Source organism: Confluentibacter citreus (assembly GCF_002807055.1).
Classification (GTDB): domain Bacteria; phylum Bacteroidota; class Bacteroidia; order Flavobacteriales; family Flavobacteriaceae; genus Confluentibacter; species Confluentibacter citreus.
Map to the genome: position 1 here is coordinate 57,672 of NZ_NIXN01000005.1, position 57,671 is coordinate 115,342.

50 protein-coding genes (1 of these 50 only partly in view) are annotated in these 57,671 nt (G+C 34.5%); 10 read left to right on the forward strand and 40 right to left on the reverse strand.

Annotated elements, in window-relative coordinates; translation table 11 throughout:
• The first annotated feature begins 25 nt into the window (after positions 1-25).
• Complete coding sequence (locus CDH49_RS10620; RefSeq protein ID WP_100615491.1) at positions 26-691, forward strand: M15 family metallopeptidase; 666 nt, start codon at positions 26-28, stop codon at positions 689-691.
• 41 nt (positions 692-732) lie between these two features.
• Here the strand turns inward: CDH49_RS10620 and CDH49_RS10625 are convergent, their stop codons facing one another.
• Entirely contained in the window at positions 733-1,659 is a 927-nt protein-coding gene (locus CDH49_RS10625) for a sterol desaturase family protein (protein ID WP_100615492.1), read from the reverse strand.
• A gap of 133 nt (positions 1,660-1,792) precedes the next feature.
• Entirely contained in the window at positions 1,793-3,031 is a 1,239-nt protein-coding gene (locus CDH49_RS10630) for a DEAD/DEAH box helicase (protein ID WP_100615493.1), read from the reverse strand.
• A gap of 125 nt (positions 3,032-3,156) precedes the next feature.
• On the opposite strand from CDH49_RS10630, the gene CDH49_RS10635 reads away from it, so the two are divergent.
• On the forward strand, positions 3,157-4,014 hold the full coding sequence (locus tag CDH49_RS10635; RefSeq protein ID WP_100615494.1) for a bestrophin family protein: 858 nt from the start codon (positions 3,157-3,159) through the stop codon (positions 4,012-4,014).
• Between the two features lie 201 nt (positions 4,015-4,215).
• Here the strand turns inward: CDH49_RS10635 and CDH49_RS15900 are convergent, their stop codons facing one another.
• The 15 genes from CDH49_RS15900 to pepT form a co-directional block, all read right to left on the reverse strand.
• A complete protein-coding gene (locus CDH49_RS15900; RefSeq protein ID WP_100615495.1) occupies positions 4,216-5,172 on the reverse strand; it encodes an RNase H family protein in 957 nt (318 codons plus the stop codon).
• A gap of 3 nt (positions 5,173-5,175) precedes the next feature.
• The gene (locus tag CDH49_RS10645; protein ID WP_100615496.1) at positions 5,176-7,353 is read right to left on the reverse strand and encodes a UvrD-helicase domain-containing protein; all 2,178 of its coding nucleotides are present in this window, start codon (positions 7,351-7,353) and stop codon (positions 5,176-5,178) included.
• Positions 7,354-7,588: 235 nt separating this feature from the next.
• Complete coding sequence (locus CDH49_RS10650; RefSeq protein WP_100615497.1) at positions 7,589-8,029, reverse strand: carboxymuconolactone decarboxylase family protein; 441 nt, start codon at positions 8,027-8,029, stop codon at positions 7,589-7,591.
• A 66-nt stretch (positions 8,030-8,095) separates the two neighbouring features.
• Positions 8,096-8,671: a Crp/Fnr family transcriptional regulator gene (locus CDH49_RS10655; RefSeq protein ID WP_100615498.1), complete on the reverse strand. Its 576-nt coding sequence runs from the start codon at positions 8,669-8,671 to the stop codon at positions 8,096-8,098.
• 16 nt (positions 8,672-8,687) lie between these two features.
• Positions 8,688-9,281, reverse strand: coding sequence for a dihydrofolate reductase family protein (locus CDH49_RS10660; RefSeq protein ID WP_100615499.1), 594 nt, complete (start codon positions 9,279-9,281; stop codon positions 8,688-8,690).
• A gap of 1 nt (position 9,282) precedes the next feature.
• Complete coding sequence (locus CDH49_RS10665; RefSeq protein WP_100615500.1) at positions 9,283-9,762, reverse strand: N-acetyltransferase; 480 nt, start codon at positions 9,760-9,762, stop codon at positions 9,283-9,285.
• A gap of 177 nt (positions 9,763-9,939) precedes the next feature.
• Complete coding sequence (locus tag CDH49_RS10670) at positions 9,940-10,338, reverse strand: GNAT family N-acetyltransferase (RefSeq protein ID WP_100615501.1); 399 nt, start codon at positions 10,336-10,338, stop codon at positions 9,940-9,942.
• A gap of 85 nt (positions 10,339-10,423) precedes the next feature.
• On the reverse strand, positions 10,424-11,011 hold the full coding sequence (locus tag CDH49_RS10675; protein WP_100615502.1) for a DUF6273 domain-containing protein: 588 nt from the start codon (positions 11,009-11,011) through the stop codon (positions 10,424-10,426).
• Between the two features lie 91 nt (positions 11,012-11,102).
• Positions 11,103-11,261, reverse strand: coding sequence for a hypothetical protein (locus tag CDH49_RS15640; RefSeq protein ID WP_157805298.1), 159 nt, complete (start codon positions 11,259-11,261; stop codon positions 11,103-11,105).
• 131 nt (positions 11,262-11,392) lie between these two features.
• Positions 11,393-11,836 carry a Gmad2 immunoglobulin-like domain-containing protein gene (locus CDH49_RS10680; RefSeq protein WP_100615503.1) on the reverse strand — a complete coding sequence of 148 codons (444 nt, stop codon included), beginning with the start codon at positions 11,834-11,836 and terminating at the stop codon, positions 11,393-11,395.
• 209 nt (positions 11,837-12,045) lie between these two features.
• Positions 12,046-12,642, reverse strand: a complete 597-nt coding sequence (locus CDH49_RS10685; RefSeq protein WP_100615504.1) for a mobile mystery protein B — start codon at positions 12,640-12,642, stop codon at positions 12,046-12,048.
• Entirely contained in the window at positions 12,633-13,094 is a 462-nt protein-coding gene (locus tag CDH49_RS10690; protein WP_100615505.1) for a mobile mystery protein A, read from the reverse strand. The genes CDH49_RS10685 and CDH49_RS10690 overlap by 10 nt, the downstream gene beginning before the upstream one ends.
• A 130-nt stretch (positions 13,095-13,224) precedes the next feature.
• Complete coding sequence (locus CDH49_RS10695; protein ID WP_100615506.1) at positions 13,225-15,408, reverse strand: B12-binding domain-containing radical SAM protein; 2,184 nt, start codon at positions 15,406-15,408, stop codon at positions 13,225-13,227.
• A gap of 105 nt (positions 15,409-15,513) precedes the next feature.
• Positions 15,514-16,149 carry an MOSC domain-containing protein gene (locus CDH49_RS10700; protein WP_100615507.1) on the reverse strand — a complete coding sequence of 212 codons (636 nt, stop codon included), beginning with the start codon at positions 16,147-16,149 and terminating at the stop codon, positions 15,514-15,516.
• Between the two features lie 160 nt (positions 16,150-16,309).
• A complete protein-coding gene (pepT, locus tag CDH49_RS10705; protein ID WP_100615508.1) occupies positions 16,310-17,548 on the reverse strand; it encodes a peptidase T in 1,239 nt (412 codons plus the stop codon).
• 138 nt (positions 17,549-17,686) lie between these two features.
• Here pepT and CDH49_RS10710 point away from each other — a divergent pair, with 138 nt between their 5' ends.
• Positions 17,687-18,703 (forward strand): quinone-dependent dihydroorotate dehydrogenase, encoded by a 1,017-nt coding sequence (locus tag CDH49_RS10710; RefSeq protein WP_100615692.1) that lies wholly within the window; start codon positions 17,687-17,689, stop codon positions 18,701-18,703.
• A gap of 1 nt (position 18,704) precedes the next feature.
• Here the strand turns inward: CDH49_RS10710 and CDH49_RS10715 are convergent, their stop codons facing one another.
• Positions 18,705-19,874: a zinc-dependent metalloprotease gene (locus CDH49_RS10715; protein ID WP_100615509.1), complete on the reverse strand. Its 1,170-nt coding sequence runs from the start codon at positions 19,872-19,874 to the stop codon at positions 18,705-18,707.
• A 221-nt stretch (positions 19,875-20,095) separates the two neighbouring features.
• On the opposite strand from CDH49_RS10715, the gene CDH49_RS10720 reads away from it, so the two are divergent.
• Positions 20,096-20,959: a hydroxymethylglutaryl-CoA lyase gene (locus CDH49_RS10720; RefSeq protein ID WP_100615510.1), complete on the forward strand. Its 864-nt coding sequence runs from the start codon at positions 20,096-20,098 to the stop codon at positions 20,957-20,959.
• 122 nt (positions 20,960-21,081) lie between these two features.
• Here CDH49_RS10720 and CDH49_RS10725 read toward each other — a convergent pair whose 3' ends face one another.
• Complete coding sequence (locus CDH49_RS10725) at positions 21,082-23,316, reverse strand: TonB-dependent receptor family protein (RefSeq protein WP_100615511.1); 2,235 nt, start codon at positions 23,314-23,316, stop codon at positions 21,082-21,084.
• 305 nt (positions 23,317-23,621) lie between these two features.
• On the opposite strand from CDH49_RS10725, the gene guaB reads away from it, so the two are divergent.
• Positions 23,622-25,094: an IMP dehydrogenase gene (gene guaB / locus CDH49_RS10730; RefSeq protein ID WP_100615693.1), complete on the forward strand. Its 1,473-nt coding sequence runs from the start codon at positions 23,622-23,624 to the stop codon at positions 25,092-25,094.
• Between the two features lie 136 nt (positions 25,095-25,230).
• On the opposite strand, the gene CDH49_RS10735 is transcribed toward guaB, so the two are convergent.
• From CDH49_RS10735 to CDH49_RS10830, 19 genes are all read right to left on the reverse strand, one after another.
• Entirely contained in the window at positions 25,231-27,963 is a 2,733-nt protein-coding gene (locus tag CDH49_RS10735; RefSeq protein ID WP_100615512.1) for a hypothetical protein, read from the reverse strand.
• A 7-nt stretch (positions 27,964-27,970) separates the two neighbouring features.
• A complete protein-coding gene (locus CDH49_RS10740; RefSeq protein WP_157805299.1) occupies positions 27,971-30,673 on the reverse strand; it encodes an MG2 domain-containing protein in 2,703 nt (900 codons plus the stop codon).
• A 6-nt stretch (positions 30,674-30,679) separates the two neighbouring features.
• A complete protein-coding gene (locus tag CDH49_RS10745; RefSeq protein ID WP_157805300.1) occupies positions 30,680-33,157 on the reverse strand; it encodes a hypothetical protein in 2,478 nt (825 codons plus the stop codon).
• Between the two features lie 6 nt (positions 33,158-33,163).
• Positions 33,164-35,653: a hypothetical protein gene (locus CDH49_RS10750; RefSeq protein ID WP_100615515.1), complete on the reverse strand. Its 2,490-nt coding sequence runs from the start codon at positions 35,651-35,653 to the stop codon at positions 33,164-33,166.
• Positions 35,654-35,840: 187 nt separating this feature from the next.
• A complete protein-coding gene (locus CDH49_RS10755; RefSeq protein ID WP_100615516.1) occupies positions 35,841-36,227 on the reverse strand; it encodes a VOC family protein in 387 nt (128 codons plus the stop codon).
• Positions 36,228-36,348: 121 nt separating this feature from the next.
• The gene (locus CDH49_RS10760; protein ID WP_100615517.1) at positions 36,349-36,741 is read right to left on the reverse strand and encodes a DoxX family protein; all 393 of its coding nucleotides are present in this window, start codon (positions 36,739-36,741) and stop codon (positions 36,349-36,351) included.
• 188 nt (positions 36,742-36,929) lie between these two features.
• Positions 36,930-37,898, reverse strand: a complete 969-nt coding sequence (locus CDH49_RS15905) for an SRPBCC domain-containing protein (protein WP_100615518.1) — start codon at positions 37,896-37,898, stop codon at positions 36,930-36,932.
• Positions 37,899-37,938: 40 nt separating this feature from the next.
• A complete protein-coding gene (locus tag CDH49_RS10770; protein ID WP_100615519.1) occupies positions 37,939-38,274 on the reverse strand; it encodes an ArsR/SmtB family transcription factor in 336 nt (111 codons plus the stop codon).
• Positions 38,275-38,416: 142 nt separating this feature from the next.
• Positions 38,417-38,875, reverse strand: coding sequence for a tungsten formylmethanofuran dehydrogenase (locus CDH49_RS10775; RefSeq protein ID WP_100615694.1), 459 nt, complete (start codon positions 38,873-38,875; stop codon positions 38,417-38,419).
• Positions 38,876-38,898: 23 nt separating this feature from the next.
• A complete protein-coding gene (locus CDH49_RS10780; protein WP_100615520.1) occupies positions 38,899-39,450 on the reverse strand; it encodes a DUF7010 family protein in 552 nt (183 codons plus the stop codon).
• Between the two features lie 102 nt (positions 39,451-39,552).
• Positions 39,553-39,939: a hypothetical protein gene (locus CDH49_RS10785; RefSeq protein WP_100615521.1), complete on the reverse strand. Its 387-nt coding sequence runs from the start codon at positions 39,937-39,939 to the stop codon at positions 39,553-39,555.
• A gap of 29 nt (positions 39,940-39,968) precedes the next feature.
• Positions 39,969-40,769, reverse strand: coding sequence for an SDR family NAD(P)-dependent oxidoreductase (locus CDH49_RS10790; protein WP_100615522.1), 801 nt, complete (start codon positions 40,767-40,769; stop codon positions 39,969-39,971).
• A gap of 422 nt (positions 40,770-41,191) precedes the next feature.
• Complete coding sequence (locus CDH49_RS10795) at positions 41,192-43,282, reverse strand: HAD hydrolase-like protein (protein WP_100615523.1); 2,091 nt, start codon at positions 43,280-43,282, stop codon at positions 41,192-41,194.
• A 197-nt stretch (positions 43,283-43,479) separates the two neighbouring features.
• On the reverse strand, positions 43,480-43,797 hold the full coding sequence (locus tag CDH49_RS10800) for a hypothetical protein (RefSeq protein ID WP_100615524.1): 318 nt from the start codon (positions 43,795-43,797) through the stop codon (positions 43,480-43,482).
• Between the two features lie 108 nt (positions 43,798-43,905).
• Positions 43,906-44,583, reverse strand: a complete 678-nt coding sequence (locus tag CDH49_RS10805; RefSeq protein ID WP_157805301.1) for a hypothetical protein — start codon at positions 44,581-44,583, stop codon at positions 43,906-43,908.
• A gap of 153 nt (positions 44,584-44,736) precedes the next feature.
• Positions 44,737-45,237, reverse strand: coding sequence for a hypothetical protein (locus tag CDH49_RS10815; protein ID WP_157805302.1), 501 nt, complete (start codon positions 45,235-45,237; stop codon positions 44,737-44,739).
• 275 nt (positions 45,238-45,512) lie between these two features.
• Entirely contained in the window at positions 45,513-46,154 is a 642-nt protein-coding gene (locus tag CDH49_RS10820) for a hypothetical protein (protein WP_100615528.1), read from the reverse strand.
• 191 nt (positions 46,155-46,345) lie between these two features.
• A complete protein-coding gene (locus CDH49_RS10825; RefSeq protein WP_100615529.1) occupies positions 46,346-47,467 on the reverse strand; it encodes a hypothetical protein in 1,122 nt (373 codons plus the stop codon).
• Between the two features lie 74 nt (positions 47,468-47,541).
• On the reverse strand, positions 47,542-48,792 hold the full coding sequence (locus tag CDH49_RS10830; RefSeq protein WP_100615530.1) for a carboxypeptidase-like regulatory domain-containing protein: 1,251 nt from the start codon (positions 48,790-48,792) through the stop codon (positions 47,542-47,544).
• 289 nt (positions 48,793-49,081) lie between these two features.
• Between CDH49_RS10830 and bshC the strand changes: the two genes are divergently transcribed.
• From bshC to CDH49_RS10855, 5 genes are all read left to right on the forward strand, one after another.
• On the forward strand, positions 49,082-50,692 hold the full coding sequence (gene bshC, locus CDH49_RS10835; RefSeq protein WP_100615531.1) for a bacillithiol biosynthesis cysteine-adding enzyme BshC: 1,611 nt from the start codon (positions 49,082-49,084) through the stop codon (positions 50,690-50,692).
• Between the two features lie 84 nt (positions 50,693-50,776).
• Positions 50,777-52,150, forward strand: a complete 1,374-nt coding sequence (locus CDH49_RS10840) for a pyridoxal phosphate-dependent decarboxylase family protein (protein WP_100615532.1) — start codon at positions 50,777-50,779, stop codon at positions 52,148-52,150.
• A gap of 62 nt (positions 52,151-52,212) precedes the next feature.
• On the forward strand, positions 52,213-53,748 hold the full coding sequence (guaA, locus tag CDH49_RS10845; RefSeq protein WP_100615533.1) for a glutamine-hydrolyzing GMP synthase: 1,536 nt from the start codon (positions 52,213-52,215) through the stop codon (positions 53,746-53,748).
• 192 nt (positions 53,749-53,940) lie between these two features.
• Positions 53,941-55,869 carry a LysM peptidoglycan-binding domain-containing protein gene (locus CDH49_RS10850; RefSeq protein ID WP_100615534.1) on the forward strand — a complete coding sequence of 643 codons (1,929 nt, stop codon included), beginning with the start codon at positions 53,941-53,943 and terminating at the stop codon, positions 55,867-55,869.
• Between the two features lie 5 nt (positions 55,870-55,874).
• The gene (locus CDH49_RS10855) at positions 55,875-56,102 is read left to right on the forward strand and encodes a DUF3820 family protein (protein WP_100615535.1); all 228 of its coding nucleotides are present in this window, start codon (positions 55,875-55,877) and stop codon (positions 56,100-56,102) included.
• 153 nt (positions 56,103-56,255) lie between these two features.
• Here the strand turns inward: CDH49_RS10855 and CDH49_RS10860 are convergent, their stop codons facing one another.
• Both CDH49_RS10860 and CDH49_RS10865 read right to left on the reverse strand, forming a co-directional pair.
• Positions 56,256-56,987 carry a hypothetical protein gene (locus CDH49_RS10860; RefSeq protein WP_100615536.1) on the reverse strand — a complete coding sequence of 244 codons (732 nt, stop codon included), beginning with the start codon at positions 56,985-56,987 and terminating at the stop codon, positions 56,256-56,258.
• 82 nt (positions 56,988-57,069) lie between these two features.
• On the reverse strand, positions 57,070-57,671 hold the 3' portion of the coding sequence (locus CDH49_RS10865; RefSeq protein ID WP_157805303.1) for an agmatine deiminase family protein. Its footprint extends 712 nt past the window's final position; 602 of the gene's 1,314 nt are visible here — the last part of the coding sequence; the start codon falls outside the window, past its right edge; the stop codon is at positions 57,070-57,072.

Below are 57,671 nucleotides of genomic sequence, written 5' to 3' on the forward strand. Positions count from 1 at the left end.
TAAATTAGCATAATTATAAGAGGATATGAAATATAATATGACGTTTTTATTTGTATTTGCTTTTTGTAGTTTATTTGCCCAATTACCAGAAGGATTTGTGTATGTGAGAGATGTGATTCCAGATTTAAAGGTGGACTTAAAATATCATACTTCTAATAATTTTGTTGGAAAAGTGGTTGATGGGTATCAATCCAATGCCCTTATCTTAACTGAAGGTGCTGCCAATGCTCTAAAATTGGTTCAGAAGGAGTTGGAGCAACAAGATATGTGTTTACTGGTGTTTGATGGTTACCGGCCGCAACGTGCCGTTAATCATTTTATAAGATGGGCGGGAGTTTTAAATGATACCACCAACAAGCAACAGTTTTACCCGGATGTAAATAAAAAAGATTTGTTTAAGCAAGATTATATAGCATCCCGTTCGGGACATAGCAAAGGCAGCACCGTGGATGTAGCAATAATCAACGGTAAAACAAATGAGCCTTTGGATATGGGAACTGTATATGATTTTTTTGGAAAAGAATCTTGGACAGATTATAAAGATATTACTGAGGAACAAAAGGCAAACAGAAAACGATTGCTGAAAGTCATGACCAAACATGGCTTTGTGAATTTCTACAAAGAGTGGTGGCATTTTACCCTAAAAGACGAGCCTTTCCCTAATACGTATTTTGATTTTCCGGTAAAATAAAAAGTTTTTAGGTCCTGGGTCTTAGGTCTGTAGTCTATTGTCTAGCTTCTATCCTCTAACTTCATTTCCTCGCGCATTTGTTTGATGGTTAAGGTGCTTCCATCGTGGCTCCATCCAGGAGGACCAAACGCATACATGAACTTGTGATATAAATTCGGACTTCTCTTCATGTCTTTCCAAATGTCTTTGTATTCATGCGTCAAAATCACTAGGGGATTATAGGAATTAGGTGGTTTGGTAACGCCGTATTCAATCTCTATGTTCTCGTCTAATTCTTTCCAGGTTCCAAATAGTTTATCGAACATATTTAAAAATCCACCATGGTTCTTATCCATATACTCTAAATTTTTGGCGTGATGTACTTGGTGCATCGTATGGGTATTGAATACTTTTTCAATAATTCCCATTTTCGGAACATACGCTGTGTGTAACTGAAATTGCCAAAGAGCTTCGATACCCAAGCATACAATCACCATTTCTGGAGGAAATCCAATGGCGGGTAGCCACATATAAAAGAATGGTTTATATAAAATAGTAAACCAGCCGTTTCTAACAGCCGTTCCCAGATTAAAATTATCTGATGAGTGGTGCACAATGTGGGCCGCCCATAAAAAACGTATCATATGGTTTTGCCTATGAAACCAATAATAGGTGAAATCGTCTAAAAATTGACACAGAATCCAAACATACCACGCATAGCCAAAAGATTCCCAACCCATAATATTGGTACGCACGCCACCTACGATAGGGTTAAATATTTCGTAGACATAATTAAAGATGATGATGGCTGAAATCGTTTTAATTAACGGTGCTAAAACCACAGATCCAACACCCATAGTAAGACTAGATGCTAAATCTTTCCATTTGTAAAGATTGTCATGGTCGTGTGTTTTACTATAAGTAAGTTCAACTAAAATAAGTCCTAAAAAGCATGGAACACCATACACTAGCGGGTTTGTAAAATCCATTACTGTTTAAATTTTAAATACGTTGGTTGGTAAGCGATTGTAAAGTCAGGAGAGGGTAGTATGGTAATTAGAAGTCTTTTGATTTTTGTTGTTTTGGTGAAGATAGTTAATAATTAGCGGAAATACGAGCAATTTAGTACCAACGTTTTTTATTCTTTTTTGAACCCTCACTTTTCCGTCCTTTTTTATGTTTACTTTTTCCAGGAGTTTTATGAATTTCCTTTTTTGCTTTTGGGTCTAACGGATACGGATGATCATCAACAACATCCAATTGCATGTTTATAAGTTGCTGAATGGTTGCGATATAGGTTTTTTCATCTGCCGAACATAATGAATAGGAGGTTCCAGAGTTTCCTGCTCGGGCAGTCCTTCCAATTCTGTGAACGTATGTTTCTGGCACACTAGGTAAATCGAAATTTACTACCGCATCTAAATTATCAATATCAATACCACGAGCCGCTACATCGGTTGCAATTAAAATAGTAGCTTCTTTATCTTTGAACTTTTGTAAAGCGTCTTGTCGCAGGTTCTGACTTTTATCGCCGTGGATGCTTTCTACCTTATAGCCATTTTTAATAAGCGTTTGTTCCAATTTTTCAACACCAAATTTGGTGCGTCTAAAAATAAGAATGCTGCCTTTTATGGTATTCCGTAATAAATGCAAACACAATTCTATTTTATTGCGTTTTGGTACGTAATACAATACTTGGTTAACGTTTTTTGAGGTGGACGAATTGGGTGCGACTTCCACACGCTCTGGTTCATTTAAAATGGTATTTGCTAATTGTTCCACTTTAAAAGGAATAGTTGCCGAAAACAATAAAATTTGTTTTTCCCGAGTACACAAACGCTCAATTTTTTTAACATCGTCAATAAAACCCATGTCTAACATCAAATCGGCTTCATCTAAAACCAAAATATCCACATAATCCAGGTTTACGGTATCTTGTTTGTGCAAATCCAATAACCGGCCGGGTGTGGCAATTAAAATATCTACACCTTTTTTAAGCACATCTTTTTGTGGCTCAATAGAGGTGCCGCCATATACCACCGTTGTTCTTAAATTGGTGTATTTGCAATACGTCTTAAAATTTTCTTCAATTTGAACAGCCAATTCGCGGGTCGGACTTATTATCAATGCTTTTATTTTCTTGCCACTTTTTGAAGCATCTTGTTTATCAAACAGCAATTGCAAAATAGGTAAGGCAAACGCAGCGGTTTTTCCGGTGCCGGTTTGTGCCGAAACAATCACGTCTTTTTTGGCTAATACCAACGGAATTGTTTTTTCCTGAACCAAGGTTGGGTTATCGTAACCTGCTTCTGCAACGGCTCTTAAAATAGGTTTGTTTAATTGTAAGTCTTTAAACGACATATCGTATTGAAATTTGCTGCAAAGATACATAAAAGTTATTGGGGTAATTTTAGTAAGCTTATAAAGGATATATGGACAAAACATTTTCTAATTTTACACCACAATTCTAATTTGTTCAACAACCCATGATACAATACAATCCCAAAGACTGGATTACTTTTATATTTAGATTTCACAAATCGGATACGTTTAGGAAACTGATTCCCATGATGATTTTTATTGGGCTTTATACCTATGGCGTCGGGTATTTGGAATTGGAATATTGGAACCTCTCCGAGAAAAACCATTTATCAAACATCACCGTGATGCACAGTATGTTGGGTTTTGTCATTTCCTTATTGTTGGTGTTTAGAACGAATACGGCTTACGACCGTTGGTGGGAAGGCAGAAAACTGTGGGGCTCATTGGTGAATAACAGCAGAAATTTAGCCATGAAGCTCAGTGTTATTTTAAAGGAAGAACACGATAGGGCGTATTTTAGGAAATTGATTCCAGGTTATGCTTCTATATTTTCCAAACATTTAACCGATATAGAAACCAGTTTACAATTGTATGAAGGCATCGATTTAGACAACCACAAGCACCGACCAAACCAAGTAGCGAAAATGATGTATCAAAAGATAACGGATTTGCATGAACAACATAAAATTTCGGGCGACCAACTCATAACCATCAATGCCGAATTACAGTCGTTTACAGATATTTGTGGTGCTTGCGAACGTATTAAAAACACCCCCATTCCCTATTCGTACAGTGCATTTATTAAAAAATTCATCTTTTTTTATGTGATGACCTTGCCCTTTGGTTACGTGTTTAGTTTAGGCTATTATGCCGTACCAGTGGTTATTTTTATTTTTTATGTGTTGGCAAGTTTAGAGTTGATTGCCGAAGAAATTGAAGATCCTTTTGGTTTTGATGCCAACGATTTACCCATTGAAAAGATTTCAGCAAATATTAAAAAGCATGTGGAGGAGATACTTTAGAAACGTTTAAACGCTCCGCAAAGTCTCCCGACTTTGAGGGAAATGTTATTTGAAATTATGGATAATCTAGTTGTAGAGGTATTAAAAATGGCATCGATAACCAAATACAACCATATTGAAAGTATAGGATTTGTTTGGGTATTTTAATTATGAAGATCTCAAAGTCGGGAGACTTTGCGGAGCAGTGCATTTTGTCACTCTTTATTTTCTTCCGTAATCTGCTGGAATTTCTCCCCAAGCACCTGTATTCCATTTTAAAATTTTAGTGTTGTAATTATTGTTTTGTAGCCAAGTTTCTGCTCGTGTGATGAGGTCAAAAACTTTTTCATTTTTATCTGTCTTTTCGTATTTCGTTTTGCACTTTTTCTGTTTAACCCAAGAAATAGCGTTCATACTGTCACTGTAAATAATTTTAAGTTCTTGCTGTTTTTTTTTGTAAAGTGCAAGTGCATGAACAATAGCCAAAAATTCTCCGATGTTGTTTGTTGCTTCGTCCAATTTTAATTCAAAAATTAATTTCTTAGTTTTGGTGTCAACTCCACGATATTCTGTAGGTCCCGGATTTCGGATTGTAGAAGCGTCAACGCAAATACTTTCAAGTATTGGTTTGTCATCTACAATTTCTAATTCTTTATTTGCAGTTGTATTGTCTGTTTTTACGGCAAAAAGGTCTGTTTCGTTATTATTTTTTAGGTCGTTAGGAAGATTTTTCTTCCCTGACATTGTTTTGCCTAACGTTTCTGCTTGTTGAAAGTCATTACTATGTTTAATGTCTCTTGAGTGTAGAAATGATATTGAATGAGAATTAGAAGTAAGAATTTTGTCTAACTCTATCCAAAGATCAACATGTTTTTTCTTTTTAAAGCCATCTTTTTTCCATTTTTCTAACCAACCTTTTGTTAGTGTGTCAATAACATATCCATTGCTTAAGTAAACTTTAATTTCGCTTTGTTCTTTTATTTTTTTAAGTCCTTCCGTAATTCCAACAATGTCCATTCGAGCATTTGTTGTGTTAGAAAAACCACCCGAAAATTCTTCTAAACGTTTTCCGTTTACAGAAATTACAACACCGTAGCCACCATTTCCAACAGCTTCATCACTGTCAAGTCTTTCGGAAAAGTGGCAAGAACCATAAACAAAAATTTTAACGTCTTTCATTGATTACTGTTCTTTCTCCACGTCTTCCTGTTCTGTTACTTTTTGTCCGCAATATGGGCAAAATTTATGAAGTGTTTCTAATTGACTGAAGCAACTTTCGCAAATAATTACTTTGTCAACTATGGATTTTATTTTGTTTGTCGTTCTAACTGTATATGCTGATGGAATTTCTTTTAAGAAACTTGATTCATTTCCCTTTTGTGTGATTAAAAACAATTTGTCTTTTGCTCTTGTAATGGCAACATAAAACAAACGTCTTTCTTCTTCCACTAACAAGTCGTGATTTGCTTTTTTTATCACTTGAAAAATTCTGTCTTCAAGCCAAATGTCTGGAAAACCGCCATTTCCTTCTGTCAAGCCGACAATAAAAACAATTTTTGCTTCAAGTCCTTTTGAAGCGTGGATTGTTTTGCCTTGAACACGAATGTTGTCGTTTTTGAATTTGTAGTAATATGGAGTAAACATTTTGCTACGTCTATATAAAAACAAAATTTCGTCATTGCTTACACCTTCGTCCAACAACTCTCTCACCTTGTCGAAGCAGAATTGCAAATTCTCGTCTTCGGTATTGCCTGAAAAAACAACAATTTTATGTTCTGATTTTTTTGATGCTTGAACGTCTTTGTCAACTTTGAATTTGTTGTGTTTGATAACTTCGTTACTTGCACCAACAATGTTTTGTGTACTGCGATAATTCAAATTTAGTTTGATTGTCTTTGAGTTTTCAAAGTGTTTTTCAAATTCTACGATGTAACTCACATTTGAACCTCTGAAACCGTAAATGCTTTGCCAATCGTCTCCAACGCAAAAAAGTTTTGTATTATCTGTAAGCAACAATTTTATGAGTTCTACTTGTAAATTGTTTACGTCTTGAAACTCGTCAACTAAAATGTATTGAAATTTGTTTTTGTATTTGTTCGCAATGTCTTCGTGATTTTGAAATAATGAAGTGCTTCGTGAAATCAAATCGTTAAAGTCAAGATAAGATTTGTCTGTGCAGTAGTGGATATATTTTTTTACGATTGGAATTGCTAATTCGTAAAAACTGCGAACTCTTTCATGTTGGTCTTTTCTTGCATTTGATAAAACAGTTTCAGCGTTTATGTTTTCAACTTTTATCATATCTGTAATTCGCAAAATTTGCTTAACAAAATCTTTTACGTTTTCGTGATAGCCGTGAAATTCTTCTTTGAAATTTATAGAAATTGTTTTATGATAATCAGCTGGCAAACGATTTTTGACAATTTTGTCGAGTGTATGATTGAACAACGCAGAGTCTTTTGTCATAGTTTCAAAAGTTTTCACTAACAAAAGATTTGCTTTTTTAAATTGTTCTTCTTTGTCTTTTGTTGAATAACTCTTGTCACTGATGTGTTCAATGTAAAGATTTGCGTCAGGAATGTAAAAATCTGGATTAAACGAAAAATCTTTAACGTTTAATAAAGGTTCGTATTCAAATTTGATACTATGACGATAAAACCAATCCGCAATAAATTGCTCTGATTTGGAACGAACTTTTGTTCCGTTAAGCGTTGTAAAATATTTTCCATCCTTCGGAATAAATCTTGGGTCTGCCTGCTTTAAATGAATTTTGTCAATTATGTAATCAAGAATGTAACGTTTGAGTTTTAATAGATATTCTGTGTCTTCACATTCTTCTATTAAAAGTTTGTGCATTACTTCAAATGCAGTTTCAGGAGCAATGGTTTTTGAGAGTTCATCATCTTCAACACGTTTTTCATCTCCGATGATTTTAAACTTATTGTCAAATTCGTTTACACCATAGTTACGCAAAACGTTGTAACAAAAACTGTGAAATGTTTTTACTGTAAGCCCTTCAATCCAAGTATATTTCTTTTGTTGTAAAAATCTTTCTTTGTCTTTGTCTGCAAGACTTTTTCGTTTGTCAAAAAGTTGTTTTTCATATTCTCCACTTTCGTCTGCTGAAATGATAAGTCTGTCAAGCATTTCATTTGTCGCATTTTTGGTAAAAGTAATTGCGAGAATGCTTGAAGGACTTACGCGTTTTTCATTAATTAGGTAAATGAGTTTTTGTAAAAGCGTTTTTGTCTTGCCAGAGCCAGCGCCCGCAAGAACTAAAAGCCTATTATCTTCGCTGATAACAGCATCTTGTTGCTTGTCGTTTAATGCACTTAAATTTGTCTTATTCGTTGTGGTCACATTTTACTTTTTTTCATTGTAGCTAGGCAGTTCGTTTGCCTGAACGCTAATATTTTAGATATGGATAGTTTCAACTATCTAATCGATGGCTAAACGAATTTAGAATTTTTTTCTGACAAATAAAACTTCAATTTAAAAAATTAAAAACAAAACTATTATTAAGAAAGACCAAAAAGTAACCACGAATACACCAATATTTTTTATTCGTGCATTTGTGGCAAAAAAAATCATTCAATTATTCAATCTCTTGGTGCGTGCTTACCGCAATACGGTTCCAAGCATTAATAGTGGCAATCACCATAATAATCTGTGCGATTTGGGTTTCGGTAAAAAGTTCAGCCGCTTTTTGGTAGGTGTCCTTGCTTAAACCATGTTGATAAATCAACGTGATTTCTTCGGTCATCGCCAATACCGTTTGTTCTTCTTCAGTAAAGAATTTGGTGGCTTCTTTCCATGCGCTTGCCAAAAAGATACGTTGGTTGGTTTCTCCGCCTTTTATGGCATCATTGGTATGCATATCAATACAATAGGCGCAATTATTGATTTGCGAGGCACGGATTTTAATAAGTTCCTTTAAGGTTTTTGGGATGTCTATTTTTGCTAAATAGCCTTCCAAGGCATACATGGCTTTATATGCTTGTGGCTCTACTTGATTGATGTTGATACGTTTTTCCATTGTTTTGTTCTTTTAATTTAACAATACAAAGTTGGAAAACAGCCAACGGGAAAAACTTAAACTGGTTTAAGAAATACCTTTTTTCCGGATTTCACTTAAATATTCGGGCGTGAAATTTAAATAGGAAGCTATGAGATATTGAGGCACGCGCTGTAGAAATTCTGGCTGTGCTTTTAGGAAATGATAATAGAGTTCTTCCCTAGAAAAACCATAAAGAAATTTAATGCGCATTTGAGCAGCCGCATAGGCTTTTTGATAAATACAACGGAAGTATTTTTCCATAATGGGATGCATTTCCAGAAGTTTTTCATAAGCCGTTTTATCAATATACAACAGTTCGGTGTTTTCAACCGCTTGAATATAAAATTCTGTAGTGGATTGGTTTATGAATGAGAATGTTTCGGTCATCCACCAATTTTCTATGGCAAATTCGGTGGTTTGTTCGGTGCCTTTGTCATTGATGAAAAATTTACGGAGAATGCCATTCAACACAAAGACTTTGGATTTACAAACCTGTCCTGCTTCCAGAATATTCTCTTTTTTAAATATGGTTTTAAATTGAAAATAGGAGAGAATAGCTTCAAATTCTTCGTCACTTACAGCTGTGAATTTATTAATATGTGCTTTAAAAATATAAGACATTTTTGGAGTTCTTGTATTATGCTTCTATAATGTTAGTAGAAGGCTTATCTATATTTATAGCTGCATAGGTCAGCAAAATAACTCCCGACTTTGATGGTTTTGTGTCAATCAATTTTAACCCGATTCTTTTTTTGATATCTTTAAAAAGAGGTATGCCCTCTCCTATAATGACAGGATGAACGGCAAGCCTATATATATCTACCAAACCTAAATTCATTATTGAGGTAATCAGTTTTCCTCCACCATAAAGCCATATATCTCCATCAACTTTCTGTTTTATATCCAATATATTCTTTTTTATATTTGAATTAATATATATAGCATTACTGTCGCCGTTTTTCTTTGATTTTGAGAAAACATACTTTTTTTTGCTATGCAACAACTTATAAGATTCTTTGAGTTTAGGACTTGCCTCTTCGTAAGGTTGATAATTTCCCCAAAGATCATAACTTACCCTTCCATAAAAAATAGCATCTATTCCTTCTAATATTTCATTAAGAATATCTCCAAAATCCTTTCCTTCCTCTTTGACAAGCCAATCGATTTCTCCATTGGGGCCTGAAATATAACCGTCTAAAGTTACTGCTACATCTAATATTATTTTTCCCATTTTACTTATTGTTTGATTTCCAGATGACTTTAATTCCGTTGATATTTTTTTTTTTCAATTGAATGTCTTTATGTATTTCAAATCGGTTTTTGTAATAAAATCCAATTGGTGATTTGTAGTTTTTGCCATTTAGTTTGGGTTCGTTGTCATTGTCTATAACCCAACCATTTAATTCTGAATTTCGCTCTTTCGCTAAATTTAAGAATTTCGAACCCCATCCCAGACCTTGAAGACTGGCATCTAAAAGCATAGCAAAGCATTGTTCATAATCGCGGACGAAATAAATAAGCCACCCTTTTAAATTTCCAGTTTCATCTAAAAGCAATATATGATGCTTATTAGAAAGAGAATTAAGATATTTATCGAATTCAGCTACATTATTGTGATTTAACGCCCTTGGATATTCGCTGTTCCAAAGTTTAATTATTTCAAGTTTTTGTTTCTCGCTTAAGTTTTGAGTTTCCAAAAATTCCATTTTCATTCAGATGTTTTGTAGAAGCTAGATTTTTTTTTGAACCAACATTTAAAGATTTAAAAGCATGAGTGAATTTAATATGTCTCATATTCACATTTGTACTTTGTAATTAAACATTTCAAAATTCGCTAGTTCACAACGTATATTTAAACCTTTTGTTGTGGATTTTTGTCATTTTTTTTGTCATTTTTTTCGTTTAATTATAAATCCATTTTCTATCCTTTCAAAACCTATTCTAGGATAATAATCCATTGCTGTTGGTGCAGAAAGTAATATGAGCGTCGTTTGCTCGCCAATTTTATCTATAGTTAATTCTATAAGTTTTTTACCTATTCCGCGTTTTTGATAATCTTTTCTAACAGCTAAATCAGATAAATAGCAGCAATAACAAAAGTCAGTTAATGAACGAGAAATACCTATTAATTTGTCATTGTCCCAAGCGGTGACTACAAGGTTTGAATTAGAATACATTTTTTCTATACGTTCCTTATCTGAAGTAGGTCTGTTAATACCTGAATTGTTGTAAACCTCAATTATGTTATTAATGTCTGGGATGATATCACTTTTAAAAATTATATTCATTTTGCTGTTATTTGATGAAATATCAGTTTTTTTAACCTCCGATCAGGTAGCGATTTTATAATTAAGCTTCCAATAAACTAAATGTTTAATTTTTAATATCTTTCAAATTCAGCCATAATGCCGGACGAATACCACCACTGTCTTTTGGTTTGCCGTAAATACCATTTCCACGAATATATACATTGCCATTAGAATTTACACTTGCAGATGTTCGTCCATAGTATCCAGGTGAACGAAGTCGCCACCAATGGTAAATATTATTATACTTTGCTTTTCGATTTAGGTCATTTTCGTCTGAAATTAACCATTTCTGCTTGCCTTTAATTTTCAGATTCTCAATACTGTCACCAAAATATTCGCATACTTCTCTAAGACTAAGTAAAAATATTTTGTCTGCTGTATTTGCGCCTCCTTTTGTTTTAAACCATTGGTTGTCTAAATTACTGTTTTCAACAGATAATATTTTTTCTTTTTCTTCTAGATTAAATGTGTTGAAAAATTCATTATTCAAGTATCGTCTCAATTCGCATTCCTCCCAAGTTATGTCAATAAACTCTTTATGATACCATTGTAATTCAATTATATCTTTGGTTATAATCAATATCCTGTCATCTTTAATGTCAAGCACCTGCCAAATGTGGTTACCGAAATTTAATATATCGTGTCTTTTCATTAATTGTCGTCTTTATTTAATGACCGCTAACCATTAAGATTTGAATAAGTTTAACTTAATATTGATTAGTTAAACGAATTTAGCAGTTTTTCTAAAAAACCAAAAAATTAGATTTACAAACCTGTCCTGCTTCCAGAAGATTGTCTTTTTTTGATATGGTTTTAAAATGGAAATAGGATAGAATAGCTTCAAACTCTTCGTCACTTACGTTGGCGAATTTATTAATATGTGCTTTAAAAATATCGGACATGTTTTAGAGTTTTTGTAAACTTATAAGTATACAAATTATATAAAAAGTAAACATATAAGTTTACAAAAAACAAATCAAAATCTCTAACATTGGGTTTCAACTGTTAGCGTATTGTTTAGTTTTAGCAACTTCTAGAATAAAACGATGGGGAGTTGGTATTGACGACTACCGTCTTTTGCGCTAATCTCAAATAAAATTAGAGTTAAAGTCGAGTTTTCCCTATTCTTTGCGACATCCAATGTGAAATCAAATTTACCCCATTCTGGTGCGCCGGCGTCAGTCATCTCATAGCCTTTTTTCAATTCATCGTGACCGTCTTCAACAGTCCAATTGAAACTTGCTTCAAAAATTTGTCCTTCTCCTTTAATTCTAAATTTATCATTATTTACTTTCTCTACTGTCACATTTCTAAAACGCTCGTTAGAATATTTCTTTACAGTTGTGTTTGATGGAGCTGCCTTTTTCAGTTGAACAGTATCGCTCGTTTTGATAATTTCCTGGGCTTCTCTAGTAGTTTTATCCTTTTTATTACAGGCAGTAAATAATATAATTAATAACAAGATTATCCGTTTCATATCGAGTTCTTTGTTTCCTTTTTAGGCAATAGTTTTTTCAAATGACAGCTAACTTTAATGATATGAAATCGTTTTAATGTTTTGATATCAGACGTTAAACGAAGTTATATTTTTTTCTGACAAAGTCAAACAAAAAAATAATCATAAAACCAACAACCCATGTTCCCGTAAAACACTCATCGGTTTTCTATATAGTGAAGCATAATTTTTTAGTTTCTGGCAAATTCTATTAAATTTTTTATGTTTCCATTGTCAGCCTCTTTTAATGCTGTTATATACATTTTCCTTGTTTCATCAGGTTTAACCATTTTTGATTTGTGCCAACTAAAAATGTCCTTTTCAAAAACACGTTCGATAATGATATCAGCCATCATTCTGGAGTGTCTGCCATTTCCATTCGAAAAACAATGAATGGCTACAAGTCTATGCTTAAATCTGATGGCAATTTCTTCATCCGAATACGTTTTGTTTTCTATCCAGTATATCGTATCCTCAATAAGATTTTTTAATTCTATACCGATTTGTGTCCATTTTATTCCAATGTTTTTATCGGTTTTCCTAAACTCCCCAGCCCATTTCCAAACATCACCGTACATTTTTTTGTGTAAATCTTTTATGAATTTTTCAGTTAATATTCTGTCTTGCTTTAAATTGGTATGAATGGTCCATTCCATTGCTTTTTCAATATTTAGCTGTTCAAATTCATCCAATTCGCTTTGTGTTGTTATCGATTTTATTTTGAGACCTTCTTTTTCTTCTTCATTTATAGGCGTTTGCCCATCTTTATAATCTAATTCTAATCCCATAATGATTTTCTCATGTCTCTTTTTATGTCACTCGCCAAGTCTTTTATACTTTCATTTAATTTTTCGTCACCAATGCCTTGACCTTCCAATTTCATATTCTGATTGGTTCTTAAAACTATTTTCTGGGCTAGTTTTTCAGCTTTCATATTAACTAAATCGTCAAAGCTTCCGTTTTTGGGAACAAAACCGTACACAAATTTTAAATCCATGGCTTCGCCAACTTCTTTTAAGGATTTAATAGTGATGGAGCCTTTTACTTCATTGTTTTCAAGCCTTTTCACACCTTGTCTGGTGTTTTTAAGTTTATTTCCAAGTTGTTCCATAGTCATATTGAGCGCAGTACGAATTGTATGAATCCATCCTTTATCTGGAATCAAAACCAGTTCTGTTTTTTGAAAAGGTTTTAGTTTTTGGTCTAATTGTTCAATTAAAAGCTTTCTTTTATTTCTCATTTTGTAATTAATTGAGTTTACAATTAAATTAAAAAGTAAACTTATGTGATTACAAATATATAAAAAAGTAAACATATAAGTTTACATATTTAAAAAAATGCTTTGGATTTAGGTGAAAGTTTAAAATTCGCTACAACACCAACAACCCATTTTCCCGTAAAACGTTCATCGGTTTTGAAAACCAAAACAATTCAAAATCTTCAAACTGGGTTTCAAAATCTTTTTTTAAGTCTGAAAAGGAAGGTAGTTGTGGGTTGTTCGGACTTAACCTATCCAATACATTTAAAAACCAAGTGCCATGATTTTTATCTAAAGTGATGGTAAAGGTGTCCGTTGTGCTATGAAATGTGGCTTGTAAGGCATAATACGTTTGTCCTTTTTTGGTTTTGGAAGTTTCGGTTACCACAGGTTTTGTGCCTAACCAAAGTATTTTTGCGGTGGGCTTGGTATTGAAATGCACATCGGTTTCTAAACAGTTATGGATATAATCGGGTTTAATAGTGGTTCTCGGGATTTTAAAATCGAACCAATCTTGTAACGACAATTCAAAACCAATACCGTGCATATAATTAAATAGCGACTTTTTTAATCCGAAACTAAATTGGTTATGGTCAATGCCCGTGGTGTCCGTAAAGGCGATATCATTATTAGCAAACGTAATGGCTTTGGTGTTTGGAATGATATGATATTCGGACGGGTTTAATCCAATCGGGCTGTGCGCCGTTAAAGCAAATTGATGCCAAAACCCCGATTGCAACACGCCGATTTCAAATAACTGACGCACCATTTCCAAACTATCAACGGTTTCTTGAATGGTTTGTGTCGGGTAGCCATACATTAAATAGGCGTGCACCATGATGTTGGCTTCGGTAAAATGGCGTGTCACTTGGGCGACTTGCTCTACAGTCACGCCTTTGTCTATCAACGCTAATAACCTATCGGAAGCGACTTCCAATCCTCCAGAAACAGCAATGCAGCCAGAGGCTTTTAACAACAAACACAAATCCTTGGTGAAGTTTTTTTCAAACCGAATGTTGGTCCACCATGTCACCGTAAGTTTTCGTTTTATGATTTCCAAAGCAAGGGCTTTCATGAGTGCTGGAGGTGCAGCTTCGTCCACAAAATGAAATCCGTTTTCGCCCGTTTGCTCTATGAGTTGTTCCATGCGATCCACCAATAATTTAGCAGCGATGGGTTCGTAAATTTTAATATAATCCAATGAAATATCACAAAAGGTGCATTTGCCCCAATAACAACCGTGTGCCATGGTGAGTTTGTTCCATCTGCCATCACTCCATAAACTGTGCATGGGGTTGGCGATTTCTATGACGGAGATGTATTTGTCTAAATGTAAATCGGAATAATCAGGTGTGCCAACCTCACTTTGTTTATAATCGGGTTCGGAGCTGTTGTTTTTATAAACCACTTGTCCGTTTTCTAAAAGAAACGTGCGTTTAAACTCCCCTCCTTCGGAGGGGTTGGGGGAGGCCAATAATTGTATGGGCAATTCGCCATCATCCAAGGTAATAAAATCGAAAAACTCAAATACTCTAGTGTCTGTAACCGACCGTAATTCGGTATTTGGGAATCCGCCACCCATCGCTATTTTAATGTTTGGGTAATTGGTTTTTATATATTGGGCACAACGAAATGCACTGTATAAATTTCCCGGGAACGGTACTGAAAAACATACCAATTTGGGTTGAATGGTTTTTAATTTTTCTTCAAGAATGTTTAAAGTAATGTTGTCAATATATGTCGGTTCGCTTTGCAATTGTTCGTATAATGCATCAAACGAATTGGCACTTTGCCCCAGACGTTCCGCATACCGACTAAAACCAAAATGGTTGTCGATGCATTCTACAATAAAATCGGATAAATCCTCCAGATATAAAGTAGCCAAATGTTTGGCTTTGTCTTGCATACCCATATTGCCGAATGCCCAATCGAGTTCATCTAATTGGTCGAAACGGGAGGCTTGTGGTAAAAAATTATCGGTGCAAATTTGTCTGGCAAACGTTGGTTTTTTTCCTTGTAAAAAAGCTATCACGTCATCCAAAGGTTGTAAATAAGCGTCCCTTAACGTGTAAATTCTTTGTGCATTTTCAGAAATGATGCGGTTATTATTTGACGCCAGTTCAAAAAGTTCTTGAAATGTCTTTTTTGAAAATAATTCCAAAATCACCTCAATTCCCAAATCCATTTGAAAAGACGTGATGTTTTTAGTATTCAAAAAGCCTTTTAAATAGCATGTAGCAGGGTAGGGCGTGTTTAATTGCGTAAACGGAGGCGTGATGAGTAAAAGGTCTTTCAAAATGCTACGGAAAATAAATAGTAACAAATATAGTTGAAAAGATGGTGTGTTTGTTTGTCACCCTGAACTTGTTTCAGGGTCTCATTATTTTTCAATAATGAGGAATCAGATGATAAACGCACGAAGCTTATTTCTTTTCGCTAAGGGAAGCGCATCATTTTCGATAGCTAGAGTCAAGTGTTCTTGATTTTTGTCTTTTGAAAACAACAACTCATTAAACTGATGCGTGGTTAAACTGTTTTTGGCAGGTTCAATAAGCGAAACCGTATCGCCAGTTTTTACAAAACCTTCTTCCAATACCCGAACATAGGTTCCCGGAAAACCATGATTCACAAATTGTTTTACCACTTTTTGGGAGCCAAACTTAACGCCCAATTTAAAGCAAGGTTCTCTGGGCTGGGTTATTTGTACAAAGGCTTCGCCGATTTTATAAATATCCCCAATCATCATTTTGTTTTCATCCAATCCGTTTACGGTTAGGTTTTCACCAAACATGCCCCAATTCCAATCTAAATTCGGATATAGGTTTTTCCAATATCCATAATGATTTTCAGAAAATAGATAACACGCTTTAAACTCGCCACCATGGTATTTCCTATCGCTTACTTCGTCATCTTTTACATCGCTTTTTCCTAAGTAAATAGGTTCTTGTGTAGGTGTTTTATAAATGCCGGTAATCACATTTTTACCTCTATAAAGTATGGTGGTTGGCTTGGCTATATTGGTGGAAGTAACTTTCATAGTATAAACTAAATTTAACCCCTTGAGTATAATTAATTAGAAACTAAATGTCAGTCTGAGCGCAGTCGAAGACCTCGTAAACAAGCACTTCGACTGCGCTCAGTGTGACAAATTTAATATAATTGACTGTAAAACAATAATTGCACCCAATGGGTTAAAATTACTTTTTGATAGCCGTCAACTCCGCAATTTTACATATCACTTCAGTCGCTTTTATCATACTCTCTACAGGAACATATTCATAACGCCCATGAAAATTATGGCCGCCAGCGAAGATATTCGGACAAGGCAATCCCATAAAACTGAGTTGAGAACCATCGGTACCGCCACGAATAGGTTTTATGATGGGTTTGATGTCTAATTGTTTCATAGCCTCTTCGGCAATATCCACAATATGCATCACCGGTTCCACTTTCTCTTTCATATTAAAGTATTGATCTTTTATTTCGATACTTATAATATCTTCTTCATATTGAGAGTTAAGTTCTTCGGTCAGTTTAAGCATCATGTCTTTGCGGGCTTCAAAATGTCCGAAATCATGATCCCTAATAATATATTGCAATTCGGTTTCTTCAACATCGCCTTTTACAGTGTGTAAATGAAAAAAACCTTGGTACTCATCGGTATGTTCTGGTGTTTCCAGTCGAGGTAACGAATTGATGAATTCGGTTGCTATATAAAGCGAATTAACCATTTTACCTTTGGCATATCCCGGGTGTACACTTTTTCCTTTAACACGAACTTTGGCACTAGCGGCATTGAAATTCTCATATTCAAGTTCACCAATTTGACTACCATCCATGGTGTAAGCCCAATCGGCTCCAAATTTTTTGACATCAAATTTATGGGCGCCACGGCCTATTTCTTCGTCTGGTGTAAAACCAACTTTAATGGTACCATGTTTAATTTCAGGATGGTTTATTAAATATTCCATCGCAGTAATTATTTCACAAATGCCCGCTTTATCATCGGCACCTAAAAGGGTTGTGCCATCGGTTGTAATTAAGGTTTGCCCTTTATAAAGATGTAAATCTTCGAAATAATCGGGTGATAATATGATGTTTTCGGCTTCATTTAAAACAATATCCTTACCGTTATAGTGTTCAATAATTTGAGGTTTTACGTTGGTTGCGGTAAAATCGGGAGACGTATCAAAATGGGAAATAAAACCAATGGTTGGTACCTGGTGGGTAACATTGCTTGGTAAGGTTGCCATGATGTAGGCGTTCCCGTCGATGCTGACATCCTGCATGCCGATGGCTTTTAATTCTTCAGCCAATTTATTTGCCAAATGCCATTGTTTTTCGGTACTAGGAGTTGTGTCACTATCTGGATTTGATTGCGTGTCAACGGTAACGTAACTTATAAATCGATTTATAATATGTTGTTTATCAATCATGTTGATGGATTTTATTTGAGGTTTTTATAGGGAATACTAAAAGCAAATTATGAACTCAAAAATACTATTAATTTTCAAATGCTTCATGCTGTTTTTTATGAAATGAATGGTATTTTTGTGCCACAATTCAACTTCACTATGTATAAATTACTTATTCGTCCCATTTTATTTTGGTTTGACCCTGAAGATGTGCATTACTTTACGTTTTCGCTCATTCGGTTTTTAAACAAGATTCCTTTTGTTTCATCCATTATTAAAAAAATATACCAAGTTGAAGATGCTTCTTTGGAAAAAGAATTGTTCGGATTAAGATTTAAAAATCCCATTGGCTTAGCTGCGGGATTTGATAAGGATGCGAAGTTGTTTAATGAATTATCAAACCTCGGATTCGGTTTTATTGAAATAGGCACACTAACACCAAAGGCGCAACCGGGAAATCCCAAAAAAAGATTGTTTCGCTTAAAAGAAGATTCTGCTATTATCAATCGTATGGGATTTAATAATGGCGGTGTTGAAGACGCTGTGAAACGTTTAAAAACTAACAAAGATGTTTTAATTGGTGGGAATATTGGGAAAAATAAAGTGACGCCCAATGAAAATGCTGTGGATGATTATAAAATCTGTTTTAATGCGTTGTTTGATTATGTGGATTATTTTGTGGTGAATGTCAGTTCGCCCAACACGCCTAATTTGAGAGCTTTGCAAGATAAAGAACCGTTGACGAATCTTTTAAAAGAATTGCAGATTGAAAATTCAAATCACCCAAAAAAGAAACCCATTCTCTTAAAAATTGCGCCCGATTTAACCAATGAGCAATTGATGGACATTATTGATATTGTTGCAGAAACAAAAATTGATGGTATTATAGCCACCAATACTACCATTTCGCGAGACGGTTTAACTTCTGAAAGTAAAACGGAAATAGGGGGATTAAGCGGTAAACCTCTAACAAATCGTTCTACTGAGGTGATTCGGTTTTTAGCTGAAAAAAGCAATAAGGCATTCCCCATTATTGGCGTTGGAGGCATTCATACCGTTGAAGATGCTCTGGAAAAATTGGAAGCTGGTGCCGATTTAATTCAGCTTTACACAGGATTTATCTACGAAGGCCCAAAACTTATAAAGGATATCAATAAGGCTTTGATTAAAAAATAAGTTACTTGATAAACTTTTTAACCACTCTGGAATTTCCATTATTTAGAGTTAATAGATACGTTCCTGACGATAAGTTATTAACGTCAATTTGTTTGTTGGTAAGTGATCCTTGGGACAATACTTGCCCATATAAGTTTGATATTTGATAATGGGTGGCACTATCTATTTCTATTGCTAAAGAGATATTTATAGTTCCATTAGAAACCGGATTTGGGTAAATTTTTATTTGAGCCAATGAAGCAGCTTCTTTTACATCCTCTGTAATAGCTCCATAAAACTGCATTTTTATAAATTGAAAGAACGCATACATTCTAGCCTGTTGCTGTTTCGAGAATCGGGTTCTACATCCTTTATAGGAATAGGACATCACGTTGAAAGTATCAGGTCGATACAAATCCCCATTAACATCAGTAGCGTTCCCTATATAGTTACAAGAATCCAGATTGTTTGAACCTAATTTTGGGTCGGCGGGAGTATCACATATACCATCACCATCTGTATCACAATTGCTTCCATTTACTAACTCCGTAGTCATATTATCGTTTGGTCCGTGGGTATGTATTAAGGATAAAATGTGACCTATCTCATGTGCTAATGAAGAATCGTTAATGGCACAGCTATTTTGCATAAAAATAATATTGGCATTTTTGGTAATGTTAGCATAGCCACAAATATTATTCTTGGATTCATTTTTTAGGTTGTCAGCAAAGTAAATATTCAATGCTCCTTCTGTGTAATTGTTTCTTGTCAATTTACTTTCATCACTTTTATTAAAATTGGAAAAAGCATCATTGTCAATATAATTTATGTTGCCACTTAATGAAAATTGAATATAAATATCTTTAAAAATGGAGTTAAGATTATTTATAGTTTGGTTTAAATCGTCAACATCTAAACCATTACTTCCTTGAGAAGTTCTAATAATGTGGGCTTTAATGGGAATATATTCAACTTTTATGTCATGACCTCCTTTTCCAGTAGAAGATTTTGACATAAAACTTTTTTCGTTTTTATTGATTTCAGACCGTATGCTATTGTAAAATTCAAGTGATTCAGTACTCGTAGTTGTTCCGCAACTGTAGTCTGGATTATTTTGGGAGGACAGATGAAAAGTTACCGATAATGACATCGTAACAAGGAGGATACTTATTTTTCTTTTAAAAAGATTCATTTGGGGCGAAACATTTTGCTCAAATGTATCCTTAAACTAAACCTTACTATAATAAAAACGTTATACAGTTGATATTTTCGATTAGTCAACTATAACATCATTCATTGAGATGATTTTCATTTATGATATTTTTTCCAATTAGTTTTCATGTCGATAGTGTCATTTATAATTTATGCTTCAAAAAATAATAGTATTTTTATCATCCTCATTTTAACTGATAGATGCCAAGTCAAATTAAAATCATCGAATGTCCAAGAGACGCCATGCAGGGTATAAAAACCTTAATTCCCACAGAGGCTAAGGTTCAATATATACAATCATTGTTGCGTGTCGGATTTGATACGATTGACTTTGGAAGTTTTGTGTCGCCCAAGGCCATTCCACAAATGGCAGATACGGCATTGGTATTATCAAAATTGGATTTAAGCAGCACAAAAAGTAAATTGTTAGCCATTGTAGCTAATGAAAGAGGAGCAGAAGATGCATCGCAATTCTCGGAAATTGATTATTTGGGATATCCCTTTTCCATTTCTGAAAATTTTCAAATGCGTAATACCCACAAAACCATTGCGCAATCCGTTTTAATTTTGGATGAAATTCTTAATATTTCAACTAAAGTCAATAAACAGGTTGTTGCTTATTTGTCTATGGGATTTGGAAATCCGTATGGCGATCCTTGGAATGTTGACATCGTAGGGGAGTGGACTAATAAACTATCCAAAATGGGCGTAAAAATTATATCGCTTAGTGATACCATTGGTACATCTAATCCGGAAAATATTCATTATTTGTTTTCAAATCTAATTCCTTTATATCCAGATATTGAGTTTGGAGCGCATCTGCATACGACCTATGACTCTTGGTTTGAAAAAGTGGACGCTGCTTATAAAGCGGGCTGTAAGCGTTTTGATGGTGCCATTCAAGGTTTTGGTGGTTGCCCGATGGCAAAAGACGAACTTACGGGCAATATGCCTACGGAAAAACTACTTTCCTATTTTACATCTAAAAAGGAAAATAATTTAAATGCTTTAAGTTTTGAAAGTGCCCATAATGAGGCGACAAAGATTTTTAGTATGTATCACTAAAAAAAAGAGGCTGTCCAAAAAGTAAACTTTAATGTCAGTTTGAGCGCAGTCGAAAACCTTATTGATTAGATTATCAATGCATTTCGACTGCGCTCAATGTGACAATTTTTAGACAGTCTTAATTAAAACCTGATTTCTAAACCTCCGTAAGCTCCAAAAGGATGTCCTGGGCGTAAACCAGATGGTACACGAGATACAGCATAGGTTTCATCTAGTAGATTAATAATATTTCCAGTAAGGCTTATATGCTTGTTGAAGTGGTATTTTCCTGAAAAATCAATGATAAAATTAGAGTCCACACGTTCGTTTTCTTGTAAACTGCCTGTTCCGGCAAGCGTTCTAAACTGTCCATTATAACGACCACTTAGGTTAAGTTCAAAACGGTCATGTTCTAATGAAATAACCGCATTAAATTGGTGTTTGGAGATGTATGGTAATTCATCACCTTTGGTAACATCTCCCCAAAGTTCATCGGTGCTTTCAAAACTGTTTAAAAGTTCCGTATCAGTAAATGTATATCCAAAAGATATTGGTAAGGCAAATTTAGAAGTTTTAGAAAGTAAATTATAGTTTAATAACACTTCAAGACCTTTTACTACAACTTCACCTGCATTAAATTGATCTAAAGACCCTGTGCCTCCTGATGCTGCCAAATCACTACCCAATAAATTGCTATAATCATTATAAAAACCTACCAGTTCTCCACTAATGCCAATAACGTTGAAGCGTGTACCCAATTCGTAATTAATGCTTTCTTCAGCTTTTTGCCCCGGTTGGTTGCTTGGAGGTGAAAATCCTTTATGCACGCCACCAAAAGTTGATATATTATCTGAGACATTGTAGTTAAACCCTATTCCTGGAATAAACACATCTACTTTATTTTCTCTCGTAGAAAGATTGCTACCTGTTCTATTTATATCATTGGAACCATAATTGGCACGTGACAAAGTAATATTCTCATAACGAATACCCGGTGTAAGGGTTAGGTTCCTGTATTTTAGTTTATATAGTGCAAAAGCCGCAAAAGCCTTGGCGTCAGCAATACGGTTTTCATCTGTTCCCGGTATACCAGCGTTGGTAAGGTTCATCTGTCCGTCAAAAATATTGTAACCATCTACCCATTGAAAACGGTCTTCTTCATCAAAGTGGTAGCGTGCCCCAACTTCAATATCGTGGAATGTATTATTGCCGTACCAGTGATAATCAAATTTGGTTTGTAATCCTTTCGACACATATTTTCTGTTATTCGCTTTTACGCTGAATGCATTATCACTGCTATTTATATCACCTCGTATGATGGAAAAATGGTTAGAGTAAGTTGTTGGGTCTTTAAGAATTGATGAAATACCTGTTTTTTGACCATTATATGTAACATCATTTAACTTGTACCAATTTCTTGTAAACCCATTGTAATAACCATTGGTTGTAATTCTAAAATTTGGGTTAAAATTTATGGAATGGGTCAATTGTAATTGAACGTGTTCGGTGGTCATTTTATCAACTTGTGACCCTGCGTAACGACTGAACGGCGAACTTTCAAAATCATCATTCGTCAATCCTAAATAGGTTTCATCTGATACTTCATCCGAATACTGGAATTTTATGTCTAATGCTTGTTGAAGTTTTGCTTCTTTGCTACTATTTACCCTGAATTTTGCTACAACATCATTTTTATCAAATCCGGTGTCGTCACCATTTGGCAAATTTTTAAAACCATCAGAATTATAATTGAGATATTCTACCATGTAGCCAAAATTGGCTTTACTGTCGCCTACTTTAGCATGTAATTGTCCAGTATTAAAACTGCCATAACTTGCTCTCACAGATCCATTAAATGTTTGTGGAATTGGTGTAGATACCATATTAATGGCGCCCCCAGAAGTAAAAGGGCCATATTGAACTTGACTACTACCTTTTAAGATTTCTATGGCTGACATTCGGGCTACTGTCGGGAAATAATAAGCTGCAGGCGCGCTATAAGGAGCTGGAGCTATTAATACACCATCTTCCATAATGGTTATTTTTGAACTACGCTCTGGCGAAGTACCACGTAAACTAATATTCGGACGTAAACCAAAACCGTCTTCTTCATATATATTGACTCCCGGAACGGAACGCAAAATTCTATTGATATCCGTATAACTAAATTTTTCTAATTCTTCTGGTGAAATATAATAGGCCGATCCTGTTCTATTCTTAGCAACATATTTGTTTCCTAACATGACATCGGCACTGATGATGACTTCATCCAAATTTTGAATGGAGTCTGTTTGTGTCTCTTTTTTAGTGGTTTGTTGCGCAAAACCTAGGCTTGATAATCCAATTGAGATTAATAAAAGGGGTAAATATTTTTTCATTTATTTAGACTTATTAAAAATAGTGATGATTATTATGGCGCGAAAATAATATCTAAATTCATATTTTCAAAATTTATTTAGAATAAATAAAAATAAAAAAGCAGTAATATTTATTGATAATCTTCGTAGGAAGCCATACGACCTATAATTGGATTCTTTTTCTAAAGAAGATGTGTTTTTTTTCTGTTTAATTGTCTTTTATTATAAAGACAGACAGAATGAAATCAATTATTTTTTTCCTATATATATTTAAAATAGAAACGAAAAAAATGCGTAGATTTGCACGCAATTATAAAGTAATTGCCATGACTGCACATCAAAATAAAATAGTAGGGGAAGGTCTTACTTACGACGACGTCCTTTTAGTTCCCGCTTTTTCAGAAGTTTTACCACGCGAGGTTAGTATCCAAACAAAATTTACACGAAATATTACCATAAACGTTCCCATCGTTTCAGCAGCTATGGACACTGTTACCGAGAGTAAAATGGCTATTGCCATGGCTCAAGAAGGTGGTATAGGTGTATTGCATAAAAATATGACTATTGAAGCCCAAGCTTTAAAAGTTAGAAAGGTAAAGCGTGCAGAAAGCGGTATGATTATAGACCCAGTAACCTTGCCTCTTACTGCTAGGGTTATTGATGCCAAACAATGTATGGCAGAATTCGGTATTGGGGGTATTCCTATCGTAGATGATAATGGGGTTTTAAAAGGCATTGTTACTAACCGTGATTTGCGTTTTGAACACAAAAAGAGCAGGCCTATTGTTGAGGTAATGACGAGTGAAAATTTAGTAACTGCTCCTATGGGAACCTCGCTACAAGACGCTGAAATTATTTTACAGAAACATAAAATAGAAAAACTGCTGATTGTTGATGATCATTTTAAATTATCAGGCTTGATAACTTTTAGGGATATTACAAAATTAACCCAAAAGCCAAATGCGAATAAAGATAAATTTGGACGTTTACGTGTCGCTGCTGCCATTGGTGTAACAGCTGATGCTTTGGAAAGAACTGAGGCTTTAGTAAATGCAGGAGTTGATGCCGTAGTTATTGATACAGCTCATGGACATACAAAAGGCGTGGTGAGTGTTTTAAAAGATATTAAGGCGAAGTTCCCCGATTTGGATGTTATTGTTGGCAATATTGCAACAGCCGCTGCCGCTAAATATTTGGTGGAAGCAGGTGCCGATGCCGTAAAAGTGGGGATAGGCCCAGGTTCTATTTGTACCACGCGTGTGGTTGCTGGGGTTGGATTTCCACAGTTTTCTGCAGTGTTAGAAGTGGCCGCAGCCATTAAAGGAAGTGGTGTACCCGTAATTGCTGATGGTGGTATTCGTTATACAGGTGATATTCCGAAAGCGATTGCCGCTGGGGCTGATAGTGTGATGTTAGGCTCTTTGTTGGCAGGAACAAAAGAATCTCCTGGGGAAACCATTATTTATGAAGGACGAAAATTCAAATCCTACCGAGGTATGGGGTCTGTGGAAGCCATGAAAGAAGGTAGTAAAGACCGTTATTTCCAAGATGTAGAGGACGATATTAAAAAATTAGTGCCAGAAGGTATTGTGGGTCGTGTGCCTTATAAAGGCGATTTATACGAAAGCATCCATCAGTTTGTTGGTGGTTTACGTGCTGGTATGGGGTATTGTGGTGCCAAGGATATTGAAACCTTAAAAGAAACAGGGCAGTTTGTGAAAATTACGTCTAGTGGTATTAACGAAAGTCATCCACATGATGTGACGATTACGAATGAATCTCCTAATTATTCAAGATAAATTTTAAATTAAGATATAAAGAAGCTTTTTGAAAAGTAACTTTAATGTCAGTTTGAGCGCAGTCGAAAACCTTGTTATTCAGATTATCAAGACATTTCGACTGCGCTCTATGTGACAATTTTTAAACAACCTTTTTTTATTCTACTTTATAAATATACTCTTCATAACCAACTGCACCATCATCACCAATTGCTTCAATAACAACCACCATCTCTCCAGCAATATCCGCATTATAAAATGATGTCTTGCCTATTCCAGAATCATCCGTTTTCAATATCGGTTGCCAATGGATTACCGATCTTAAATCCGGTTTTTGTAAATCGTCTGCCTGTGCGTTATTATATTTAGGCGCATAAAACTCCTTTGATTGCGAAAAAACAGGCACCGTTGTTTTCAAAATACCTACAGGCTTTCTAACATTGTAGATGCCTTTTTGACCATGCGTATAAATGGCTAAAACATTGCCCGATTGAGGAGGTGATATACAGCCATAAGGGTATACTTCACAATATAAGCTAGAAAAATTTTTGGCATATTCAATAAGCTCTACACTGCTTACTTCACTTGGAGGAATGCTTTGAGCAAATTCGAACTCGTAGGGTCTTAAAGGTATACCATCAATAACAACCAATGTTGGTTCCCTATTAAATGCCATAGGGTATAAATTTCCGGCACTATCCCTTCTAATAGTTAGCTGATCAGAAAAACTGAACATAAGTACACTGTAAAGGCCATAAGACCATTTTTTTTCTGCAGCAGCAACATTCTCACCTTCAATAACCTTATCTGGTTTGCCAAACCTGTCCATCACTTTTTTGCGGTTTGGGGTTAGCTTGTAGGCTTCTATAATTACTTCGTCCAGAAGGATATCATCTGAGTTTAAAGAGAAATTATTATAGACCAATTTCCGTTCGTCTTCTTTTTTTAAGAAGATTTCTGCGATGCTATCCAATTTTTCAACGGACTTTTTGTGGTTAAAAGTAATGTCGGGCGATTTCTTTCTGTTTAAGCTAAAATTATAGCTCACTTTTGCCCCAGATTTTTTGGCACTTTGCAGCACAATACCCATATCTTTTCCAAATTCATCATACAGATTGAATTTAAAGTTACCAAGACTATCTGTTGTCTGCGCATACACATCCTTGCTTTCCCCAAAGGTCATCATTGTGATTTCGGCAGGGCGCCTTTTATTCTTTGATAGCGCACTGGTAACATGTCCAGAAACCGTTAAAGATGCTTCTGGCTTAAAAGGCAGTCTGTCAAATGGTTTAGTATACTTATAATGTCTCCAACCTTGGGTGAGCATGAGCGCATCCAAATCGCTTTGCATATCTTTATTTTCATTGAAATAGAAACCAGGTTTTTCTATATGCCCCATAAGTTCGGAACTCAATAAAAAATAGGATAGAATGTGCTCTCTTGTATTTTGAATATCACCCAATTGCTCTTTGTTAATGACCAAAACGGAGGTATTGGCGTTTGCAGGTTCGTCTTTTATGTTTGTGGTTTCAATGGAAATATTGGTTAGGTCGCGTTTTGCATAATAAGGCTTATCAGCAGTTATTTTTATGTTCAGGTTATTTCCTAATCGTTTGTTGAAATAAATACGTTCGGCTATAGCTTGATTTTTATCGTCCATCATTTTAAAAACAATAATGCCTTCGGGAAGGTCATTACTGGAAAATAGAAATTTTAAATCGCCATTTTTGAGTTGAGCTTTTACATCAAAAAGAACCACACTCCTAAAGGACACATTTAAATAAATGGTATCATTCTTTAAATAATTTGAAGATGTATTTACCGTAATATTCTTGTCTTTTTCTGAAATGGTTATGATGTTACCTATTGCCTCAACTCTAGGTAATGGGTATAAGATGTCTGTTTTACTTACTTCTTGAACCAATTTGGCATAATAGGTTTTGGTGCTATCAGCATGGTTCAATTCAAAACTGCCCATACCTAAACTGTTACTTTTAAAAGAAGTGATCAGGGTATTATATTGGTCAACAATATCACCTTCTACTTTTGTTCCGCTACCAAAAGCATCTAAAGCTTTAAAACCGACTTTGCTTGATAATCCATGGACTAATTCACCACTTTCGGGGAAGAATTGCAGGTCAATTAATTGCTCATCCAACACAATGGTCTTGGAATATGTTTTCTGATTGGAGGTTATCAGCTCCAACGTTGCCATCTGGCTCTCTTTAGGAACCACATAATCGATTTTATAGGTATCGTCCTTTTCTTTTTTAATGGAGACTGAATCTCTTTTATTGTCGATGGTAATATAAAGTTGCAATTTGTTTTTGTGTAGGCTATCTAGAACAAAAGGGTTAATCACTGCTTTTAAATGGTCGTTTTCTGTAGGCTCCTTAACCAGAGTAACTTGGTTTATAGCATTGTCCCGATTGTCTTTGTCTGCAAGCGAAAATACTTGTATATACTTTTCAAAGAAGAAATAGTTATCAAAATTTTTGTTCCATTCGGTGTAGGCTCGAATAAGATATGTGCCATTTGACATTGTTAGGGCTAAATCGAAATAACCTTCACTAATTCCTTGGTTTAGTTTAATGAGTTTTTTTTCAATGAGCGTTTCCTCAGCATTTATGAGTTCTACATATAGAACACCACTTAAATTAGTAGGTGTATTATCAATCGATTTTGTGACGATGGATTTAAACCAAATGGTGGAGCCTGTAGTGTAAATATCCTTGTCCAATTGCAGGTATATTTTTTCTGCTAAAGAGGCGTTGGAAATTGTGGTCTGTCCTATGGATTTATTGGTTGAACATAATCCCATAACCAATATAACAATAACCTTAAAAAGTTTAAAGTTGGATTTTAAAAATAAACGGATTGATTGTTTCATAAAAATTCTATTCCACTTTATAGGTGTATTCTTGATAACCAACAGCGCCATCTTCATTAATCGCTTCAATAATAACCATCATCTCGCCCGCAATATCAGCATTATAAAATGATGTTTTTCCTACTCCAGAATCATCGGTTTTTAGTATCGGTTGCCAATGGATTATCGACCTTAAATCTGGTTTTTGTAAATCGTCTGCCTGTACGTTATTATATTTAGGCGCATAAAATTCCTTTAATTGTGAAAATACAGGCACCGTAGTTTTCAAAATCCCTTTGGGACTTTTTACACCATGCAAACCTTGTTGTGCGTGTGTGTATATGGCAATAATATTTCCTGACTGCGGTGGTGGGTCTGGGCGTAAACATGCTTGAGGAAATAATTCACAAAAAAGACTGGTGAAATTTTTTGCATATTCAATAACTTCAACACTGCTGACTTCACTTGGAGGGATACTTTCAATTAATTGGTATTCATAAGGTCTTACAGGAATACCATCAATAACAACGAGTGTCATTTCATTGTTTAGTCCTTTTGCATATAAAACACCATCCGGTCCTCTTTCAATTATGAGTTTATCAGAAAAACTAAACATAAGCACACTATAAAGCCCAAAAGACCATTTTTTTTCTTTTTCAGCGACATCATCACCTTCAATAACCCTATCTGGTTTTCCAAACCTATCTATTACTTTTTTACGGTTGGGAGTTAATTTGTAGGCCTCTATAATCACTTCATCCAAAAGGATATCGTCTGAATTTAACGAGAAATTATTATAAACCAATTTCTTTTCATCTTCTTTTCTTAAAAAAAGGTCTGCGATGCTATCCAATTTTTCAACAGACTTTTTGTGGTTAAAAGTAATGGCAGGCGATTGTCTTCTGTCTAAACTGAAATTATAGTTGACTTTTGTCCCAGATTTTTTGGCACTTTGCAGTACGATGCCCATATCCTTTCCCAACTCATCAAACAGATTGAATTTAAAGTTACCAAGACTATCTGTTGTCTGTGCATACACATCCTTGCTTTCCCCAAAGGTCATCATTGTGATTTCTGCAGGGCGCCTTTTATTCTTTGATAGTGCACTGGTAACATGTCCCGAAACCGTTAAAGATACTTCTGGCTTAAAAGGCAGTCTGTCAAATGGTTTTGCATACTTATAATGTCTCCAACCTTGGGTGAGCATGAGCGCATCCAAATCGCTTTGCATATCTTTATTGTCATCGAAATAGAAACCAGGTTTTTCTATATGCCCCATAAGTTCAGAACTCAATAAAAAATAGGATAGAATGCGCTCTCTTGTATTTTGAATATCACCCAATTGCTCTTTGTTAATGACTAAAACGGACGTATTGGCGTTTGCAGGTTCGTCTTTTATGTTTGTGGTTTCAATGGAAATATTGGTTAGGTCGCGTTTTGCATAATAAGGTTTATCAGCAGTTATTTTTATGTTCAGGTTATTTCCTAATCGTTTGTTGAAATAAATACGTTCGGCTATAGCTTGATTTTTATCGTCCATCATTTTAAAAACAATAATGCCTTCGGGAAGGTCATTACTGGAAAATAGAAATTTTAAATTGCCATTTTTGAGTTGAGCTTTTAAATCATAAAGCGTTAAGCCCCTAAAAGACACATTTAAATAAATGGAATCGTTTTTTAAATAATTTGATGAGGTGATTATGGTAATATTTTTGTCCTTTTCTGATATAGATAATACATTCCCTAACGAAGCGATTTTTGGCAATGGGTATAAGATGTCTGTTCTATTTGATTGTTGAACCAATCTAGCATAATAAGTTTGAGTGCTATCTGCATGGCTTAATTCAAAACTGCCCATGCCGAGGCTGTTGCTCTTAAATGAGGTGATTAGGGTATTGTTTTGATCAACAATATCCCCTTCTACTTTTGTTCCGCTACCAAAAGCATCCAAAGCTTTAAAACCGACTTTGCTTGATAAGCTATGCGCCAATTCACCGCTTTCGGGGAAGAATTGCAGGTCAATAATCTGTTCGTCTAACACAATGGTCTTGGAATATGTTTTCTGATTAGAAGTTATGAGTTCGAAAGTTGCCATCTGACTTTCTTTTGGAACCACATAATCGATTTGGTAGCTGTCGTCCTTTTCTTTTTTAATGGAGACTGAATCCTTTATATTGTCGATGGTAATATAAAGTTGCAGTTTGTTTTTGTGAAGGCTATCCAATACAAATGGATTGATGATTGCTTTTAAATGGTCGTCTTCGTTTGGATCTTTAATTAATGTAACATCACTTATGACATTTTCTTTATTATTTTTATTAAGAGGAGAAAATACTTGAATATACTTTTCAAAGAAAAAATCGGTATCAAAATTTTTGTTCCATTCCGTATAAGCCCTAATAAGATATGTGCCGGCTTGAAAGGTTTCAGGTACATCAAAATGGCCTTCGCCAATACCTTGGTTTAGTTTAATGAGTTTTTTTTCAATAAGTTTTTTTTCAGCATTTATGATTTCTACATATAAAACGCCACTCAAATCGGTAGGGGTATTATCAAGTGATTTTGTGACGATGGATTTAAACCAAATCGTTGAGCCGGTAGTATAAATATCCTTGTCCAATTGCAGATATATTTTTTCTGCTAAAGAGGTGTTAGAAGGACTGGTTTGTGCCTTGGCTACATTAGGCAAATACATTCCTATAATTAATAGTAGATGGATTATTGTTTTCATATTATTCTATTCCACTTTATAGGTTAATTCTTGATAGCCAATCGTACCATGGTCGCTAATCGCTTCCACGATCACCATCATGTCGCCTGTAACATCTCCATTATAAAAAGATATTTCGGCTTTGCCCGAGTTATCGGTTTTTAATATCGGTTGCCAATGGATTAAGGTTCTTAAATCTGGTCTTTCCAAATCTTCTGGGATTATTTTATCATATTTAGGGGCATAAAATGTTTTACTTTCTGAAAATACGGGAATGGTTATTTGGGATAAGCCTTTGGGTTTATAACTATAAGCACTATGTATTCCTTTTTGGCTTTTGGTATATATCGCAACAATATTACCTTCAGAGCCGTTTTTGTCATCTATACATTTTTTTTTCCATTCACTGGCATATATTTTAATGCAGAAAGTCTTGTAAAATTTCGCGAATTCAATAATTTCAATACTGGTTACCTCGCTTGCCTGAATGTGTTGAAGATATCCATATTCGTAGGGATAAACAGGGATGCCATCCACTACCACCATGGTAGGTTGGCCATTTTGAGCTTGGATTGAATCTCCACCAATTATTCGGACTTTATCTAGGAAGTTATAATGAAGAATGTCAAGAATACCACCTGACCATCTTTGTTCTTTTTCTTGTAACTCCCTGCCATCAATGACTTTGTCCGGTTCGCCAAACCGTTTAGTGACCTTTTGTTGCGCGGCATTTAAGTTTCGTCCTGTTAGCAATACTTCATCCAAGGCAATATTGCCCTCAGGAATGTATAAGTCATCCATAATCCTAACTTTTTTCACTTCTTTCTCAACCAATTCTTCAGTGACTGGGTCTGATTTTTTTATGATTTCTATATCATTCAAAACAATCGGCGGAGCTTTTTTTTCATCAATCTTGAAATCGTAATCCACTTTTTTGCCTGCTTTTTTGGTGCTTTGGATAAGAATATCTAGAGTGCCACCATATTCATCATCCAAATCAAAATTAAAATGCCCTATTCTATCGGTTGTTTGTGTATATAAGACCTCTTCTTTTCCAAAGGTCATCATCGTTAAATCAACCAGATCACCTTTGTTTTTGGAAGATTTTGCTATCGTTTTGCCAGATACCGTTAAATTAGTTTCAGGTTTAAAAGTTAGTTTGTCATAAGGTTTGTCATATTTATAATGTCTCCAACCTTGGGTAAGCATCAAGGCATCCAAATCGGCTTCCTTATTTTCATTATTTCTGAAATAAAACCCCGGATTTTCAATCTTACCTCTCAGTTCCGAGCTCAATAAAAAATAAGAGAGGATGTTGTCCCGCAAACTTTGCAACTGTCCCAATTCACTTTTATTAATCACTAAAATGGATGCATTGGCGTTTATAAGTTCTTCTTTATTATTTGTAGTTTCTAGAGTTAAATTGGTCAGTTCCCGTTTTAAATATGTGGATTTATTGGGCGCTATTTTTATATTTAAGTCATTTCCCAATCTTTTATTGAAATAAAGCCTTTCTGCCATGGTGCGTTTATGGTTGTCCATCATTTTAAAAACAATGATGCCTTCGGGAAGTTCGTTGCTGGAAAAAAGGAACTTTAAATTGCCATTTTTCAGTCTAGCCTTCAAATCATAAAGCGTCGTTCCCCTAAAGGAAACATTCAAATAAATGGAATCGGTTTTTTTGTAGCTTGATTGGGTGTTGACGGTGATAATCTTATCTTTTTCTGAAACGGATACTACATTGCCCAAGGAAGCAATTTTTGGCAACGTATGAATTTTTGATTCGTTTTTAAGTTTGGCGTGATATGTTTTGTTGCTGCTTATCGAGTCTAGTTGAAAACTCCCCATTCCCAAAGAATTACTTTTAAAAGTCGCTATTTGCTTATTGTCATTATCTAAAATAATGCCTTCTACAGGAATTCCAGTTCCAAAACGATCCAAGGATTTAAATCCGATTTTACTTGGTATGCCATGAACTAATTCGCCACTTTCCGGTAGAAACTGCAAATCGATGTCATTGTTAATTGAAGAACGGGTTTCTAATTGTTCTTCGGTTGATGTTTGTGTTTTTTCTTGTTTATTTGTTATGTCATCATAAATAGAGAATACTTGAATATACCTTTCAAAGAAAAAATAGGTATCAAAATTTTTGTTCCATTCCGTGTAAGCCCTAATAAGATATGTGCCAGCTTGAAAGGTTTCAGATACATCGAAATGGCCTTCGCCAATACCTTGATTTAGTTTTATGAGTTTTTTTTCAATAAGTTTTTTTTCGGCATTTATGATTTCCACATATAGAACGCCGCTTAGATTAGTAGGGGTATTATCAAATGATTTTGTGACAATAGATTTAAACCAAATGGTGGAACCGGTTGTGTAAATATCCTTGTCCAATTGCAGGTATATTTTTTCTGCTAAAGAAGTGTTGGAATTCATGTTCTGCCCAATAGTTATATTAGACAAGCACATTCCTATAATTGATAGTAGATAGATTGTTTTTTTCATATTATTCTATTCAACTTTATAGGTGTATTCTTGATACCCAATCGCACCATTGTCGCTAATGGCTTCCACAATTACCATCATGTCGCCAGTATTATCTCCATTATAAAAAGAGATTTCGGTTTTGCCCGAATTATCTGTTTTTAATATCGGTTGCCAATGTATTAAGCTTCTTAAATCTGGCCATTCTAGATCTTCTGCGGTTATCTTGTCATATTTCGGAGTATAAAATGTTTTGGTTTCTGAAAAAACAGGAATGGTTGTCTCACCCAAACTTTTGGATTTTCGTGCGTAAGCACCGTGTATTCCTTTCCCTACTTTGGTGTATATGGCTACTATATTTCCTTGTGCTGGTGATTTTGCCCCGAATTTTTCAGGGAATACTTGTCCATAAAATCTTTTAAAGGATTTTGCAAATTCAATCACTTCAATACTAGTTACCTGATCGGCTTGAATGTGTTGAAGATTAGGGTATTGGTGACCAAATACAGGAATACCATCAATAACAACAAGTGTTATCATGCCGTTTAATGATATAATAGATTGGTTACCAACAGAATCCCTTTTTATTATAACCTTGTCACGAAAGTTATAATGCAATATATCATATATGCCAGAAGACCAATTTTTCTCCTTTTCCTTTATTTCTGTGCCTTCTATTATTATATCTGGTCCACCAAACCTATCTATGACTTTTTGCTGTATGGGGGTCAATTTTCGCCCTGTAACCACAACTTCGTCTAAGGCTATGTTGCCCGAGTGGATATGAAAATCGGTCTCAATTTTTTTCTTTTCAATGGCCTTTTTAATAAAAGCCTCATTGGTTGTGATTTGTTGTTTTTCAAATATTTTTTGATTGAATTCAATGGGAGGCGATTTTTTTTCATCAATTAAAAAATTGACACCAACTCTTTTTCCAAATTGTTTTGCACTAACAAGTACTTTCACGTTTTCTCCAAACTCGTCCTCCAAATCGAATTTAAAATGACCCAAACTATCTGTTGTTTGCATGTATAAAACCTCGCCTCTCCCATAAGTTATCATGGTAAGGTCTGATTGATAGCTTTCACTTTTGTTTTGAGTTAAAAGTGCTTTTCCGGATATGGTAAGATTGCTTTCGGGTTTAAAATTAAACTTAACAAAAGGTCTGTTATATTTATACTGTCTCCAACCTTGGGTTAGCATTAAGGCATCTAAATCATTCTGAACATTATTGTTATTACTGAAATAATAACCGGGATTTTCAATATCGCCTTTCAGTTCTGAGCTTAATAAAAAATAAGAGAGGATGTTGTCTCGTAAACTTTGCATCTGCCCCAATTCCTTTTTATTGATCACCAAAATGGATGCATTGGCGTTTATAAGTTCTCCTTTATTATTTGTAGTTTCTAGAGTTAAATTGGTCAGTTCCCGTTTTGAATATGTGGGTTTATTGGTCGCTATTTTTATATTTAAGTCATTTCCCAATCTTTTATTGAAATAAAGCCTTTCTGCCATGGTGCGTTTATGGTTGTCCATCATTTTAAAAGCAATGATGCCTTCGGGAAGTTCGTTGCTGGAAAACAGGAACTTTAAAGTGCCATTTTTAAGTGGCGCTTTTAATTCATGAAGTGTTGTTCCCCTAAAGGAAACATTCAAGTAAATGGAATCGGTTTTTTTGTAGTTTGATGATGTGTTTATAGTGATGATTTTATCCTTTTCAACAACCCATATCACATTTCCCATAAACGTTGCTTTTGGCAAGGGATGGATTTTATATGTGTTCTTCAGTTTGGCATGGTAGGTTCTGTTACCGTTCACCGAATCCAGTTGAAAGCTTCCCATGCCCAAAGCATTGCTTTTAAAAGTGGCTAGCTGATTGTTGTCATCATCAAATACAGTTCCTTCTACGGGGATTCCAGTTCCAAAGCTGTTTAAAGCCTTAAATCCGACTTTGCTTGAAAGCCCATGAACCAATTCGCCACTTTCGGGTAAAAACTGTAAGTCGATGTCAGTGTTGATTGTCGAAGTGGTTTGTGGGTTTTCTTCGACGGCTATTTGCGTTTGGTTTTCCTGCTGATTATTTGTTTTAATATCATAAATAGAAAACACTTGCACATACTTTTCAAAAAAGAAATCCCTATCAAAATTTTTGTTCCATTCAGTGTATGCTCTTATAATATAGTTTCCAGCGGGCAAGGTTTCAGGCAAATCAAAATAGCCATCTCCAATGCCTTCGTTTAGTTTTATGAGTTTTTTTTCAATGATGTTTTTTTCAGCATTTATGAGTTCTACATAAAGAACACCGCTCAAATCAGTAGGTGTGTTGTCAATTGATTTTGTGACAATGGATTTAAACCAAATGGTGGATCCTGTAGTGTAAATTTCTCTATCCAATTGCAGATATATTTTTTCTGCTAAAGAAGTGTTGGAAGTAACCGTAAAAGCGGTTTGTGAAAAGCCATTAGAACAAATGATTGCAAAACATAGAAATAATGAAGATGCTAATATCTTGTTCATTGGTTTATTTATAATATGGGTCTTTATCAACCAAAAATGTGCCTAAAATCCAATATGCTGATAATGTGTTTTTTACGATTTAATAAATATCTTAACATAACAAACATGTAAAAAATATTAACATTAAGTGTAAAATGTTTTTACACTTAATGAGTTTATAAATAAAATTGTTTTAAGGAGATATTAATCATTCCATAGAATGAATACCAATCATATTACCTTCAGTATCAAATGCCAGCACAATAAAACCGTATTCGCCAATTGACATTTTAGGTCTAAACACACTACCGCCAGCAGCTTCGATTCTAGCTTCTTCAATAGCACAGTTTTTACTGTAAAAATAGACGATGGTGCTATTGCTGCCTGCCTTAAAACCTTCCATATACACTAAGGCTCCAGAAGCCATGTTTTTGGATTCCATGTTGGATGGGAATGCCAACATTTGAAGAGGCATGTCCTCTGGTGTTGGCAATACGGATAGTTGAATTTGAAAAACAGTTTCGTAAAAGGCTTTGGCCCTTTGTATGTTGTTGGTGTAAATTTCGAACCAAACGACTGGGTTGTGGGTTTCCATGATGAAATATTTATAATGACACATCCAAACGTCTTATTGACATTTAGTTAGCATTAAAAATAAATAAATTTCTTTCAAATACCATAACCTGATTGTATATTCTTTTAAATAGCTGAATTAATTATCTATTTAAAAATACGTCATACATTTTTTTATGTCTTAATAAAAGGCAAGTCCAAACAACAATTCCGAACAGTATAGGGAAGAATATATTAGAAAGCGGATCACCATGAATGATATGTGTTGCCACAGCACCACCAAGCCAACCAGTTAGTAATATAGCTCCAATAAAAGCCGTTTTTGGTATGGCATATAATAGGGTGCTGACCAATAAAATAATACCTAAATAATGTACTGAATATTCTGGATATCCCATCTCTTTAGCACCTGTTACGGCCATTTCTGTCATTAATAAATTATTAAAAGCACCCATTAAAAGCATGATAACGATGATACCTTGAAGAATATAGGATACCCATAAACGTAGTTTTGGTATGTTATTATTTGTGTTCATAACTTATTGATATATAGTTGTATAAAGATATTAATTTTTTATGTATGTTGATTGATTTGTCAATTCGAGTGATTTTCGAAGTATGAGAAAATTGTATCGAGAATCTATACAATTAAAGTTCTCGATACAATTCGCTTATGGCGAATCACTCGAACTGACATTACGTTTCAATAAAAATTTTAAGTTTACTAGGCGTTATTTTTATAATTTATCATCCAATTGATACCATATTTATCTGAAAACTCACCAAAGTATGCGCCGAAAAACATATCTGCCATAGGCATGGTAATATTGCCATCCGCAGATAGTTCGTTAAAGAGTCTGTCTGCTTCTTCTCTTGTTTCCGGCTCAATGCAGAGGTGCATATTGTTTCCTTTTGTCAATGTAAAGCCCATTTCCTTTGGCGCGTCTGTTCCCATTAAAATGTGGTTTCCGGTTATGGGTAACTCTACATGCAACACCATTTTTTTAATGGCATCGGCTATGGGCGGATGTCCAGAATCGTTTGGAATATCTCCAAAACGCTGAATGCCTTTTCCTAAGAATTCGGTTTTAAACACACTTTTATAGAAATTAAAGGCTTCTTCTGTTTTACCATCAAAATTCAAATACGTCGTGACACGTGGTGTATTGTCTATTTTTAGTTCGCTTCTTAGTTTGAATTTTTGTTCAATATAAGCATCCAAATTTTCAAGAGCCATTGTTAAGCCTTCTTTAAATCCTAATGAGATTATTTTCTCAAGATCCGCTAGGCTTTCATAGGTGGCTACAATGGAAACAAGGGTTTTATTCGCGTTTTCACTAAATGTATTGGTCCATTGTGTTCTTGGCATATCTTTATTCACCATGCCTTCTTCATCACAAAAGGCATCTAAACCAGAATAGCTTTTCTTCGGGTCGATTTTTAAATAATCATTTTTACACCAATGTTTGTCATTTTCTGGACTTAGCATATAATACAACCATGTACCACCTTCTCTAAAATCCATAGACTTTGTTACGGTTCGATACGGTTTTGGTGCCCACCATTGATCCAAAATTTCTGGTTTGGTCCAAGCATCCCAAACCACATCTAGGTTTGCTGCAAATTCACGTTCTATGTTTACGGTATTGTTTTCTTTGTTTACAATAAAGTGGAATAAAAGATGATTTTTCATTTTGATTTATATTTTTTGATTAAGTAAGCATTGATTTTCTCTATGCTTTATTCTGCTTATTTTTACTGTTTTGAATATTTGCTAAATACGCATCCAGATTGTCGAAGCGGTTTTCCCAAAGTTTTCTAAATTGTTCCAACCACTGGTCTATTTCTTTCATTTTATTTTTTTCCAGATGGTAATAAATTTCCCTGCCGACTTGCTCTTGTTTTACCAATTCGCATTCCGATAGTATTTTAATATGGTTAGACACGGCTTGTCTTGTAGAATCAAAATGTTCTGCTATAGCATTGGGTGTCATGGCTTGTGTAGTGAGAAGTACCAAAATGGCTCTTCTGGTAGGGTCGGCAATGGCTTGGAAAATATCTCTTCTCATAATTATATACAATTAAATGCGCAATCAATCGTTTGCAAATATATATGCAATTAATTGATTGCGCAAATGTTTATTGAAATTTTTTAGGTAGAAGTTTTTGGGAGGGAAGTAAGAGGAAGATTATTTTGTTCGAGTTTCGTTTTTATTTCTCTGCCATAATTTTCAATTTATCCAATGCCTTTGGCCAAGTGGTTTTAAAATAATCCATATACTCTTCGGTGGTATCCATGTCCACTGTTACAGTGGTGACGCCATTACTTTCACGGAATGTGTAATTTTCCAATCCACCAGCCCATTTTTCAACCTGTGCGCCTTGGGTGATTTCATTGACTCCATCTAACATACCATAATGGCGAATGGACACAAATTTGGAAGGTATTATATCCGCAATTTCTGAAATCATGCCTCCTCGATTACCATGTTCATCAGTGCCTATAAAATACATTTTAGCACCTTTTTCCCATGTGCCTTCATAAGTTGAGGTCGGATTAAATTCAGAGGTCCACTGCTCGTAGGTTTTAATGTTTTTAAGTCCTAGCATCGTTTCATAAACGTTTTTAGCAGACGAATTAATGTCTTTTTTGAATTGTAGTTTTTTCATGATTTCTAAAATTGATATGCTTATTATTCTTTTATTTTTTTCAAGTTTATAAAAATCCACCCAGCAAACAGAAAGAAAACGATGGATGTAAACAAGGGTATAAACCACATCTTTTCTGGTTCTATATTCAAGGCTATCAATAACGAGCCAACGGACATTATAATTGCTGTGACGGCATATCCCAATTCATCATAAAGCCAAGCGTAGGGAAATAAATGAGCACCCGTAATAATGGCATACGCCATTATAAAATAGTCAGGAGATTTAATCAAGATGAATATGAGGAACGGGAAATAGATTAATTGAGCGAAGTTCAGCCAAAGTCCCAAAGGGTCTAAAGGATTATTTTTCACTTTCCAATTTGTTTTTAGAACTTTAGATAATCCAAATGCCAATGGCAGTAAAATGGCACCGACCATAAACGTGAGTATGCTTTTGTCGTAGGATGTATAATCCAATGTCCATACAAAGTATACAGCAAACCAGACAACGCTAGCTGAAAGAATAAAGTCAATGCCATTTTTAGCTTGTAATTGGATTTCTGATTTCATTATTTTAAAATCTTGTTTTTCCATGTTAGTTGTTTTATTTAAACAAATTTATATGCGTGCAAGTGTATTAACTAATAATTATTGTTGAAGTGTTAATTATTAGTGATGGATTGTCTTAGATAGTGCTTATTTTGCTTCTAAATTCAGATTTTCCAATATAATATCCAATTCCGAAAGGGACTTTTTATCAATCAGTTGCGTATTGATTCTCAATTCCGTCACGTCTGTTTTAAGTATATAATCTCCAGCAAACTTTTTAATATGGGATATGTCGTTCAGATTAATTTTTTTTGGAATCAATTCGTTTTTTGAAAGAACACCATTTTCAATGGTTAAATACTGTTTGTTATTTTCAAAGAAAAAAGTTCCCAAATATAAAACACCCATTACTAAATACCCGTAATTAAAAATTGTTCCCGACTCAAAGATAACAGATGCGGTTCCGAGAACTAACCACAGAATTCCAAAAATCAAATTGTACTTAAGGCGTTTTTTTATATATCGTATTTTCATTTTTTTTTATTGCTTGGTAGGGGTTTGTTTTATGAATCTGGTTTTGGGCTTTTTGAAATTATAAATCTCAACAATCCAGGAAACCATCGTTGCAACCATACAAATACTTTGCCGTGTCCTGTGAAAACATAATTTCTCTTTCGTTTTAAAATAGCCTTTACCATTACCTTTGCTGCTTTATCAGTAGGCCAAATTAAATTTGATGGACGTGGATCTGGTCGTTCGGGATGCCAAATGCCGTCATTATCAATTCTTGCAATTTCCGAAACCACAAATCCGGGATGCAACGTAGTACAACTCACACCTGTGCCGATTAATTCAACCTGTAAGGTCTGACCAATTGAGTGCACGGCAGCTTTGGAAGCGCCGTATGCGCCTAAATTAGGATTAGGAAGATAGGCGCCTACACTGCCCACTAAACCAATCCTACCATTATTTTTCTTTAAATGTGGCAGTGCATATTTAACCGTTAAGGCTAAGCCTGTGACATTGCCTTGTAACTGTCTATTCCAATCTTTGGCTGTTAGCTTTTCCATATTTCCAAAAACACCAAAACCGGCATTAGCTATAACTACATCCAATCGTTCCCAGGTTTTAATGATTTGTTGGACTGCATTTTCAATAGCGGTTTCTTCCATTATATCACAGGGTATTACCAATGCTTCCCCGCCTGAGTGCCTAATCTCATCTGCCACTTTATCCAATAGTTCTTTACGTCTTGAGGAAATAGCTACTTTATATCCTAATCTTGCCCATTCAAAGGCCAATGATTTGCCAATACCAGATGAAGCACCAGTTATCCATATAACGTTTTCTTGTGTATTTGCCATTTTAAGTGTTTTTAGTTAGTGGAATTACAATGAAAATTGCAAGCCAGCAAACAGGCAACAAATATTAAAATCCGATAAATGAAATTAATGGTTTTCCATAAATTTTCAAATATTATTTCTTTGTCGTATTTATCAAACATTTCGGTTTTCTCAAATTACTGCCAACGTATGGATATATACACCTACAAATCTAACGGAATTTTTAAATAATCAAAGTTTTTGGGCAAAAGCAATGCCTTGAAGTTATCAGGAAGTTGTTGGTGGAAAACAACAATGATAGTAGAGTGGAAAAGCATAGGTGGTGCAATGTCGCGGAAGTGTGGCGCCAATCTTTGACGGCACTCTTCGCAAACGAGCGCTAGCTGGGGTGTTTAGAAAAGGATCGATAATAAAAAAACTAAGTTATTATCTAATACTGGTGGTTATTTTTTAAAATTGAAAAATGCATATTTTAAATAAAAGCGTTCTGTTAAAAGCGATTGACGCATCCAAATATTAAACTTTATATACCAATAAATGATGTAAGAAGGAAATATTGCTAATAACAGAAACTTCTTTTTGGTAAACAAATAAGGTTTAAGTCTTAATAAATATCTGAATTGTTTTTCGGGTGTTAAAATAAAGGTTTTAACATTGTCTAACATGTCCTTTTTACTGCGATTGGTACCAATTGTTAAGCCTTTGGAAAAATCTCCAACATTAGAATAAAACCCTTCAGAAATTTTAATCATTTCTGATATATTCTTTTTTGAAGCAAAAATACCAATGCGTAAAGCATAATTAGTCATTTCTTTTTGCATAGTTACAGGAGAATAACAAATGTTGTCAAACTCTTTTATCATCATTTGAAACTGTTTAAACATAAAATCTTGAATTTTTGAAATGTTATTATCAAAAATTCTTTTTTCATCATCCTGATGAAATTCTTTTGAAAACGAGGTGGCATTTAAGTTATAAGAAATCGTGCTTCCATGAGGAGCAGAAAGTAATTGTTCATTTAATTCAATATTGCCCCTAAGGATGTGATCTGAATAACTGGCAAAAGGATAAACGGAGTAATTTAAACCAAAGCGTTTTGAGTTTTCGGTAATATTATAAACTTCTCTTATGCCTAAATAATATCCATAAACCTTTACCTCTCCATTAAAATAATCATAAAGTCTTTCCTGCATTGTCCCACCCCAACCAATATCGGCCAGATGTAAACCTTCCTCAATAAAATTAACATTAAACGATTTTAAATAAGTATCAAAATAAGTTTTCTGTTCGAAACGTTTTTTATCATAATGGGTAATAAATAATTCATTTTGTTTAATTGTTTCATAAACTTCAGAATCAAGAAAATCTGGAATGCTGTTAAATTGGATATTTTCTAATTTTAGATTGGATAAAATGGTATTAATGACATCCTCTTCAAAATCAAAATTCTTTAAAAACCCATGTGGAGTTAATTTTGGGTATTTATTTCTTAAAAAAGAAAATTCTTCCTTATCAATACTTTTTAAAGAGACTAACATACTCGCTTGTCTGGATGTTTTTAGATAATGAGAGACAATTAAATCCTCGTCATTTAAAGCAAAGTAATTCTGATAAAAATCAAATAGTTTCTTTAAAAATAAACCTTCTCTAGCCAAAAAGAATATATTTTTAATGCCTTCCTGTTTTAATTTAAAATATAATCGTTCTGTATAATTATAATAAAACAAAACATAATCACTATTTCCAGGTGCTTGTTTAGAATTACAGCGTTTATAAATACCTTTCAATACCTTCTTATAGTTATAGGTATCAGATCCATAGGAATATTTTAATCTTGTTGTAGAAACATCTTTATTGGCAATATAAATAGTATTTAAACTGCATTTTTTTGCATTAACAATATCGTGTTTAAAATTATCACCAATCATAGTAACATTTGTTGGATCTAACTCTAAAGCAGTTAAAAGACAGTTATATAAATTACCAGTATGTTTACTACACTTATATTCTGAAGAGACAAAGATATCTTCAAACAGGTCCAAGATATTATGATGATCCAATATTTTTGTTAGGACTTTCTTTGAGGTATAAAAATCAGAAACACAGTAAATCTTGTGATTATCATTTTTAAGTTTAGTTAATTGATTAATAGTATTCTTATTTATGAATTGTACCTTTATTTCAACATGTATATCTGCTTTTTCAAAATAATTTTTAAATTTAGGATAAGGTATATTACTAAGAATATTATTACATAAAAGCCTATTATAAATTTCTTTAATTACTATATCATAAGAAATTTCGACATGTAATAGATTATATTTTTCACTCAAAAATAGTTCTACCTCTTTACGTATAAAATATAAACTGTCAATATCTATGTTTAATCCTAACTCCCTAATCATTGTTTTAGACCATAAACGTATAACATAATTAGGATGTACTGATCTGTGCACAACAGTATCAAACATATCACAAAAAATTACAGAACCAGAATTTATACCATTTGTTAAAGAATTACTTGTCTTCTTCATTTAAAATTAAGTTTATCGCCTTAGAGAGGTCGATTATAAAATTAGCTAAAAACTATTATGTTACTGCCATAGCTTGGTAGTCTTGATGTTGGCTATATGACAATTAATAATATATAATTAACGGAATACGAAAGTAATTTTTTTTTATTTAATGGTCGCTTTTTCGATAAGTATTAAATAAAAACTTTAAAAGGAAATTATGTATCACTAATACCCTCAATTTTGTAATCTAAATAGGTGTCTTTTATTTCTGAGTCGTAAGTGTTCTGCAAATTATTTGTTTCTTTTGGTAAGTTGTTGATTATTGCATCTATGCTGAAATTTGTATTTCCGTAATATTTAAATACTGATTCAGGTACTTTAATATCATCTGGTAATTCAAGATCGTAATTTCCATTAGTTAATTTATATGTCCTGTCTCCGTATTTATATTCACTTATTTTTTCAGCTTGTTGACAACGTGTTATTTGTATGGAAAGTTGCGTGTTTGGGGGTGAGGATTTTCCGAAGGACACGAGTGCAGCGAACTGGCGTAAGCAAAATCGGAAGCCAGCAAACGTGCAACCAACTTTGTGCTAGCTAAAACTAGCAATTTTTTATACACGGTGTTGGGCGTAGTTTTTTTAATAAATTTCTTCATCGTCTTCGACTTTAAACAATTCCAAAGTCATTTTCTTTTTTATGTCAGATTCCAATTCTTTTCTGCAACCCAAAAGCATTGGTGCATCTTCTGCTGTCGTTAGACACCAGTCCAAATTCTTTGAAAAAAGACAGGTCTCTAATTGAAACCCAAACATTTCTTGAATTTCAAAATACTGTTCTAAATCTAGATCAATATATTCTTTTTTTAAATCAGTATGATAATTATATTCTTCTGAATCATAGATTAATAAATTCAGTTTTGTGTTTTCCGAAAGTCTTTTTAAAGAGTCTTTCAGTTTGGTTAAACTCAATTTATCCAAGAAAGAAGTTCCAGGGGTTTCAGGAATCAGAGTTGTCGTTTTATGTGAAAACGGAACATTAAATCGTTTTGCTAAATCACTTATTGCTATTGGCTTATAAAGCTTTTCATCTTTCAGTAGGACATCATATTCCTGCTCAATTTTCACACGCTTATTTATTTCCTCTAAGGTTTCTTTTTGCAAAGGATAATGGTCAAAAGGGAAATTTTCTATTATTCCGTAATCCCAATGAACTATAAATTTTGATTCAAAAAATTCAGGTATATAGTGTTTCGCAAAATTCCAATTTTCAGAATTTCGATTATTATAAAACTGATTTATGTCGTTAAAAATGTTCATTCTCAAATTACGCCCAACGTGTTCGTGTATGGAAAGTTGCGTGTTTGGGGGCGAGGATTTTCCGAAGGAAAATCGGAAGCCGGCAAACGTGCAACCAACTTTGTGCCAGCTAAAACTAGCAATTTTTTATACACGGTGTTGCCAACCGTTTTTTTAATCAGGCTTAATATTGTCAATTATGGAATCAGTTTTTAAATCTTTTACGGTTTTTTGGTCGGTCGGATTTTTTAAATGTATATTTTCTAAATCTATAATTCTATCTTCAATTTCGGAAGATTTTTTTGATTCAATAATAGCCCAAATTGATATGCATATTATTATTACAGCATTAGCAACGGCTGCAATAATTTTAACTACAGTCCAACTTTTATTTAGTATATATTGTTTGTATTTGTTTTTAAATCCGCCCTCTACATTTAAAAAAAATAAACCTTTTTGAGATGTTGTAGCGATAAAATCCCCATGATGTTCCCTTCCTTTATTGGCAATTTCGTGGTAATCATATAAAAGACCTTGTTCAACTAAATCCTTTGCCAAAGAATGAACTATATGAAAATCAATATTAATTTCTTGAGATATTTTAGATGTAACGCTTTGTTTTTGGTATTTAACCAACAACAAATCCATTATTCTATATTTTTCTCGTTTAGTCATTTCTCAAATGGTTGGCAACAATTGGATATAGACAATTGTCTATATCCACATTATATATACTCTCAAAAATAACTAAAATACTTACAGAAGTAATTTTTTAATACACAATTTTATTCAATAATAGAATTGGTTACCGAAATGGGCGTATCGGCATGCATGGAAATACTTGGACTTTCGGGGTACGTTTGTAACTATCGTTATAAAAGTTGATTTGAAACTAAATGCTTACTAACTCATTTATGCCAACTGTTTTATAATGTGTGGTGTATGACATTTTATCTTAATCTAGTTACTTCATTCCATTTCTCAACAGGATAAGGGATGTCCCATTTCTTGAAATCCTTACCTTGATAAAAAGTCGTTGAAATATAATCGAAAAGTTCTGGGGTTAAAAAAATAAATTGACCGTCTTCTCCTCCTGAAATAGGATAAACTTGCTCATTAGAACCTTGCATTTCTAGTTGGTCGTTTAATAATCTATAAAAGTTTAATTGGGCAACTCCCCAAATATTCATTTTCTCCATAGACCCTTCAAAGGCAACGTATTCTTTGCCATTTACAGTAATCCTATGGTTCAAGTGGTTAACTTCTTCTTCTGAAATCTCATTATTCCAGTCAAATTTTAATCCACGCTTTTGAAACGCATGTTTAGCATAACCTAAATAATCTTCTAATCCGCCCTCCTCAAATAGTGCTTCTCCATCACAAAAATAGAGTCTGTAATCATAGGGTAACAGCGTTTTGTCATCAATTACAGTCGATACTATTTTATTTTTGTTAAAGCTATTAACCAAATCGGTTTTTAATTCAGCTACTTTATCAGGATTGGCATATTTATAATAACCGAGCGCTTCTAGTTTTTTAATGACATCTGTTCCTGAGTCTTTTCTTTTTGAGGTGAATGAAAACAATCCCATGATAATACATATTAAAATTTTATATTAAATTCTTTCTAATCATAAAATTTTACATTGTTTTATAAAATTACATACATATGATGATATACAAAAATATAATATTTAGTGCTTTTGTAATTATTCATTTTCAAGCCTTTCAATCATTTTTTCCATTTCGGCAATTTCCTGTTCTTGCGTCTCTATAATGTCTCTTATTCTATAGTAGAATTACTTACCGCAATAGGTGTATCGGCATGCATGGAAATGCTAGGGTACACCGGGTACCAAGAGCCACCAATGTTGTTTCTTATAACAGAATTGGTAATGTTAATATTTCCAGAGTGATCGTTACTCACAAAAAATATGGAGGCACCATACGCGTTCACTTCGTTATGTTCAATTTTGGTTCCATGCAAACTTAAGGTCATGGTATTGCCATCGTTATAAATAGCACCACCACTGCCACCACCCGGCGTTCCAGATTGCGATGGGTTGCCACCATTACCGATGGCTTGGTTATGGGAAAAGAGACTGTTTATAATCGTCCATGACACGCCAATACTGCTTATGCCACCACCGTTAGAACCCACATTACCAAAACCATCCGCACCACCAAAGGTGCAATTGGTAATATAAACAGGTAGATTATTAAACTGACTAAACACACGAATAGCACCACCGCCCACATCGGGGCCTGAGCTGGCACAAATATTATTAAAAAATCGGGTATTGACTGCCTTAAAACGTCCGCCTCTTACCCAAATGGCACCACCGCCATCGTATTCGTTTTCTTGGGTGGCATTACCGTCGGCAAAAGTGATGTTTTGTACCGTCAATCTAGGTGTATCTTGGTTTTGGCAATGGCTAGTTGTCCACACTTGGTTTTGGTCGCAAGTGTTCATATATAAAATTCTGGTGATACCATTGCCGCTTAAGGTAACGAGTCCGCCACCGTCAATAATAACGTCTGGATTGGCATTGTTAAACACCTTGGCTGGTCTGTCCATTGTTATGGTTACAGGTTCGGTGCCGCAGTTAAAAACTATTTTGCCACCTTGGGCAACGGCCGCAACAACGGCATCACAGTTGCAACTTTCTGGTGTGCCATTACCAACTACCGTGTCTGGATTTGTAACACTTTCCAAGCCAGCTTCAAAGGGAATAGGGGCATTGCCTTCAGGATTACCAGCTGGAGGGCCATCTTCTGGATTTTCTAACGGATTATGGACAATAATGGTATCTGTAGTTATTTTCTCCTCGGAACAAGAAAATAACAAAAGTATAGTAAGCAAACCCAAAGCGGGTTTGCTAATTAAGTAGGTTAAGTATTTCATTGGTGCATGTTTAGGGCTATATACGAAACAAACACGCTTTTAAGACGGCATGGAGGGGTTTGGTTTTAAAAGGTTTAAGTACGTTCTAACTGTTTTTTAATCTTTTCAATGGCTGTTTCAATAGATTTTTCAGGCTCAATAATATTGTATTCGCCCCAAAATGCGGGATCTGAAAAACCAGAAACCTGTTCCGTTAAAATGGTTGATGGGAATAACATGCTATTGTTTTTAACTAATTTAGTGTCCATAATTTTCCAATCGGTTACCGCCATTTCACTATTTAAGGTATATACGCTATTAAAAAGTTTGCCTTGCCAATCTACTTTAAAAGTTAGCAAGATATTACTGTAGGCATAATGCCATTTGCCATTTTGAGTTCTATAATTCACCCTATAAGTGGCTTCGGTAGGATACACATCGGCTTTTCTTGGTTTTTTACGCACATACATCTCGCTAGCTAATTGTTTGTTTTTAACATTTAAGCTGTATACGGCACTTTTAAGTGCTAAATTTTCGGCATCTATATACAGTTTTCCGAAGTATAAAGGGGTTTCTATACCAGGGTTTTGCTCGAAATTCACCACGTAAACAAGGGTATTGTCTATTTGAGTGGGTTCATCAAAACTGAAATTATAATATTCAATGTTTTCAATATCAAATATATACTCAGGATATTTAATAATATCAATATATAAATTGCTGAATGGTCCTCCCTGAAGCTTCATGGCAAGAGTATCTAATCGTGTATAATCGGTTTTCTTCCTAGCCTTAATAAGTTCAATATTATCATTTCTTGAGTTTTTATAGGGCTGTTTGTGTATTTGAACAACCGCTTCGGATAAGGAAGCATTTTTTCTTCTTTTTTTAATGGTTTCTCTATAAAAAGCAGTCATTAGCATGTTGTCATCATTATACAACGTATTCTTTTTGCTTAGTGTTTCAATAACCAAGGCCCGAGCATTACTATATTTAGGGGCAATTTTTACTTCATCTAGCTGGATTATGGAGGGTTCCAAATAAATGTTCTCATCTTTAGAAATGTCAGAAATCTTAAGTTCTATTTTTTGGTATCCCAAATGACTAATGGTGATAGTCCCTTCTAAAAGATGATTAGGTATTTTTAGTGAAAACCCACCATCTGTATTGGTGACTGTGCTAATGTTAGAATCATTAATAACCAAATCTGCAAACACTAATTTGCTTTTGGTTTTTTGATCTATGACGGTGCCCGTTATTTCCTTAAACGAAGTAATATCTTGGGCATTTACAAGCGAGCAATTTATAAAAAGGATACAGACTGCTCTAAAAAAAACATCTCTTTTCATATCATATGTAGTTTAGCGAAGTATTAAAGTACAAAATATTTGTGTAACTTTCTAATAATTAAGGGGTTTTAACAAATCGGTATGTTTGCTTATTTAATGATATCTTTAAAATGACACCATTTATAAGTGTATTTTAATATGGAGAACTCTAAAAAGGGGAATATAATGCAATTAAAAAATGATGAATTGTCTTTGGTTTAGGGTTTAACCAGAATTCTTAACTAAATTTTTAGAATTTGAAAATGTATTAACAGTATATTTATGCGCTCAATTATTTTAAAAATCAACTATGGCATTGGAAGGTATTTCATTTAAAAAAACAGGCTATTTTTCTTCACTAATCTGTGATTACTTAGATGAAAAACCAGAGTTAAATCCGTTTTACAATAGATTCCCATCCTTAGAAAATTTTAAAAAGCAAGTACAGGATAAAGAACGGTCTAAAGATGTTTCAGAATCCCAACGCCACGTTTTGGCATCGGTTTTAAGAAAGCAATATGCACAGATTGAAACTTCACATATGACGGTTGAAAACATTGAAAGTTTGAAATCCCATAAAACATTCACAATTACCACAGGCCATCAATTAAATTTATTCACTGGTCCGTTATACTTTTTATATAAAATTGTTTCCACCATTAATCTTACCAAAATATTAAAGTCAACCTACCCAGACTATAATTTTGTGCCAATCTATTGGATGGCTACGGAAGACCATGATTTTGAGGAAATAAATTATTTTAATTTTAAAGGGAAAAAAATCCATTGGGAAAAAGAATCACATGGTGCTGTGGGCGACTTGTCTACGGAAGGTTTAAAAGCGGTTTTTGATTTGTTTTCTTTGGAACTCGGACATACCAAAAATGCTGATTATTTAAAGTCTCTTTTTAGATATGCCTATTTGGAACATTCAAATTTAGCGGATGCCACGCGTTATTTAGCGAATGAATTATTTAAAGATTATGGTTTGGTTATTCTTAATGCGGCTGATAGGGACTTAAAACAATTGTTTGTTCCTTTTATGGAAAATGAATTGGTAAACGAAATGGCATTCAAGACGGTTTCTAAAACGAATGAACACATAAACAATTTGCCAAATCAACCTTATGGTATTCAGGTAAATCCACGTGAAATTAATTTATTTTATATAAGTGAAAATTTGAGGGAACGTATTGTTTTTGAAAACAATATGTATAGTGTTGTCAATACCAATATCACTTGGACTAAAGAAGCTATTTTGGAAGAAGTTAAAACACACCCAGAGCGGTTTAGTCCAAATGTCATCATGCGACCATTATACCAAGAAGTTATATTGCCAAACCTGTGTTATATTGGCGGTGGCGGTGAGTTAGCGTATTGGCTTCAGTTGAAGGATTTTTTTAATGCAGTTAATGTACCATTCCCCATACTATTATTAAGGAATTCGGTATTGATTAAAACCCAAAAGCAATCTGATAAATTGGGGAAATTAGGAATTTCCAACGAAGATCTGTTTTTAAAACGGGATGCTTTCATCAATAAAAAAGTCAGGGAAATTTCCAATATTGATATTGATTTTTCAACCCAAAAGGTATTATTAAATCAGGAGTTTGAAGCGTTATATACCCTTGCGGAACAAACCGATAAATCCTTTTTAGGAGCTGTAAAAGCGCAGGAAATCAAACAAATAAAAGGACTTGAACATCTTGAAAAGCGTTTGTTAAAAGCACAAAAAAAGAAATTGGCTGAACAAGTTTTAAGAATGACCGAGCTTCAAAATGAGTTATTCCCCAATCAAGGACTTCAAGAGCGAAACACCAATTTTTCTGAATTTTATTTAGAGTATGGCGAAGAACTTATTCCCAGTCTTATCGAAAATTTACAACCCTTAAGAAGTGAGTTTCTTGTAGTAACACTTTAACTATTAAAATCTTATATTTCAAATCATCTATTAGTTAATCACTAAATTTGTATAAATCAAAATGCAAATTTATTTGTAAAAACCATGCATAAAATAGATATTGAATTGGTGGAAATGACGATGGATGTTATGAAATATGCCATTGATAGGATTTCTGCCTCCAATCGCCATATAGGTCATCCGAAAACAGCTCAAGAATTAAAGGTTTTGGTAGGGGAGACTATCACCCCAAAAGGTATTGGTGGCGAGGTGGCTTTTAATTTATGGAAGAAGCATTTAATGAATGCTAACGTGTCCATTGATCATCCACGGCATTTAGCATTTGTGCCTGCGTCGCCTACAAGAGCTGCTATCATGTTCGATTTAGTAACATCGGCATCAAGCATTCATGGCGCTTATTGGATGGAAGGTGCTGGAGGGATTTTTTGTGAAAACGAAGCTATGAAATGGATGGTGTCCTTAACGGGTTTGCCAGAAGGCGCTTTTGGTGTGTTTACAAGTGGTGGTACAGCAGCAAACCTATCGGCTATAGTAACGGCCAGAGAATATTGGCGAAGTTTGAATCAACAAAACAACAATGAAAAGGGATTGATTATCACGTCCATAGGGGCACATTCATCCGTCAAAGCTATGGCGAAAGTGATTGATGCCGATGTGTTATATGTGGACACCGAAGACAGAATGCATGCATCCAACCTTCAAAGTAAGATGGAGTCCCTAACAGAAAATCAACGAAAACGTCTTTTTGCCATAGTAGCAACGGCAGGAACAACCAATGCTGGGATTATAGATGATTTAAAAGGGATTGCAGAAATCTGTAAGAAGGAAAAACTTTGGTTTCATGTAGATGCTGCTTATGGTGGTGGTGCGCTATTGTCCGATTCGGTGAAGCATTTGTTTGCAGGCATAGAAGCAGCTGATAGTATTACCATTGATCCACACAAATGGCTATTTTCGCCCTACGATTGTGGCGCTATTATTTATAAAAATCCAGAATTGGCAAAACAGGCACATACACAAGAAGGCTCTTATTTGGATATTTTTAAAGATGAAGGCTCGCAAGGTTTCAATCCTGCCGACTATCAAATACAATTAACAAGAAGGGTAAGGGGATTGCCCTTATGGTTTTCATTGGCCATGCATGGTACCGATAGATACAAACAAGCCGTTGAACGTGGTATAGAATTGGCACAAATAGCCGGCCAATTAATAGAAGAAATGCCACATGTGGAATTGGTTAGGGAACCAAGTTTGTCCTGTGTTTTATATAGAAGAATTGGTTGGAATCCTGAAGATTATACAAAGTGGACTTACGAAAATCATAAAAAAGGATTCGCATTGGTAACGCCCACCAAATGGAAAAGAGGAGACACGTTTGAAACTGTGTCACGTTTCTGTTTTATAAACCCAGATACGACAGAAAATGATATAAAAATGATTTTGGAATCGATGGTTTAAAAATTAATTCAAAAAATCTAAAATCGTAAATCGAAATTATAAAATCATTGTTATTTTTGCGCATGCAACATAACAAGGTACTTATTTTAGATTTCGGTTCGCAATACACACAGCTTATTGCCCGCAGAGTTAGAGAACTCAATATTTATTGCGAAATTCATCCCTACAACAAAATTCCCCAAACAGTTTCAGAATACAACGCTGTTGTGCTTTCTGGAAGTCCGTTTTCGGTAAGGGGAGATGATGCCCCGCATCCAGATTTATCTAATATTCGAGGAAAAAAGCCATTGCTGGCAGTTTGCTATGGCGCACAATATTTAGCACATTTTTCGGGTGGGGAAGTAGCGCCATCTAATACTAGGGAGTATGGTCGCGCCCATTTATCTTTCATAAAAAAGGATGAGCCATTTTTTAATAAAATAAATGAAGGCAGCCAAGTTTGGATGAGCCACAGCGATACGATTAAACATTTGCCAACAAATGGGGTTTTAATAGGAAGCACCAACGATGTTGCAAATGCCGCTTATAGAATTGAAGGAGAAGAAACCTATGCCATTCAATTTCATCCTGAAGTTTATCATACTACCGACGGTAAACAATTGTTGGAAAACTTTTTAGTGCATATTGCAGGAGTTAACCAAGATTGGACGCCACAATCGTTTGTTGAAGAAACGGTTGAGGCGCTTAGAGAGAAAGTAGGTGATGATAAAGTGGTATTGGGACTTTCAGGTGGTGTGGATTCTACTGTAGCAGCCGTGCTTTTAAATAAAGCCATAGGGAAAAATTTATATTGCATTTTTGTTAATAACGGCTTGCTTCGTAAAAATGAATTTGAAAATGTACTGAATCAATACGAGGGTATGGGACTTAATGTTAAAGGCGTCGATGCTTCAAAACGATTTTTGGATGCCTTGGCCGGTATAGAAGACCCAGAGAAAAAACGAAAAGCCATCGGTAATGCCTTTATTGAAGTTTTTGATGACGAAGCACATAAACTTACGGACGTCAAATGGTTGGCACAAGGCACTATTTATCCCGATGTTATCGAAAGTGTGTCGGCTACAGGAGGTCCTTCAGCAACCATAAAAAGCCATCATAATGTGGGTGGATTGCCAGATTTTATGAAACTTCAAATCGTGGAACCATTACGAGCCTTATTTAAAGATGAGGTGAGACGTGTAGGTGCTACTTTAGGTATCGACCCCGAACTATTAGGACGTCATCCGTTCCCTGGTCCTGGTTTAGGTATTCGTATTTTGGGAGATATCACTGCCGAAAAAGTACGCATTTTACAGGAAGTAGATGCTATTTTTATTAACGGTTTAAAAGCATGGGGGCTGTATGACAAGGTTTGGCAAGCCGGTGCTATGTTGCTACCGGTAAATAGCGTGGGTGTAATGGGCGATGAGCGTACTTACGAAAAATGTGTTGCTCTTAGAGCAGTTGAAAGTACCGACGGTATGACAGCCGATTGGGTAAATTTACCTTACGAATTTCTTCAAAAAACCTCAAACGATATTATAAATAAAGTGAAAGGCGTTAATAGGGTAGTTTACGATATTAGCTCCAAACCACCAGCCACTATTGAGTGGGAGTAATTTTTGGATGGGTACATTAATTATAAACTATATTTATAGATGTATGGACAGTCTTTTTAATAAGATCATCCGTATATAAAATAGTTTAAAAAAAATTATTCTTAAATTGTATGCTATTTCTTTGGCATGCTATATGCATAGTTATTAAAGAACGTTATTTATAATACATAACGCCATTTTAAAATAGATTATATGATTAAATTTTTTACCGTATTCAGTTTTGTATTGGTTTTTGGTTTCAATACAACATATGCACAAAATTACAGTACGCACCAAGTTAAAGAAGGTGAAACCATAGAGAGCATTGCTAAACGTTATTATGTAACACCTTTTGATATTTATGGCTTAAATCCAGAAGTAAAAAAAGGATTGAAACCCAATACGGTTTTAATTATTCCAGTTTCAAAAGGTGTAAAGCCCGAAGTAACAACTACGAAAGAACTACAAGGTTTTAAAAACCACAAAACATCTCGCAAGGAAACTTTATATGGTATTGCCAAACAATATAATGTTACCGAAGATGAGATAAAAAAACATAATACTTTTTTGTATTCCAATACCTTAAATAAAGGCGACAAACTTCAAATACCTATCTTTAAAGAAACAGAAGTAGTAGCTTCTAAAGAACGTACTAAAACATATATTGTTCAGCCCAAAGAAGGAAAATGGCGGATAGCCTATAAGTTTGGTATTTCTGTTGAAGAATTGGAGTCGCTTAATCCCAGTATGGGAGAAGCGCTTCAAGAAGGTCAGCAAATATATGTTCCTAATATAGAGAAGACGGCTGAAAAAATTGTAGATGAAAAGTATAGTTATTATGAAGTATTGCCTAAGGAAGGGTTTTACCGATTAAAGCTAAAATTAGGGCTTGAGCAAGCTGAATTGGAAGCTTTAAATCCGACTTTAAAAGAAACGGGTTTAAAGGTTGGGATGGTCTTAAAAATTCCATTTTCTCCGTCCGTTGGTATTGGCAATGAAAGCTCTAGTACCGATCTATCATTAAAAATTAAGGATTCCAAAACGAAGCACATAGCGATTATGTTGCCTTTTAGGTTGAATCGGGTGGATTTTGATTCGATTTCAGGCACAAAAAGTAGTATCAACAAAGACCGCTATTTGCAAGCGTCATTAGATTTTCATTCGGGTATTTTAATGGCTATAGATTCGTTGAAAAAGTTAGGAGTGTCGCTTAAAGTAGATGTATACGATACCAAATATGAAGTAAGCGAAGTGTCAAGAATCATTCAATCCCATGATTTTAAAAGTGTAGATGCCGTTATTGGTCCGTTAACCCCCAATTGCTATGAAAAAGCAGCGTCAGAATTAAGGCCACTTAATATTCCTGTAATTTCTTTGATTGGTACTAATTTGCAATTAAGGGATAATGAATTTCAATCGTTGCCAACAGACGATTTATTAAAAGCTAAGTTGATCAATTATGTGAAAGCTGATACGACAGTAGATAATGTCGTAATTATATCCGACTCAGATAATATGGCAGTTTCGAACGAACTCAAAAGGGAATTTCTTTCTGCAAAACAAGTATTTTCAAGAAAGAACAAAGCAGGTAAGGACAGTTTTTTTGTAACACTTGAAGATATCAGAGTGCACCTAAAACCAGGTAAAAACGTTGTCTTTTTAGAAACAAAAAATGTTGGGTTTATATCTAATGTGACTAGTTTGTTAAATTCATTGATGCAGAATGGTAATAGGGAAGAAAACAACCAAGGGATAAGAATTGTTTTAACTACGACAAATAAAAATGAGGCTTTTGATGGTGATGAGATTAACAATAACCAATTATCGGCGCTTCATTTTATGTTTGCAGCGAATTCAAAACTGTATAATGAAAGTGATAATAATTCTTTCGTGAATGCCTATACCAAAATGTATAATATAACACCCAACAAAAGAGCCACTAGAGGCTTTGATTTAACCATGGATGTGGTATTGCGTTTGGTAACGTCTGAGGATTTGTATTTATCTGTTAACGAAGCAACTTTAACAGAGTATGTGGAGAACAAGTTTGCATACAAAAAGAAGATGATGGGTGGTTACTACAATGACACAGCTTATTTATTAAAGTATCAAGATTTGGATATTGTTGAGGTAAAGCAATAAACCTAGTGATACCCGATAAAAACGTTTTAATAGAACTGGCGCATACCAAAATGCCTTTTGGTAAATACAAAGACCGCTATTTAATAGACTTGCCCGAACATTATGTAGTTTGGTATCATAGTAAAGGCTTCCCTAAGGGAAAGTTGGGTGATATGCTCAGTCAGATATATGAAATAAAACTTAATGGCTTGGAAGAATTGATTAGGACTATTAAAAAGCAATATCCTAAATAAGGTTTTTGAATGGTTTGTTTAACGTTCAAGTATGTAATAGTAAGGAGAAATACATTCACTTTCTGAAAATAAAGTTAGTTGAACAAAAAACTCAATTTTAACCGTGTAGTCCAAAACATATGCGGTGTTTTTTTTGTTTTATTTCTTGATAAATCATCCTTTAATTATTCTTTTTAAGAATATTTGCAGAGTTTCAGATTTTCCAATCGGCTCCAATAAAAATATAAAAAGATTAACTCCTAAAGCGATGTAAGTAGCGGGATGTTTCAGCTTGCCGTATTTCCAAGCCCCCAGACATAACATTCCTATAATCAATATTTGAGTAAGGTAAATGGGAAGCATTATATCAATATCCGGCCAATCTTTGCTGTTTATGTCAACATATACGTTTTGTATTCCACGACCAAGAGCTGGCATCATAATGATGAATACTGTGGAAATTAACCACCATGCATGATTTTCGATTTCTTTCCTGTGTAGGATGCTTTTTATTACCGCATATCCGAAAGCTGACATCATTACAATTTCTACAGCAGCCACACCAAAAAAAAACCATGGTTGGAATGGTCCAAATTGGTCTGGACTAGCCAAAGACATTTCAGTTGCCACTATGTCTCTGTGCATCATACTCAAAGCAGTTAAGCAAACACCACCGGCCAGGAACATACCAATTATTCCATTGGTTCTATGTCTTGTTATCTGTCCATGAGTAGCAAAATAAGGTTGAATGATTAGGTAAATATACCAAACTGTACCCGTCCAATAATGTATATGAATAGACCATGCATTGTCAGCAAAGTCACCCCAATAATTTCTAAAAATCCCAAATTGCATAAACAGCATAGGGATGAACATCCATAAGTACAGTGTTTTGTAGTTGTTCATTTTGCTTTTCTAAAATTTTAGAAATAAATCTAAGATAATTGAAAAAATTTATAAAATCAAGCCTTATTAAAACGAATTCAATTTAAGGAATGTTAAGCTTTTCGGGCATTTTATGTAAAGGTTCCTGAAGTGTGATGCAGTGTATGCCACCGCCCATACGATTTAATGGTAAAGCATCAATCCAAACTTGTTCTAAGTTAGGGAACGCTTCTTTAAATATGGCTTTTACTTTGTCTTCATGGGCTGCAGATGTCCCATGATTGGTATAAGACGCATTTATAATAACACCATTTGATACTAGAAAATTAAGGTAGGATACGGATGCTACTCGGGTGACTTTGTCACCTATAGTTCTAGCGTCGTCTGGAGCAAGCCTACTGGATTCCACTTTATCAAATTCCATATCTCCAGCTTTCTCTACAATTTCGGCAGTCCATTCAATCACATCAGGCAAGGGTACTTTGATAATTTTAAATGGTTTGCCGTCTTGATCGGTAGCGTCCTTTAATATGTTATAATTTTCTAGCATCCTTAGATGATTTATTCGATTTAAAGGATGTTTGTTAATATCTTCTTCATCTATCCAAGCTAGTAAAATGGTATTGGCATTAGCAAATCTGACAAACTCATCGGTATGACCCCCTGTTCCAAAAGATATGTAACCGTTGTTTGGAATAAAGGATC

Excerpts from the sequence above, each read along its gene's own strand:
- CDH49_RS10620 (WP_100615491.1), top strand. The coding sequence starts at position 26 with ATGAAATATAATATGACGTTTTTATTTGTATTTGCTTTTTGTAGTTTA.
- CDH49_RS10625 (WP_100615492.1), bottom strand. The coding sequence starts at position 1,659 with ATGGATTTTACAAACCCGCTAGTGTATGGTGTTCCATGCTTTTTAGGA.
- CDH49_RS10630 (WP_100615493.1), bottom strand. The coding sequence starts at position 3,031 with ATGTCGTTTAAAGACTTACAATTAAACAAACCTATTTTAAGAGCCGTT.
- CDH49_RS10635 (WP_100615494.1), top strand. The coding sequence starts at position 3,157 with ATGATACAATACAATCCCAAAGACTGGATTACTTTTATATTTAGATTT.
- CDH49_RS15900 (WP_100615495.1), bottom strand. The coding sequence starts at position 5,172 with ATGAAAGACGTTAAAATTTTTGTTTATGGTTCTTGCCACTTTTCCGAA.
- CDH49_RS10650 (WP_100615497.1), bottom strand. The coding sequence starts at position 8,029 with ATGGAAAAACGTATCAACATCAATCAAGTAGAGCCACAAGCATATAAA.
- CDH49_RS10655 (WP_100615498.1), bottom strand. The coding sequence starts at position 8,671 with ATGTCTTATATTTTTAAAGCACATATTAATAAATTCACAGCTGTAAGT.
- CDH49_RS10660 (WP_100615499.1), bottom strand. The coding sequence starts at position 9,281 with ATGGGAAAAATAATATTAGATGTAGCAGTAACTTTAGACGGTTATATT.
- CDH49_RS10665 (WP_100615500.1), bottom strand. The coding sequence starts at position 9,762 with ATGAAAATGGAATTTTTGGAAACTCAAAACTTAAGCGAGAAACAAAAA.
- CDH49_RS10670 (WP_100615501.1), bottom strand. The coding sequence starts at position 10,338 with ATGAATATAATTTTTAAAAGTGATATCATCCCAGACATTAATAACATA.
- CDH49_RS10675 (WP_100615502.1), bottom strand. The coding sequence starts at position 11,011 with ATGAAAAGACACGATATATTAAATTTCGGTAACCACATTTGGCAGGTG.
- CDH49_RS15640 (WP_157805298.1), bottom strand. The coding sequence starts at position 11,261 with ATGTCCGATATTTTTAAAGCACATATTAATAAATTCGCCAACGTAAGT.
- CDH49_RS10680 (WP_100615503.1), bottom strand. The coding sequence starts at position 11,836 with ATGAAACGGATAATCTTGTTATTAATTATATTATTTACTGCCTGTAAT.
- CDH49_RS10685 (WP_100615504.1), bottom strand. The coding sequence starts at position 12,642 with ATGGGATTAGAATTAGATTATAAAGATGGGCAAACGCCTATAAATGAA.
- CDH49_RS10690 (WP_100615505.1), bottom strand. The coding sequence starts at position 13,094 with ATGAGAAATAAAAGAAAGCTTTTAATTGAACAATTAGACCAAAAACTA.
- CDH49_RS10700 (WP_100615507.1), bottom strand. The coding sequence starts at position 16,149 with ATGAAAGTTACTTCCACCAATATAGCCAAGCCAACCACCATACTTTAT.
- pepT (WP_100615508.1), bottom strand. The coding sequence starts at position 17,548 with ATGATTGATAAACAACATATTATAAATCGATTTATAAGTTACGTTACC.
- CDH49_RS10710 (WP_100615692.1), top strand. The coding sequence starts at position 17,687 with ATGTATAAATTACTTATTCGTCCCATTTTATTTTGGTTTGACCCTGAA.
- CDH49_RS10715 (WP_100615509.1), bottom strand. The coding sequence starts at position 19,874 with ATGAATCTTTTTAAAAGAAAAATAAGTATCCTCCTTGTTACGATGTCA.
- CDH49_RS10720 (WP_100615510.1), top strand. The coding sequence starts at position 20,096 with ATGCCAAGTCAAATTAAAATCATCGAATGTCCAAGAGACGCCATGCAG.
- CDH49_RS10725 (WP_100615511.1), bottom strand. The coding sequence starts at position 23,316 with ATGAAAAAATATTTACCCCTTTTATTAATCTCAATTGGATTATCAAGC.
- guaB (WP_100615693.1), top strand. The coding sequence starts at position 23,622 with ATGACTGCACATCAAAATAAAATAGTAGGGGAAGGTCTTACTTACGAC.
- CDH49_RS10735 (WP_100615512.1), bottom strand. The coding sequence starts at position 27,963 with ATGAAACAATCAATCCGTTTATTTTTAAAATCCAACTTTAAACTTTTT.
- CDH49_RS10740 (WP_157805299.1), bottom strand. The coding sequence starts at position 30,673 with ATGAAAACAATAATCCATCTACTATTAATTATAGGAATGTATTTGCCT.
- CDH49_RS10745 (WP_157805300.1), bottom strand. The coding sequence starts at position 33,157 with ATGAAAAAAACAATCTATCTACTATCAATTATAGGAATGTGCTTGTCT.
- CDH49_RS10750 (WP_100615515.1), bottom strand. The coding sequence starts at position 35,653 with ATGAACAAGATATTAGCATCTTCATTATTTCTATGTTTTGCAATCATT.
- CDH49_RS10755 (WP_100615516.1), bottom strand. The coding sequence starts at position 36,227 with ATGGAAACCCACAACCCAGTCGTTTGGTTCGAAATTTACACCAACAAC.
- CDH49_RS10760 (WP_100615517.1), bottom strand. The coding sequence starts at position 36,741 with ATGAACACAAATAATAACATACCAAAACTACGTTTATGGGTATCCTAT.
- CDH49_RS15905 (WP_100615518.1), bottom strand. The coding sequence starts at position 37,898 with ATGAAAAATCATCTTTTATTCCACTTTATTGTAAACAAAGAAAACAAT.
- CDH49_RS10770 (WP_100615519.1), bottom strand. The coding sequence starts at position 38,274 with ATGAGAAGAGATATTTTCCAAGCCATTGCCGACCCTACCAGAAGAGCC.
- CDH49_RS10775 (WP_100615694.1), bottom strand. The coding sequence starts at position 38,875 with ATGAAAAAACTACAATTCAAAAAAGACATTAATTCGTCTGCTAAAAAC.
- CDH49_RS10780 (WP_100615520.1), bottom strand. The coding sequence starts at position 39,450 with ATGGAAAAACAAGATTTTAAAATAATGAAATCAGAAATCCAATTACAA.
- CDH49_RS10785 (WP_100615521.1), bottom strand. The coding sequence starts at position 39,939 with ATGAAAATACGATATATAAAAAAACGCCTTAAGTACAATTTGATTTTT.
- CDH49_RS10790 (WP_100615522.1), bottom strand. The coding sequence starts at position 40,769 with ATGGCAAATACACAAGAAAACGTTATATGGATAACTGGTGCTTCATCT.
- CDH49_RS10795 (WP_100615523.1), bottom strand. The coding sequence starts at position 43,282 with ATGAAGAAGACAAGTAATTCTTTAACAAATGGTATAAATTCTGGTTCT.
- CDH49_RS10805 (WP_157805301.1), bottom strand. The coding sequence starts at position 44,583 with ATGAACATTTTTAACGACATAAATCAGTTTTATAATAATCGAAATTCT.
- CDH49_RS10815 (WP_157805302.1), bottom strand. The coding sequence starts at position 45,237 with ATGACTAAACGAGAAAAATATAGAATAATGGATTTGTTGTTGGTTAAA.
- CDH49_RS10820 (WP_100615528.1), bottom strand. The coding sequence starts at position 46,154 with ATGGGATTGTTTTCATTCACCTCAAAAAGAAAAGACTCAGGAACAGAT.
- CDH49_RS10825 (WP_100615529.1), bottom strand. The coding sequence starts at position 47,467 with ATGAAATACTTAACCTACTTAATTAGCAAACCCGCTTTGGGTTTGCTT.
- CDH49_RS10830 (WP_100615530.1), bottom strand. The coding sequence starts at position 48,792 with ATGAAAAGAGATGTTTTTTTTAGAGCAGTCTGTATCCTTTTTATAAAT.
- bshC (WP_100615531.1), top strand. The coding sequence starts at position 49,082 with ATGGCATTGGAAGGTATTTCATTTAAAAAAACAGGCTATTTTTCTTCA.
- CDH49_RS10840 (WP_100615532.1), top strand. The coding sequence starts at position 50,777 with ATGCATAAAATAGATATTGAATTGGTGGAAATGACGATGGATGTTATG.
- guaA (WP_100615533.1), top strand. The coding sequence starts at position 52,213 with ATGCAACATAACAAGGTACTTATTTTAGATTTCGGTTCGCAATACACA.
- CDH49_RS10850 (WP_100615534.1), top strand. The coding sequence starts at position 53,941 with ATGATTAAATTTTTTACCGTATTCAGTTTTGTATTGGTTTTTGGTTTC.
- CDH49_RS10860 (WP_100615536.1), bottom strand. The coding sequence starts at position 56,987 with ATGAACAACTACAAAACACTGTACTTATGGATGTTCATCCCTATGCTG.